Below are 42919 nucleotides of genomic sequence, written 5' to 3' on the forward strand. Positions count from 1 at the left end.
CCAGGGTAAAAGCAAATCCATACTCCGGCCCCATGCACAGATTGCCATTATAGCGCGGCATCGCAGGCCGGACTTGTTCCCAGGCCGTGGAAGCACCGGGAAACACTCCCTCCCGCTGCCCGAAATTCTCATGCCAGTACAGCGTAGTCTGCGGTTCATACTTCTCCAACAGCTCCGGAGAAGCGGGACTGCCCTTCACTGCTCCTAAAGAGTTGGACTGGCCCGTCAGCAAAAAAACCTTCAACTCTTTGGCTGAAGCCATGGAAACAGAACACGCCAACAGGAAAAACAGCAGAATTTTTTTCATGTCGAAAATTGAGTGGAAACCCACCATACGCGATTCCCTCAGCGGAACAAGATCACAGACAGGATTCCATATAAAGACCAGCCATTTGGTCAATTTTTTTTACTGATCAAGGATGGGAGGATATGTTATTTATATATATTTTCAAGAAAAGATCAAGCCCCTGGAGTTGTTTAAACTTCAGGGGCTTGAGGTAAAAAATCCCGGCGGCGACCTACTCTTGCGGGACCTATCGTCCGACTACCATTGGCGCGGCAGCGTTTCACTTCCGGGTTCGGAACGGGACCGGGTGGGACCACTGCGCTCTGGCCACCGGGCTTCAGGGGGAAGAGTTTTTATTGATCTTCATCCTGCCTGCCCGGGAGCCCTTGGGGGCTTTGAGGGGGATTTTTTAAGGGTTGTTGTGTGTGTGGCTAAGAAGATTTCCTCTCGTTACGAGGGGAAGGAATCAGCGTAAACTGACATCTGCGTGGCTGGTGGTGTTTAAATCATGCATATGGTGAATAGGACATTTGGTAAGTTGTATTCACGATTGGGAGTGTGATGTAATATGATGAAGTCTATCGGTGATTAGTATCGCTTGGCTCAATACATTGCTGCACTTACACCTGCGACCTATCGACGTGGTGGTCTTCCACGAACCTATAGGGAAAACTCATCTTGGGATGGGCTTGGCGCTTAGATGCTTTCAGCGCTTATCCCTTCCGCACTTAGCTACTCGGCCATGCACTTGACAGTACAACCGATGCACCAGTGGTGCGTCAGACCCGGTCCTCTCGTACTAAGGTCTGAACCCCTCAATTTTCCAACGCCCACAGAGGATAGAGGACCGAACTGTCTCGCGACGTTCTGAACCCAGCTCGCGTGCCGCTTTAACCGGCGAACAGCCGGACCCTTGGGACCTTCTCCAGCCCCAGGATGCGACGAGCCGACATCGAGGTGCCAAACCACGCCGTCGATATGAACTCTTGGGCGTGATCAGCCTGTTATCCCTAAGGTACCTTTTATCCGTTGAGCGACGGCAATTCCACTTTCTACCGCCGGATCACTTGGGCCTGCTTTCGCATCTGCTCGACTTGTTGGTCTCACAGTTAGGCGGGCTTATGCCCATGCACTCGACACCCGGTTGCCAACCGGGCTGAGCCCACCTTCGCGCTCCTCCGTTACTCTTTGGGAGGATACCGCCCCAGTAAAACTGACCGGCTGACACGGTCCTCTGGCCGGATTCACGGCTCAGGGTTAGATCCTCCAGTTTCAAAGGGTGGTGTCTCATTGATGACTCGGATGCCCCCTAAAGGGCATCTTCAGCGTCTCCCACTTACTCTGAGCATTAAAACCGAAGAAACAATGACAGCTTACAGTTAAGGTCTATAGGGTCTTTCCGTCCTTCTGCGGGTAGGCGGCATCTTCACCGCCACTACAATTTCACTGAGCGCCTGGTTGAGACAGTGCCCAACTCGTTTCACGATTCGTGCAGGTCGGAACTTACCCGACAAGGAATTTCGCTACCTTAGGACCGTTATAGTTACGGCCGACATTCACCGGGACTTGGGTTTAGAGCTTCGCCTTGCGGCTAACCCCTTGCCTTAATCTTTCGGCATTGGTCACGTGTCACACCCTATACTTCGACTTGCGTCTTTGCAGAGTGCTGTGTTTTTGATAAACAGTCGGTTGGGCCATTTCTCTGCGGCCTGCATCGCTGCAGGCACCCCTTCTTCCGAAGTTACGGGGCTAATTTGCCGAGTTCCTTAACCAGGTTTCACTCTTACGCCTTGGTATATTCTACCCACCCACCTGTGTCGGTTTGCGGTACGGGTCGCTTAGCATACGCTGGGGCTTTTCTTGGCACTCGATCCAATGATGCGCTGAGTCCGTGGACTCAACTCGGAATTCAATAACCTAGTCATCTTTTCTCATGCGTCCCCCCAGTTTAAGGGTCGCGAGCTCAGGATTATTAACCTGATGTCCATCGCCTACGCCTCTCGGCCTCGGCTTAGGTCCCGGCTAACCCAGGGACGAAACACGTTGCCCTGGAAACCTCGGGTTTACGGCGGCCGGGGATTTCACCCGGCTTTACGTTACTCATGTCTGCATACTCACTTGCATGCGCTCCAGGGTCAGTCGCCATCACCCTTCAATGCGCATGCAACGCTCTTCTACCACTCTGCCTTGCGGCAAAGTCCAGAGCTTCGGTATAACGCTTGATCGCCAATCATTTTCGGCGCAGGATCACTCGATGAGTAAGCTATTACGCATTTTTTAAATGGTGGCTGCTTCTAAGCCAACATCCTCACTGTCTGTGTAATCCCACATCCTTTCCACTGAGCGTTATTTAGGCACCTTCAGCTGCTGGTCTGGGTTGTTTCCCTCTCGACAATGAAGCTTATCCCCCACTGTCTCACTGCCACGTTCCATTGCACGGTATTCGGAGTTTGATAAGGTTTGGTAAGCGGGTGTGCCCCCTAGCCTTGTCAGTGCTCTACCCCCGCGCATCAGCACGTGACGCTGCACCTAAATGCATTTCGAAGAGAACCAGCTATCACGGGGTTTGATTAGCCTTTCACTCCTACCCTCAGCTCATCAGAGAACTTTTCAACGTTCACCTGTTCGGTCCTCCACATGGTTTTACCCATGCTTCAACCTGGCCAAGGGTAGGTCACCTCCGCTTCGGGTCCAGTACCTGCGACTTGATTCGCCCTATTCGGACTTGCTTTCGCTGCGACTCCGGGCCGGAAGCCCTTAGTCTTGCCACAAACACTGACTCGCAGACTCATTAAACAAAAGGCACGCCATCGCAGATCGCTCTGCTCTGACACTTTGTAGACATACGGTTTCAGGTTCTATTTCACTCCGCTCACAGCGGTTCTTTTCACCTTTCCCTCGCGGTACTTGTTCACTATCGGTCGCCAACTAGTATTTAGCCTTGCGCGGTGGTCCGCGCGGATTCATACATCGTTCCACGTGTGATGTATTACTCAGGATACCACTAATTCCCACTCTGGATTTCGTCTACAGGGCTTTCACCTTCTATGGCCAGCCTTTCCAGGCTGTTCTACTATCCAGTATGGTCGAATATGTCGTGGTCCTACAACCCCGAAGGAGTACCTTCGGTTTGGGCTCCATCCGCTTTCGCTCGCCACTACTTACGGAATCGATTTCTCTTTCTTTTCCTCCGCTTACTGAGATGTTTCACTTCAGCGGGTTTCGCGTTTCATACCCTATGTATTCAGGTATGAACGATCGAGTATTGCCTCGATCAGGTTACCCCATTCGGATACCCCCGGATCATCGCTTGCTTGCAGCTTCCCGAGGTTTTTCAGAGCTTGCCGCGTCCTTCTTCGCCTGTTGGCACCAAGGCATTCACCGTACGCCCTTACTTACTTCATCATATTGCAAAAGCTTGTTACCACTTCCACAATACCACAAAGCCCTTTCGTGACTTACTGTATTGTCTTTTTATCTTGGTATGCATGTTTTATGTTGTGTATTGTAGTTGTTTTTCAACTACCCACTTTGTTGGAAAGCGATTGCTTCTCAGCAATCGTTTTCTTTGCCACGCAGATGTCAATTTTCGTCTTCCTTCCAATAATCAATTTTTTGGTGGGCCTGACAGGACTTGAACCTGTGACCCCGCGCTTATCAAGCGCGTGCTCTAACCAACTGAGCTACAGGCCCGGCTTGGGTCTCTTGCGAGACAGTTACCAAAGACTAAAGATTAGTTACCAAAGTCTTTTGTTTCTGTCCCTCTTTACCGAAACTGGTGGAGGCACGGGGACTCGAACCCCGGACATCCAGCTTGCAAAGCTGGCGCTCTACCAACTGAGCTATACCCCCAGTTGCGGTTCTTTCAGAAAAAAAGGCCGTGACGCACGTCGTACCGGCTCCGCTCAAAGGCGAGCCTGCTTTACACATCTTGTTTAGTTCGTTGCGCTCCCTCGCGAGATACGCTTTCTCATCCCTCAAGACGAGAACCGACCTATGCAGTCAATGCTGCACTTACTCCATAGAAAGGAGGTGATCCAGCCGCAGGTTCCCCTACGGCTACCTTGTTACGACTTCATCCCAGTTACCAGTCTCACCTTAGGACCCTGCCTCCTTGCGGTTGGCTTCAGATACTTCGGGTGCGACCGGCTTCCATGATGTGACGGGCGGTGTGTACAAGACCCGGGAACGTATTCACGGCGCCGTAGCTGATGCGCCATTACTAGCGATTCCGGCTTCGTGTAGGCGGGTTGCAGCCTACAGTCCGAACTGGGCCCAGTTTTCAGGATTTCCTCCGCCTCGCGGCTTCGGCCCCCTCTGTACTGGGCATTGTAGTACGTGTGCAGCCCTGGGCATAAGGGCCATACTGACCTGACGTCGTCCCCACCTTCCTCCCAGTTGATCTGGGCAGTCTCGCCAGAGTCCCCACCTTGACGTGCTGGTAACTGGCAACAGGGGTTGCGCTCGTTGCTGGACTTAACCAAACATCTCACGACACGAGCTGACGACGGCCATGCAGCACCTGTGTAACGCCTCCGAAGAGTCGCATGCTTTCACATGTTGTTCATTACATGTCAAGCCCAGGTAAGGTTCTTCGCGTTGCATCGAATTAAGCCACATACTCCACCGCTTGTGCGGGTCCCCGTCAATTTCTTTGAGTTTTAATCTTGCGACCGTACTCCCCAGGCGGCACGCTTAACGCGTTAGCTCCGGCACGCAGGGGGTCGATTCCCCGCACACCAAGCGTGCACCGTTTACTGCCAGGACTACAGGGGTATCTAATCCCTTTCGCTCCCCTGGCCTTCGTGCCTCAGCGTCAGTTAATGTCCAGGAACCCGCCTTCGCCACGAGTGTTCCTCTCGATATCTACGCATTTCACTGCTACACCGAGAATTCCGGTTCCCCCTCCATTACTCTAGTCTCGCAGTATCATGTGCAATCCAGGGGTTGAGCCCCTGCCTTTCACACACGACTTACGAAACAGCCTACGCACGCTTTACGCCCAGTGATTCCGAACAACGCTTGAGACCTCTGTATTACCGCGGCTGCTGGCACAGAGTTAGCCGTCTCTTCCTCTTGTGGTACTATCTTTTTAATTTGCTCCCACATGACAGGGGTTTACAATCCGAAGACCTTCATTCCCCCACGCGGCGTCGCACCATCAGGGTTGCCCCCATTGTGAATGATTCTCGACTGCTGCCACCCGTAGGTGTCTGGACCGTGTCTCAGTTCCAGTGTGGCCGGACATCCTCTCAGACCGGCTACCCGTCATCGCCTTGGTGAGCCGTTACCTCACCAACTAACTAATAGGCCGCGAGCCCATCTCCTAGCGCATTGCTGCTTTGATCTTTCAATCGTATGCGGTATTAATCCCGGTTTCCCAGGGCTATCCCCCACTAAGAGGCAGGTTACTCACGTGTTACTCACCCGTGCGCCACTAGAGAATTATTAGCAAGCTAGCAATTCTCCCGTTCGACTTGCATGTCTTATCCACGCCGCCAGCGTTCGTTCTGAGCCAGAATCAAACTCTCCATCAAATATAATTTTTGAAATTGCTGGACCAAATGGAATCTCTCGATTTCATTTGCGCCATGCTTCGCAAGCTCTTCACTCGGGTTTGTCTCCCTCGTGCCTCTTCGCTTATTCCAGCACGGCGCGCGTCACGACCTTTTTTCCTTCCCTTGCTTCTACCAACCCTACCCTCTCAGAGCTAGGTCGCTCCTTCAGACCGCTTACCCATCGGCGATTCTCATCGCTCAAAGGACGGCCCTGCGTAGGCTTCGGTAGTCATTCCCTTGAAAATCTTCTTATCGGCGCTCTCTTTAAAAAAGCTTCCTGCAGACGGCCAGCCTTCCTTCCCAAAACCCATCTGCAGGGTTCCCAGGGCCGTGGGCCTTTCGTTCTGCCGCCGTGTTGGCGTGCCGAGAAGTCTACTAAAACCAACCCATTTGTCAATATATTTTGAATCAAAAATTATCCGGACTGATTTCCAATCTAGAAATGTCCATTCCTAATATTCTAATAATGAATAAAATACGTTTTTGTCATACTCCTTTTTCCACTCGTCATTTTTTTGAACATTCTCCTTTTTCTCCCTTTCCCATGCCTTTCTTCCCTCCTTGCCGCATGGTTGGAGAAACAAAGGGCATCCGGCGCCATATCTCCATGGACATGGATGGCTTCCGTGTTTGCCTGGACTGATTTATTCTCCCTGATTGCGTGATTGTTATTGAAAAAGCTGTTTATATAAAGTGACACTTCCCTGTAGAGAATCATGGCGTTTTCCCCTGTAGCGACCCTGTTGTTTCCAAAGGTCAGATTGCCCTGGTCAAATAGTAACAGTTCCACTGTTTATCCTGTGGAGAGGAAGGAATGAGGAGATATGAACCATGCACGTCCTTTTCTCTCCGCGCTACCCAATAAACAGGGGCGCAACCTAACGCCGCGCCCCTGTCCGCTTCCGGATCACGCCGGAAATACGGGCTTTTCAGTTATTTCTTTTCCTTGGTAAAATCAAGCTTGCCTCCCTTTTCCCGGACCACGATTTCCGTCCCTTCCGGGAAGTCTCCTTCCAGGAGTTTAAGGCTGAGGGGGTCCAGCAGGTCGTGCTGAATGGCACGCTTGAGGGGACGGGCTCCATAGACGGGATCAAAGCCGTGGTCCGCTACCAAGGCCGTAGCCTCCGGAGTCATGCGCAGGAACAGGCCCTTGGCTTCCAGACGCTTGCGGACACGCTGAAGCTGAATGTCCACAATGCCCTTGAGTTCTTCCGCCGTCAGCCGGTCAAAGATGATGATTTCATCAATGCGGTTCAGGAATTCCGGGCGGAAGTGGCCCCGCAGGGCTTCCATCGCCTTGGCTTCGCGCTGTTCCGCGTTGATTTCATTGAGGATGTACTGGCTGCCGATGTTGGACGTCATGATGATGACCGTGTTGCGGAAGTCCACCGTACGCCCCTGCCCGTCCGTAATGCGGCCGTCGTCCAGAACCTGGAGAAGCACGTTGAAAACGTCCGGATGGGCCTTTTCAATTTCATCAAACAGAATCACGCAGTAGGGACGGCGCCGCACGGCTTCGGAAAGCTGGCCGCCTTCTTCGTAGCCCACGTATCCGGGGGGAGCCCCGATGAGCCGGGCTACGGAGTGTTTTTCCATGTATTCGGACATGTCTATCCGGATCATGGCGTTTTCATCGTCAAAGAGGAATTCCGCCAGCGCCTTGCTGAGTTCCGTCTTGCCCACGCCCGTGGGCCCCAGGAACATGAAGGAGCCGATGGGCCTGTTTTCATCCTGAAGCCCCGCACGGGCACGGCGCACGGCATCAGACACGGCCTTGACCGCCTGCTTCTGTCCGATGACGCGGGCTCCGAGGCGTTCCTCCATGTGAACGAGCTTGGCGCGTTCCCCTTCCTGCAGACGTGCGGCGGGAATGCCGGTCCAGGTGGCGACCACCTTGGCGATGTCCGCCTCCGTGACTTCCTCCTTCAGCAGGCCTCCATCCGCCTTCTGCATCTTGTTGAGTTTTTCCTTTCCCTCCGCCAGGGCTCGTTCGGCCTCCGGCAGTTCTCCGTAAGTGATTTCAGAGGCACGCGTCAAGTCGCCCATCCGCTTGGCCCGTTCGCTTTCAATCTTGAGGGATTCTATTTTTTCCTGTTCCACGCGGACGGCGTCCAGCGCGGCTTTTTCACTCTTCCACTGGGCAATCATCGAACCGGATTTTTCCTTCAGATCAGCCAGTTCCTTGGTGATTTTTTCCAGACGGGCCTTGCTGTCTGCGTCTTCCTCCTTCGCGAGCGCCTGCCGCTCCATTTCAAGCTGCATGGTTTCACGTTCAATCTGGTCAATTTCCGAAGGCATAGAATCCAGTTCAATCTTGAGCCTGGCAGCCGCCTCGTCCACCAGGTCCACCGCCTTGTCAGGCAGGAATCGGTCGGAAATGTAGCGGTCGGAAAGAGTGGCGGCGGCCACAATGGCTGCATCCGTAATGCGCACGCCGTGGTGCACTTCATAACGTTCCTTCAGGCCGCGCAGGATGGCGATGGTGTCCTCCACGCTGGGCTCGGACACCATGACAGGCTGGAACCGGCGTTCCAGAGCCGCATCCTTTTCAATATATTTGCGGTATTCGTCCAACGTCGTGGCGCCGATAGTCCGCAGCTCGCCACGGGCCAGAGCCGGCTTGAGAAGGTTGGAGGCATCCACCGCCCCTTCACTGGCGCCCGCGCCTACGATGGTATGCAGTTCGTCAATAAAGAGGATGATTTCACCGTTGGAGTCCGTCACTTCCTTGAGGAAGGATTTCAGGCGTTCTTCAAATTCGCCGCGGTATTTGGCTCCGGCGAGCATGGACCCGATGTTGAGGGACACGATGCGCTTGTTGCGCATGCTTTCCGGCACGTCGCCGTTCACGATGCGGCGTGCCAGGCCTTCCGCGATGGCGGTCTTGCCCACGCCGGGTTCCCCGATAAGTACGGGGTTGTTCTTGGTCCTGCGGGAAAGTATCTGGAGAACGCGGCGGATTTCCGTGTCACGGCCGATGACGGGGTCAATTTTGCCGGCGCGGGCGCGGGCCGTCAGGTCCGTGCCGTATTTTTCCAGCGTCTGGTATTTGCCTTCCGGGTTGTCGTCCGTCACGCGCTGGTTGCCGCGCACATCCTTCATGGCGGCCAGATAATTGTCCCTGGTCAGTCCAAAGGTATCCGTCAACTGGTGTACCTTGTTCTGCGTATCCAGCGCCCCCAGCATGAAGTGTTCCACGCTGAGGTAATCGTCCTTCAGCTTTTTGCGTTCATCCTCGGCGGCGTGCATTACCGTAGCCAGGTCCCGGCCCATCTGGGGCTGCGTGGTGGCTCCGCTCTGTGTGGGTTCATGGGAGACTTCCCTTTGTGCGGCCTGCAGAAGCAGCCCCGGATCACAGGAAGCCTTGCGGAGAATGGGGGAAAGAATTCCGCCGTCCTGTTCCAGCAACGCCACCAGAACATCCAGAGAGGAAATTTCCGGTTTTCCAAGCCGCCCTGCAGTCTGCTGCGCCTGCATTAGCGCTTCCTGAAATTTTGTTGTTAGATTGTTAAGCATGGTATGTTGGTAATTTAGACATAAGAATAACTCCAACCGTTGAATGGGAAAGCAGGATTTTTGTCGTTATCCAAAATTTTTTTGACCCTTCGAATTCCTTGTAATATTGTGGTGTGACCGGCGTAATTTACAGAACAAGCATTTTACAGGCCTTTTCTTATTTTCTCATTACCAGCTTTTTGCCAAAATGATCCGCATTTCTTTTCTTCCGTTTCTCTGCTCCGCCCTGCTCCTGACCCAAACGGGAGCCTCCGGCAAGGAGATGCCATCCCCCTATCCCGCCCCGGAACCCGGCGTGCGCCTGACACCGCCGGAATCACCGGCTCCCGTCCTGAACGAACCGCGGCTTTTCGGCGCACGGCCCGGCTCCCCCATCCAGTTCGCCATCTGCGCCAGCGGGGAACGCCCCATGAGTTTTGCCGCCGCCAAACTGCCTCCCGGCGTGAAACTGGACAGGGAAACCGGCGTCATCACCGGAAAAATCAGCCGTCCGGGAACTTATTCCTTTCCCGTGCAGATAAGCAACGGCCATGGCAAAACGAACGGAACCATCACTATCCGCATCGGACAGGAGATGTGCCTGACTCCCCCCATGGGCTGGAGCAGCTGGTATTCCTACAGCGGCGGCGTGAGCCAGGAAAATATTCTGAAAACCGCCCGGCTGCTCGTCAGTTCCGGGCTGGCGCAATACGGCTACCGCTATGTTAACATTGATGATTGCTGGCAAGGCGCCAGAGGCGGCAAGTACCGCGCCATCCAGCCCAACAAGCGTTTTCCGGATATGAAGTCCATGTGCCGTGAAATCCACAGCCTGGGGCTGAAAGCGGGAATTTACTCAACCCCGTGGATGGGAACCTACGCCGGCTACATGGGAGGCACTTCCCCCAATCCGCAGGGAGATTATTCCTCCCTGGCCCTTCCTGAAAACAAACGCCCCCAGCCCGACCAACTGTTTGGGGGCTGCCCAGGTTCCCAGCGGCTGGGAGCCGCCAAAATAGGCCCCGTGTGGATGGTTACCCAGGATGCCAGACAGTGGGCGGAATGGGGATTCGACTATGTCAAGATGGACTGGTACCTGATCGACGTGCCAAGCACGGAAAGAATTGCGGCGGATTTGAAAAAAAGCGGCAGGGACATTGTGCTGAGCGTTTCCAATTCCACCCCGTTCGAGATTGCCGGGCCTATCAGCAAGACGGCCAATGTCTGGCGCACGACGGGGGATATCGAAGACCACTGGGGCAGTTTGAAGAAAATCGCTTCCTCCCAGGAGAAATGGCAGCCCTACGCCGGGCCGGGGCACTGGAATGATCCGGACATGCTGCAAATCGGCCGCCTGGGCAAGGTCGGAAAGGCGAATACCACGTTCAAGCCCACCCGTCTGACACCGGACGAACAGTATTTCCAGATGTCCTTCTGGGCCATGATATCCGCCCCCCTGATTATTTCATGCGATCTGGAACATCTGGACGATTTCACCCGGGGCATTCTGTGCAACCGGGAAGTGATCGCCGTCAACCAGACATTTCACGGCCCTTCGGAAAAAGTCCTGTCCCAAGATGACGGTGAAGTCTGGATCAAACCGCTGGGGGAAGGCCGTACCGCCGTCGGCTTTTTCAATAAAAGCAATAAAGGCCAAACCATTCATGTTCCCCTTTCCCGCCTCAAGGTGAAGTCTCCGCAAAACGTGCGCGACTTGTGGAAGCAGGAAAACGTCGGCACGGCAAGTCAGGAAATGAAAGTGCAGCTCAACCCCCACGGAGCGGCCCTGTTTCTTCTGGAGGGTAAAAAATAGCCTTATGGCCCGGAAGGCGCGTTCCTCCATTTCATACATAAAATCCGCCCCGGCGACCGGAGAAAGATGCGGAACCAAGGCACCGGCCGATTGCCGGACGATTTTTCCGCCAGGGTATTCCCCGGACCGGGACGGTCAACTATACACCCCTAACTGGAAGGCAATGTATCTAGGGCGGCGTTCAGCGTCATCACGTTGATTACGTTTTCCCCCAGAATGCCGCCCGGAACGAGGTGTTCCGCCACCAATTGCCGCACTTTTTCCAGAGGCAGTTTGCGGGCTGTGGCCACGCGGGCCGCCTGGAATTCCGCTGCTTCCGGGGAAATGCAGGATTCCAGGCCGCTTCCGGAAGCGAACAGGAGATCTGCCGGAACAGGCGTTTCCTGCGGCAGGTTGTGGGCTTTCAGCAGGGCCGCCTTGCGCTCCGCCACCGTCCTGACCAGTTCTCCGGAGGTCCAGGAGAGGTTGCTGGCTCCGGAAGGCATGGTGGCGTAATCCCCGGCGGAAGGCCTGGGCCAGAAGTACCTGGCGGAGGTGAAGGGCTGGGCGATGAGCTCCGAGGCGATGACTTCCCCCCGTTCATTCCGGATCAGGGAGCCGTGCGCCTGATGGGGGAACAGAATCAGACTGACAAGCGTGACAGCCAGGGGATAAATGCCGCCGGTGACGACGGCCAGCGCCAGAAACAGGCGCAGATTGGGAAATGTCCATTTCATAATGATTCAGCAGGTTGATTTTTAATTGTTCAGACGAGGTGCAGGGCAGTGACGGCCATGTCGATGAGCTTGATGCCGATGAACGGCGCAATCAGGCCGCCTACCCCGTAAATGAGGATGTTGCGCTTCAGCAGGGAGGCTGCTCCCGCCGGTCGGTAGGAAACCCCCTTCAAGGCCAGTGGAATAAGCGCCACGATAATGAGGGCGTTGAAGATCACCGCGCTGAGGATGGCGCTCTGCGGGGAGTGTAGTCCCATCACGTTCAGAGCGGAAAGCGGCCCCCGGGCCATGCCGTCAGCCACAAAGAGGCCCGCAAACATGGCGGGGATGATGGCGAAGTACTTGGCCACGTCATTGGCGAAGGAGAAGGTGGTCAGCGCGCCGCGGGTGATCAGCATTTGCTTGCCGATTTCCACGATTTCAATCAGCTTGGTCGGGTTGCTGTCCAGGTCTACCATGTTGCCCGCCTCCCGGGCGGCCTGCGTGCCGGTGTTCATCGCCACGCCCACATCGGCCTGGGCCAGGGCGGGAGCGTCGTTGGTGCCGTCCCCGGTCATGGCCACCAGATGGCCTTCCGCCTGTTCTTCACGGATGCGCGCCAGCTTCATTTCCGGCGTGGCTTCCGCAATGAAGTCATCCACTCCGGCCTCCGCCGCAATGGATGCGGCAGTCAGGGCATTGTCCCCTGTCACCATGACGGTGCGGATGCCCATGGCCCGGAGCCGGGCGAAGCGTTCCTTGATACCGCCCTTGACGATGTCTTTCAGGTAAATGACGCCCAGCACGTCCCTTCCCCGGGCCACCACCAGCGGCGTGCCTCCGGCACGCGCGACGTTCTGCACAGTCATTTCCACCTCCTGCGGGAAGGCTCCGCCCTGGTCCTTCACCCACTGCGCCACGCTTTCCGCAGCGCCCTTCCGGATGGAAACGGCCGGCTGGCCGCCGTGCGCCGCAATGTCCACGCCGCTCATGCGGGTGGAAGCGGAGAACGGAACAAAGGCGATGTGGTCCGCGTCCATGTGGCGGCCCCGGATTCCAAATTGCTTTTTGGCCAGCACCACGATGCTGCGCCCTTCCGGCGTTTCATCGGACAGGGAGGCAAGCTGGGCGGCTTCCGCCAGCTGCTGGTCCTCCACGCCGGGCGCAGGCAGGAATTCATTCGCCATGCGGTTGCCGAAGGTGATGGTTCCGGTCTTGTCCAGCATCAGCACATCAATGTCCCCGGCCGCTTCCACGGCACGGCCGGACGTAGCCAGCACGTTCCGGCGCACCAGCCGGTCAATGCCGCTGATGCCGATGGCGCTCAGCAGGCCGCCGATCGTCGTCGGAATCAGGCACACCAGCAGGGAGACCAGAACGGGCAGGGAGATATGGCCGTCCGCCCTGAAACCCAGCGCCCGGGCGGAATCCTCAATGTATCCGGCCATGGCTGGGAGGGAAAGCACTACGGCAATGAAGACGATGGTCAGCGCCACGAGCAGGATGCCCAGCGCGATTTCATTGGGCGTCTTCTGCCGGCTGGCGCCCTCCACCATGGCGATCATGCGGTCCAGGAAGGTATTGCCCGGTTCCGCCGTGATGCGGATGACGATGCCGTCGCTGATCACGCGGGTGCCCCCCGTTACGGCGCTGCGGTCTCCCCCGCTTTCACGGATGACCGGGGCGGATTCCCCGGTAATGGCGGATTCGTCCACGCTGGCGATGCCTTCAATCACCTCGCCGTCAAGAGGAATGATGTCCCCGGCCTCGCACAGCACTTTTTGCCCCTTGCGTAGCTCGGAAACGGAGACTATTTCCTCCGTGCCCTTGTCCGTCAGCAGACGGGCGTTCACATAGACGCGCATTTTTTTCAGGGCGTCCGCCTGGGCCTTTCCACGGCCTTCCGCCAATGCTTCCGCAAAGTTGGCGAACAGGACAGTGAACCAGAGCCAGAGCGTGACTTGCAGGGTAAAGCCGAAAGGCTGCCCGGCGGCGGCATCCCGGATAAGGACGACCGTGGCAACCAGGGCACCAATGGCCGTGACGAATATCACGAAGTTTTTGGATAAAGCACGCGGGTCAAATTTGCGCAGCGCGTCCCGAAAGGCCGTTTTCAGCATGGCCCCGTTGCACCAGGATTGATTCTTTTTTTCTTCTTTCATCATCGTAAAATCTGGTTTGTTGGTGAATGCTCCTTACAGCATGGTTCCCGAATACAGAAGCAGATGTTCCAGAATGGGCCCCAGGGCCAGAGCCGGGAAGAAGGTGAGGGCACCTACAATCAGCACCACGGCCACCAGCAGAACCATGAACATCAGGTTGTCCGTCGCCATGGTGCCCTGGGCTGGAGGCGCGGTTTTCTTGGATACCATGCTGCCCGCAATGATCATCACCGGAATGATGGCTCCGAATCGGGCCAGCAGCATCGCCAGGCCGCCCAGCACGGAATAGAAAGGCGTATCCCCAACAGCCAGGCCGGCAAAGGCGCTGCCGTTGTTCCCGGCCTGGGAACCGAAGCAGTACAGAATTTCCGTCAGACCGTGCGGTCCGGCATTGCAGATGGATTCACGCCCCACTTCCGTAGCGGCGGCCAGTCCGCTCATAAGCAGGACGGTTATGCCGGGCAGCAGAACGCCCACCATGGACCAGCGCACTTCCCGCGCTTCAATTTTTTTGCCCAGGAATTCGGGAGTACGCCCCACCATCAGCCCGCACAGGAAGACGGTGATCATGGCGAACATCAGCATGCCGTACAGACCGCAGCCCAGGCCGCCGAAGATCACTTCACCCAGCAGCATGTTGAACAGGGCAATGCCGCCGCCCAGCGGGGACATGCTGCAGTGCATGCAGTTCACGGAACCGTTGGAGGAGGCCGTCGTAGCCACGGACCAGAGGGAGCTGTTCGTCACGCCCAGGCGCACTTCCTTGCCTTCCAGCATTTCCATGCCGGGGAACAGCGGGTTCCCCGTGTGTTCCGCCCACTGGGAAAGCCCGATGGTCGTCACAAGCAGAAGCATCATGGCGCCGAAGATGATCCAGCCCTGCCTTTTTTTCCCGATCATCACGCCGTAGGCATACGGGCAGGCGCAGCCGATCAGGAGCAGGGAGAGCATTTCAACCATGTTGCTGAACGGCGTGGGGTTTTCAAAGGGGTGCGTGCTGTTGTTCCCGAAGAAGCCGCCGCCGTTCGTCCCAAGCTGCTTGATGGCCACCTGGGAGGCCGCCGGACCGTTGGGAATCACCTGCTCCACGCCGTCCATGCCCGGTACGGTGACGGGTCCGTCAAAGGACTGCACCACCCCCTGGGAGACCAGCAGAAGCGCAACGACCACGGAAATCGGAATCAGAAAGTACAAGGTACTGCGCGTCAGGTCCGCCCAGAAGTTGCCCAGAGTGGAGGCGCATTTCCTTTTCAGACCGCGGATCAGGGCGGCCATGACGGCAATCCCCGTGGCGGCGCTGACGAAGTTCTGCACGCCCAGCCCGGTCATCTGGACAAAGTAGCTGATGCCTTCCGGCCCTTCGCCGGAGTAGAACTGCCAGTTCGTATTGGTCATGAAGCTGATGGCCGTATTCAGGGCAATGTCCCACCGCATGTTTTCCGTGCCGGCGGGGTTCAGCGGCAGCCATTTCTGGCACAGCAGGGAAAGGAACAGGATAAGGAATCCGGCGGCGTTGAACAGAAGAACAGCCGTCAGATACTTTTTCCAGCCCATTTCGCGGGAGGGGTCCACGCCGGCCACACGGTAGGTGCAGCGCTCCACGGGACCAAGAACCGGGGAAAGCCAGCTCCGCTTTCCCTGTAAAACATTCGCCAGCCACTTCCCGAGCAACGGAGTGAAGGCGACCAGTATGCCTATGAATAGGACAATGATTAACAAGTCGTGTGAGGACATAACGCAACTTTATACATGTTCCGGAAATTCCGGGTAGTTAACAAGGGGCTGCCGGACATTAAGAAATTGTTAATTTCCCTCCGGAAGCCCGTTTTCCATGACGCCAGTACGCCGTTAGAATTCCACGCCCAGGCGGAAGCCCACCCAGAACTCGTCCCCGGCGTCCCTGCGGCGCAGCACCGTAGCCGCCTGGGAATAATTGACGGAGCCGGAAAGGGAATAATGTTCCGCAAACCGCCACGTCACGCCCAGGCTCCAGTCAATGCAGTTGGAGCCGTCGTCATAGTCCACGTTATAACCGCCGTTGTACCCGTACCTGGCCATGGGCGTTACCGTCACGTTCTCCACGGGGGACCATTCCAGTTGCACAAAGGCGCTGTAATAGGCTTCAAAATCCTGGTGTTCCACCTTCGCCTGGGTTTCCGCCCCCACGGTCAGCCAGTCCGTCACGGCATAGGAGACGGTCAGGGCCGGATTGGCTACGTTGTAGTCCTGCGTGAAATAGAACTGGTGCTCATACCAGGGATTGACGGTCCACTTCCCCAGCTTCCAGGCGTAACCCAGAACCAGGTCCAGCTCGTCATAATTGGAGGAATCCCCCCCGGCGTACCAGGCGCTGAGCGTAAGGTCTTTCCAAGAGATGCTCGGAGCCACTTCCCAGATGCCGCTGCCCGGCAGGCAGTCCAGCCCTTCCGTCACGTATTTGCTGGACCAGCCCGCGGAAAGGGAGAAAGCCCAGTCCGTGTCCGTAGAAGGGATGGCGGCCTCCTGAGCGTTGGCCAAGGAGGAAGAGGCCGTTTCCCCGCCCATGCAGACGGTTCCTGCCATCATGGCGCAGCCCAGAACTGCGGCCCCTATGTTTCTTGCGGTGTGTGTAATCTTCATAAAGACGTATCGAATACGTCCTGAATCCTACACAGCATATTGACCTGCGTGAAGTTAAGCCACACCCTGCAACCGTTATGAAAAAATATATTTTCCGGTTGCCATGGATGAAAAGCTGCAACCTTCCGCGGCCTGCGGAAATGGAAAAAAGATTTATTCAGCTCCGTCCGCCACAATTCTGTACCCCAGGCCGGATTCTGCACGGATAATGCGGTTTTCGGGATCGGAATCCCCCAGCTTCTGGCGCAGGTGGGCAATGTGCACCCGCAGGTAGTGTGTATCTTCCTCATGCTGGGGTCCCCAGATTTCACGGAGCAGTTGGCGGTGGGTCATCACCTTGCCCTGATGGAGCAGCAGAAGGCGCAGAATGCCGTATTCCTTGGAGGTCAGATGGATTTCCTCCTTCCCCTTCTCCACGCGCCGGGAGCTCAGGTCCACAATGATGGACCCCAGCCGGAATACGGAGGGCTCCCTGTCCGGCCGGTTGCGCCGCAGCATCACGCGCAGGCGCGCCAGCAGTTCCCGGCCGCTGAACGGCTTGGTCAGGTAATCGTCCGCCCCGGCGTCCAGGGCGTCCACCTTCTCATCCTCCCTGTCCCAGGCCGTCAGGATCAGAATGGGAACCTGCGTCCATTCCCGGAGCTGTTTGAGCACTTCCAGACCGTTGATGTCCGGAAGGCCCAGGTCCAGAATAATGGCGTCCGGCCGTTTCAGAGCGGTCTCGCTCAGGCCGAGCTGCCCGTTTTCACACTCGCGGACATGGTAGCCTGCGCCAGTCAGCGTCAGGTTCAGGAGACGGCGTATCTGCCGTTCGTCATCAATAATCAGGATATCTGCGGGAAGGTCGCTCATGACACAGGAAGGGGAGGTTTATTCTTCAGGAACATCATCATGCTCCACCAGGGGAAGGACAAGACGGAAACAGGTTCCGGCGGGAACGGGAACCAGGGTAACGGCTCCCCGCTGCGCCTCCATGAAACCGCGCACGATGGGAAGCCCCAGGCCCAGACCGCCGGGCCGCGTCGTCCGGAAGCGCTCAAAAATGGTTTCCGCCCGTTCGGGGGGAATGCCCGGCCCCAGGTCATGGACATCCAGCCAGACCAAGCCGCGTGCGGGATCGGTTCCGCCCTTCAGCGTAATGGGGGTTCCCGCAGGAGTATGCACGCACGCATTCAGCAGCAGATTGACCAGCACCTGCTCCATCAGGGAGAAATCCGCCTTCACCAGCGGATAATCCGGCGGCAGGGCGACGGACACGGGATGGTCCCGGCGCGCCTCCCTGGTGGCGGCCAGGGCCCCTTCAATCACGTCCCCCAGGTCGCACCAGTCCAGTTTGGGCTTCAGGGCGCCGGATTCCAGACGGCTCACGTCCAGCAAATTTTTCACCAGGCGGCGCAGGCGGCGTGCGGCCAGCAGGATTTCCCCATACTCCTCCCGTTCCTCCGGCGCGGACGCGGCGCGCCCGGCCAGCTTCTCACAGCCGCCCTCAATCACGGCCAGAGGCGTCTTGAACTCATGGGAAACGCTGTCCAGCAGGGATCGGTGCAGTTTTTCGGATTCCTCCATGAGCCGCGTACGCGCCCGTTCCGCCCGCAGTTCTTCACGTTCCAGCGCCATGGCCAGCTGCGCGCCCATGCTTTCCAGCAAATCCTTCTGCCCTGCCGTGAGGCGCTCCTCTTCCTCCGGCCTCACGCCCAGCACGCCCATGCAGCGCTCCCCGGACATCATGGGGAGGTAAAATCCTTCCGCCACCGGGAGCGTATCCGTAAACCTGCCTGCGGGCCGGCGGTGCTCCAGGCACCAGGCAGCCACGCTCCATTCCTTGTCATCCATGGAAAAAGCCCCCCCGGATTCCCACAGCTTCAGCCTGCGGCCGTTGCCTTCCGGCGTCATGACCGCCAGGCGCACCCCCATGATCTGGCTGATCTGCCCTGCGGCGACGGAAATCAGGGAAGGCACGTCCGAGGCGGACCCAATGGCGCGCGAATACAGGAACAGGGCATTCGTCTTTTTTTCCCGTTCCCGCTCCTCCTGCTCGCGAACCCTCAGGCGGGAAGTGAGCCGCCCCGTGGAGAGAGCCACCAGAAAGAAGAAAAGGCACATCAGGGCATCCTCCAGCCGTTCTATCTTGAACGTCATCACCGGGGGAATGAACAGCAGGTTCCACAGCAGGGCGCTCAGCGCAGCGGCCATCAGCATGGCCCAGCGGGAACGGATGAAAAAGCCCAGGCCCACTACTCCCGCCAGATACAGGAAGCCGGGAGCGAAATAACCGGTAAACGCGGAAATCAACAGGCCGATTCCCGTAACGGCCGCCGTCACGCCTGCGGCCAGCCAGTAGTCCCGGCCACATTTTCCCGTTTCCCGGTGCCAGCTCTTCCACCGGTTCCGGACTGGACCGGGAGCGGCGGGAACTACGTAAATATCAATCTGGTCGCTCCCCTTTACCAGCTTGTCCACCAGGGACATGGGCCGCACCAGCCCCCACAGGTAAGCCTCTTGCGGCTTGCCCACCACAATCTGGCTGACATTTCTCAAAAAGGCCATGCGGAGCAGCGTCTCCGCCAGGTCGGAACCGGGCATCACGATCACTTCCGCACCCAGCCGCCGCGCCAGCTCCAGGTTGGCGTCCAGCCGCTGCTGCTGTTCGGGGGACAGCGGCACGCCCGTATCCACGGAAAGGGCAATCCACGGAGCGTTCAGGGCGTAAGCCATGCGCCGCGTCCAGCGCACCAGCCGGGCGGAAAACGGGCTGGGCCCCACGGCTACCATCAGCCGTTCCCCGCTGCGCCAGATGGAGCGGTCCCCGGAAATGGTGCGCACCTCCGTCAGCTCATGGTCCACCTTCTCCGCCATGATGCGCAGGGCCAGCTCCCGGAGGGCCGTAAGGTTGGACTCCTTGAAAAAATGGTCCAGCGCGGCGGAAGCCTGGGGAGCGCTGTATACCTTCCCTTCCTGAAGACGCGTCCGCAACTGCTCCGGCGTGATGTCCACCAACTGGATGCAGTCCGCCTCCGCCAGCACGGAATCCGGCACGGTTTCCTGTACGGGAGCGGCAGTAATGTCATGAACGGTATCGGAACGGCTTTCCAGATGCTGCACGTTCAGCGTGGTGTAAACGTCTATCCCTGCGGCCAGCAAATCCTCCACATCCTGGTAGCGCTTCCTGTGACGCATTCCGGGAACGTTCGTATGCGCCAGCTCGTCCACCAGAATGAGCTGGGGCTTCACGCGCAGCACTTCCTCCAGATCGAACTCCTCCATCTGTACGCCCCGGTAAGCCACTTTCTTCATGGGAAGGCGCGGCAGCCTGCTGATAAGGCGCATCGTATCCTCCCGGCCATGGGATTCCGCCACGCCGATCATGACCTGCACGCCCTTGTCCGCCGCCTGGATGGCGGCCTCCAGCATGGCGTACGTCTTGCCTACTCCCGGCGCCATGCCGAAGAAGATTTTCAGCAGGCCGCGGCCGGGGCGGGATTCCTCCCTCCGGATGGAGGCCAGAATCCTGTCCGCCCGCTGGCTGTCCGAATGCATTTCCGAAAACATAAATAGTACAGGAAAACAACACTTCCCTGAGGCTGTAAAGCATTTTAGAGACTTCCTCCTTTCCATGCAAATAAAAGAACTCCGGAATAACGTTAATATTTTATTAAATTCCTGAAAGCACTCCCAATCATCCCCCCATCCATTGCCCTAATAGAAACAGGGAGCTCATTTGTCCGCCAGAAAATACAGGGAACAAAGAATTTTATTTACCCTTCCCAACGCTACTTTTTGCTCCGGCAGTTCCATACTTTTTCAGAAAGAGGAAATTGAAAGAAAGAATTCATTTTTTCCGAACGTGTTTTTTAAAGAAAAACACTCTGCACATAGCCTCTGCACTATTTGAAAAACTGCAGGGCGGCACCGGAGACATTCAACTGGCACCATAGGCAAATGAAAAAACTGGCATCCACCATCCTGGCGTTTCTTTGTCCGTTCCTCGCCTGCGGACAAACCACGCCATCCGCAGGTGGGGCCGTTCCCGCACCGCACCAGCTAAAATGGCATGAGGCGGAAATGGGGGTGGTTTTTCATTACGATCTGCATGTCTTTGACGGAAAAATCTACAATCAGGAAAACAACCGCGTCAAACCGGTGGAAGATTACAACATCTTCAATCCTGTTCGGCTGGACACCGACCAATGGCTGGCAGCAGCCAAGGCGGCCGGAGCCAAATTCGCCATCCTTACCGCTACGCATGAAACAGGTTTCGGACTATGGCAGAGCGATGCCAATCCCTATTGCCTGAAGGCCGTTAAATGGAGAGACGGCAAAGGCGATATCGTGCACGACTTTGTCACCTCCTGCCGCAAATACGGCATCCAGCCGGGCATTTATATCGGCATCCGCTGGAATTCCCTGTTGGGCATCCATAACTTCAAGGCGGAAGGCGAAGGCGAATTCGCACGCAACCGCCAGGCCTGGTATAAACGCCTGTGTGAAAAAATGGTGACGGAACTTTGCTCCCGCTACGGGGAATTATTCATGATCTGGTTTGACGGAGGAGCGGACGACCCCAACGGACTGGGGCCGGATGTGGAACCCATCGTCAGTAAATACCAGCCCGGCTGCCTGTTCTACCATAATGTGAACCGGGCGGACCTGCGGTGGGGAGGATCGGAAAGCGGAACGGTGGGTTACCCCTGCTGGTCAAGCTTCCCCTATCCCTACAGCCACAGCAATGCAAATGACAAAACTGCAAACCATAACAAACTCCTGAGGCACGGGAATCCGGACGGAAAACACTGGGTTCCCGCCATGGCGGACACTCCCCTGCGCGGCTACAACAACCGCCACGAATGGTTCTGGGAACCGGGAGATGATGACAAGGCCGTCTATCCGCTGGCCAATCTGATGGATATATATGAAAAATCCGTAGGCCGCAACGCAACGCTGATCATCGGCCTGACGCCGAACCCGGACGGGCTGATTGCCCCCGAAGACGTAGAGCGACTGAAAGAACTGGGACAGGAAATCCGGCGCCGTTTCGGCACGCCGCTGGCCTCCGTCTCGGGAAATGCGGAAACGCTTACCCTTCCATTAAAAGGAGAGCAAAGCGTCAACTACTGCATCATTCAGGAAAACATCCGGCACGGCGAACGGGTGCGCACCTACCGCGTGGAAGCAAAAGTCAACGGTAGCTGGATCACTGTATGCAAGGGAACTTCCATCGGCCATAAGCGCATCCAGTCCTTTGACCCCATCAAGGCGTCCGCACTCCGTCTGACGGTGGAAAAAGCCACCGGCATGCCCGAAATCAGCAACTTCAGTGCCTGCTACGTCATGGAAAAATAGCAAAAATCTCCATCATTCTCTCCCTCAGGGTAAAAACCATCCAACAGGCCAAATTGAAAATTCAGAACGTTTTCCCCTTTCTGAATTGACAAATGATGCCCTTCCCCCTTAATGGATTAATGTTTACGAATCCGGCACATTGCCTGCCCGCTTGTTTCTGTACCTGTGCCCTGTTTCCGGTCTTCTCGGCGACCCTGCATGCGGAGACGGCCTACAGCACGCCCTGCGGCTATATTCAAACGGACCTGTACGCCAAGCAAACCAATTACCTGGGGCTGGGAGTACATCCGGAAGCCCTGATGCAGCATACATTGAAAACGGACAATGTCACTTCAAGCGGAAGCAAGGTCACCATCACGGACCCGGACGTCAATTTCAATGAATTGATGGACGAAAATTCCGCCTATATCCTGGTCCTCCACTTCGGCAACGAGGTCGTGGCCCTTCCCCTTAACCGGGACGGCTGGAAAAAACCGTCTTCCTGCTGGAAGGAGCATGAGATTGAGGTAAGCGACTCCCTTCTGGCCGAATTCCTCAAAAAGGGGAATTCCCCGGATTTCTATGTTCTCCGCAAGGCGAGGACTTTGAATGACGTGCTTGGCGATGACAACAAATTCGGGCTGAAAAGCGGCTCTGCGGCTTCCGCCGACAATGCGAGTATTTTCAACTCGGAAACCACCAAACAGGCGGTATATTACTCCGGAACGCAATGGATGCGGAGAGGGTCCAAGGAGGATGTCGGCAGCATGCCCGTCTTCGGCCATGAGCCGTTGGACATCACCCGCAAGGCCGGGGAAGATATCAAGGCTTTCGTCATTGGGGAAGTATCTCCTAAACATCAGAAACTTCTGCTGGCCGGGCAAAATTCGCTGCTCCACACAAGGCTTCCCCTGGCCCACTCCCTCCGGGAAACCGGGCTGCAGAATACTCTGCAATCAGGAGATGCCGTTTACGTCCCCCTCGGTGACAAGAACGTCATGATAAAATGTACCTATCAGAGAGACCATTGGGAAGACGAGAAGGGACAGGATGTGTCCGATATCCCCTTCCATGGAGTTCTTTCCATTTCTTCCTCTTCCAAGACTCCAGCCTACATTAATATTAATTCTTCCATCGCCACTCAACAATAACCTTTGTAAACCATGTCCCACCATTCCTTATTTACTTGTGCGCTTGCTTCAATCTCCTTCCTTGCCGGCGGACTTGTCCAGGCAGGCGATTACTTCATTTCCAACGAGGAGGATTATAATACCTCCATCGCTGATACCCTGGGAATCCCTCTCAGCAGCGGTTGTGCCATGCTCGGCACCCTGACAAACTGGAATTACAACTTTAACGACGCCAAATGGGCCAATGGAGGAAATGAATATGATCAAGGCAATCTGAGCTATAGTCAAATAGTCGATATTCGGAACAATTTTGTCAGCACGCTCAACATCAGTCCTTCCGACAACGGATCTATTACCAATGGCGGACTCTTTTCCCTGTCGGGGTCATACCAGCAGCCTACGGGATTGACCTTGGAAAATACCCCTCTTTATCTGATGGTCGGCAACGGCTCAACCATTGATGTATCTACCGAAATCGCCGTATTCGTCTTCCGCAAAACTGAGGATGGCAATCTCGCCACCTATCCCTCCGATCCGGATTTTCCCGGTTCCAATTATCTTGATTTTCTTTCCCGGGATAAAGCTGTTGCACTGGAAAGTGAATGGTATGTTGAATGCATCCTTGGCCACAACACTCCCAATGGATTCCAGCTCATTCCCGAACCGGCCACGGCCACATTGGGCCTGCTTGGCCTGGCGGCCCTGATGATGCGCAGAAGAAGATAAAAAACAGGCTTTCCTTACCAATCAGCCTCCGTGCGGATTACTCTGTACGGAGGCTTTTTCATGCACGAAAACATGGATGGCAAGAGCCTCATGAAACCGCATGCCATCCGCAAACCGCTATTAATTCAGAAATGGCTGTCAGGAACGCCGCAAGCCTTGATGGCAATGGCGGCCGAACGAATACCTGCGAATGTGCTTTAAATACAAGTGCAGCCGGAGGCCGCATGCTATTCGACTGGCGCCAGAACTTGCTGCACTTTGCCAACCTTGCAGGAAGGAAAAAGGACCGCCCCGCGCGCTTAAAAAAACGGCGGGGCGATCGTGCAAGCGGGTTGAGCCGCAGAAGCTACTTCTTCACCGGAATAATTTCCAGTTCAGCCACGGCGGCGTAATCCCTGCCCCCCGCCTCGCTGAGGGCGGAAAAGCGGAAATAGCGGGCTTTTACGGGTGCGGCGAATTTCACCTGCTGCAGGTCCGCATTGTTCGGGAAGGAACCCTTGGCGGCAGGCTGCCACTTCTCGCCGTCCATGCTCACTTCCACGGAATAATCCTTCACGCGGCCGTTGGTGCTGCCGTCCTGGCGCGGCAAATAGGTAATTCCGGAAAACTCCCGTTCCTTGCCCAGGTCCACGGCCAGCACGTGCGGATGCTTGGTCACGGTCTTGTTATATTCGGAGTGCCAGAAGGTGCCGGGGTCCCCGTCAATGGCAAACTCGGCGTCCGCCTCGCCCTGTTCCTGGCTGGTCACGCTCTTGACCGTGTACTTGTCTGTGCGGGTCAGCATGGTCATGTCCAGCTGGGCCGCGGGCACGCGGATTTCACCCTTGTAGGACTTGGCCGTAACAGGACGCATGAAGAAGGACAGCGGGTAGGGCTTGTTGGCCTTGATGATATCCCTGCTCATGGGGCCGGGGCCGCAGGAGGCGCCCCCCAGGCCGCGCGTGGCGGAGGAGAGGACCAGCACGGTCTTGTCCGTCGTCTTCGGCAGTTCCACGGGATGGTTGGCCAGAATCAGGTCCGTGGTGGTGTACGGAAGGGCGGAGAAGGCAAACGGGGCGCCCACGGAGCCGAAGAGCAGGCCCTGCCCCTTGTCGTCCGTGACTGCCACCCAGCGGGTGTCTTCATGATTGCCGCAGTCCTGCGGCCTGCCGTACGGGAAGAAGGAATCCCGGGCCGTCGTCTTGTACACGCCCAGAGGCATGCCGCTCTTGCGGTCCGCATAATTTTCCTCCGGCCCGCGGCCGTAATAGGTCACGTTGCCCATGTTCGCCGGCAACTGGAGTTCATACCCCAGGCGCAGCAGCTCCAGGGGATTGCCGCGCGGCAGCAGCACGGACTGGCAGACGACGGTTCCATCCGGGTAGATGGTCCATTCCAGATTGTTGATGAAATGGGTGTTCGTGTCATTCAGGGGCTGCTTTTTAGGCGTGATGGAGGTCTTGGTGTCTCCATAGCCGCTGATGTTTTCAGCCTGCTTGCCGCTTACCTTGACGGACTGCTTGACGGTGACGCTGCTGCCGTTGTCCACGGCTTCATAGCTGAGCAGTTCATGCTTCAGTTCACGGAGGCCGTTGGCCATGCTCTTGGCCATGACGCCCGGCTCGTTGCTGGAGGCGGCACGCAGGGCGTTCACCGCCATGGGCGTCTTGAACAGGGGCTTGCCGTTCACGGTGAACTGGGTCAGTTCCCCGGTGGCCGCGTCAAACTGCACGGAGAAATCCTTGCCGGACACGGTGTGCTTGTCCGCGCTGAGGGTTACCTTGCCGGAAGGAGCCTTGAACATGGGCAGTTCTCCCTGCACGGGAAGCTGTAGCTGGTCAAAGGCCAGTTCATAGCCCTTCTTTGCCCAGTCCGTGTCCTTCTTCAGCTTGTAGCTGACGCGCAGGGCGTATTCCGCGCCGGGTTTCCGGTTCTTCCACTGGGGAATGTCCGGTACGGGCACTACGATCTTTTCCTGGGGACCGGCGGCAGGCGTATTCAATTTGCCTTCCGCCACCACATTCCCGTTCTCCGTCAGGGTCCAGGTGATGTCGTACGGGGTGAGGTCCGTGAAGAAATTCTTGTTAAAGATGGAAATCTTGCCGTCGTCCGTCAGGGACGTGGAGATGTTTTGATAAACGTGCTTCACCTCAAAGTAGCCCGGTTCCGGCGTGCGGTCCGCCAGGATGGTCCCGTTGAACACGAACTGGCCGCTGTTGGGATGGTCGTTGAAGTCGCCGCCGTAGGCAAGCATCTTCTCACCGTTCGGCAGGGTCTTGTATAGCCCCTGGTCCACCCAGTCCCAGATGGCGCCGCCCATGATGCGGTCGGAGGACTCGATGGCCTCCCAGTAATCCGCCAGGTTGCCCATGGCGTTCATCATGTTGTGCGCGTACTCGGAAATGTAGTAGGGCTTCGGGAAATTCTTGTTGGCCGCCATGGAGCGCGTCCAGTCCACGGAGGGGTACTGGTTGGAACCCAGGTCCACGATGTCGTTGTTGCGCTCATAGTGGGTGGGGCGGGACATGTCCCTGGCCTTCACGATCTTTTCCGCGCTGCGGAAATTCTGGCCGGGTCCTGCCTCATTCCCCAGAGACCACATAATCACGCTGGGGTGGTTCTTGTTGCGCTCCACCATCGCCATGATGCGGTCCACATGAGCCGGCATCCATTCGATGGGGTGGGAAAGGGACTCCTTGCCGTAGTAGTAGCCGTGGGACTCGATGTTGGCCTCGTCCTGCACGTAAATGCCGTACTTGTCGCAGAGATAGTAGAAATAGGGATCCGCCGGATAATGGGAACAGCGCACATGGTTGATGTTGGCTCTCTTCATCATCTGCACTTCCTGCTCCATCTGTTCCGGAGTCACGTAGTGCCCGGTTTCCGGATGGCTTTCATGGCGGTTCACGCCTTTCACCTTCACCGGCTGGCCGTTCACCAGGAACACGCTGTCCTTGATCACTACATTGCGGAAACCCACGCGGGAGGAAACCATTTCCTCCGTCTTGCCGTCACGCTTCAGCGTCAGCACCAGGGTGTACAGGTTGGGGTCTTCCGCGGACCAGAGCTTCGGCTTGGAATAAATGCCCAGCAGGGAAGTTTTGAAATCCTTCATGCCGGTAATGCGCAGAGGCTTTTCCATCACGCCGTCGTAGGGAGCGTCCTTGGGCTTCACGGGTTCCACCAGTTTCCCGGCGGAATCGTAGAGGGCCATGGAAATGGTGCAGTCATCCAGCTTCTGCGTGGCCGGGAACAGGTTGCGCACATCCACGTCCACCTGGAGGCGCCAGTCGCCGTCCACGGTGCCGGGCTTGGCATGGTCAATGTTCAGGGCCCAGTCCTTCTGGTCCGCCGGATTGGTATGCACGAAAAAATCGCGCACATGCACCTTCGGCAGAGCGAAAATGGAAACATTCCGGAAAATGCCGGAAAGGCGGAACATATCCTGGCATTCCAGATAGGCGCCATCGGAATGGCGGTACACTTCTGCGGCCACTACATTCTCACCCTTCTTAAGGTAGGGGCTGATGTCAAAACGGGCGGGATTGCGTGAATCCTTGGAAAAGCCCACGTACTTGCCGTTGATCCAGAGATAGAAGAAGGAATCCACACCGTCAAACTGCATGTACACTTCCCGGCCGTCCCAGTCCGCGGGCACCTCAAACGTGCGGCGGTAAGAACCCACGGGATTCCGTTCCTTGTAGGACGTGTAATTCTTGTTGGAGGGCTCCTTCATCACATATGGCCAGGAGCGTTCAAAGGGATACGGCTGGTTGGAATAAATGGGTGTGCCATAGCCCTGAGTCTGCCAGGAGGCCGGAACCTTGATTTCCTTCCAGTCCTGAACATCGTAATCCGGCTTGTAAAAGTCGGCCGGGCGGCTCTGCGGATCCTTGGCCCAGTGGAATTTCCATTGTCCATTCAGGGACTTCCACCATTGGCTGTTTTCCGGCAGCACTTTCAGGGCTGATTTCAAATCACTGAAAGACATGAAGGAAGCCGTGGGGGCCTCCTTGTTCAAATGCAGGTTCTGCTCTTGCTCCCACTCCAGCCCGGTGGGGGCAGGTTCGGACGGCGGCGCATCCCCGCCATGGGCGGACAGGCCGCACATCACGGTGCCTGCCGCCAGTGCGGTGCAGGACAAACGCCAGGATCTGGTTGTTTTCATGAATATATCGGGTGTGTCAAAGGTTGTATGTACGAACGGATCGTCCTGTTACATACGAATCCGCAATTCTAATTCTAACAGCAAACCTGCATTTTGCAAGCTGCCGCTCCGCTATGCAAGCTGCCCGCACGGAATGCGGGCATTAAAAAGTATGCCTCAGTTGAAGCACGCCTACGCACTGGATGGACTCCTGCCGCGTGTATTCCTTGGTAATATAATGCAGCCCGAAAAGGAATTCCGTACGCTTGTAGGTGACGCCGAACCCGTAGCCCCATTCCGCCACCACGGGATATTTGTTCACGTAATCCGGGGAGGAATGGAAAACGGTGCCGTCCAGATACAGATCATGCGCCACGGCGCGCGCCGACGCGTGAAGATATCCGTAATAACCCCAGTTGGAAACGGAAGTCCTGTTGTAAACGAAGGGGGGAGCGGCGCTGGTGGCCCCGCGGATGCTGTTTTCCGGCGAGGTATTGCCCAGATTATAGCCGAAGCGGAAAGTCATGCCTCCGCCTGCCTGCACCTTCACGGTGCCGGCATCCGCGTGCCAGTAGGCCAGGGCGTCTGTCTCTAACCCGGAACCATAATGCCTTTCCAGCCCGCGGAGGCGGTAATAGCGTTTGAAAAACAAATTGGCGGTCATTTCGCTGGGAAGCTGGTTGCTCCAGCCGGGCCATTGTTCCATCCCCCACATCTTATGAACCAAATGCTGGGAGCCCTTGGCCAGGGAAGGAGAACCCGTGGTACCCAGCTGGAGCTCCAAGACATTTGCCCGGTCCTCATTTTTAACCAGGGATATCAGGCCCAGCGTCAGATTGCCCACGTAGGGATGCTCTCCGTAAATCGGCTCGCGGAGTTTCCGCTCCGGCGTAAACATCAACTGGGTCAGGTCCAGGCCCCACTGCTGCCGCAGATTGGAGGAACCATTCATCCCCATGAAACGCCGCCAGGAATCAGAAGCATTCGTCCCTCCCAGCACTGTTCCCAGCATGCCTGAAAACGTGCGGCTTTCCGCAGTGGTGCCGGACATCCAGCCAATGCGGACGCCACTGGTATAATTGTCGTCGTCCCCTACAAACATGTCGTTCTCCACATGGAGGCTGATAACAGGCCCTTCCTGAGGGGCTGCGGCAGGGACGGTTCCTGCATAAAGAGAAGACGCTCCCGCCGTTAACAGGCTGGCGCACACGCGCAAAGCTGCACATTTCATGCGGGGCAGTTTGTCCATTTCCTATCCGCCTTGCAAGGAAAAATCAGGCATGCTTCCGGTTTGGACTTTTCAATAAGGGAAAATATCCACAGACTTCCGCTTTACCCCACAAGGGTTTCACACCATGATCATTGACACGCACTGCCACCTGGCTTCTCGGCAATTCGACCAGTCTCGCCGGGAAATTTACATACGGCATGCCGTTGAAGCAGGAATAGACCGCATGATCACTCTGGGAGCATGCATGGACGACTGGGAAGAAAACCTGTCCTGGGCGCGTCAATTTCCCGGCACGGTCTTCTGCGCGCTGGGCATTCATCCCGACGATGCGCACGGTGCCCCGGAAAAGTGGGCGGAAAAGCTGACCGCGGCCGCGGAAACCGTTCCCCTCGCCGCCATCGGGGAAACCGGTCTGGACTACTTTCACCCTGCCCCGAAAGGCTGGGAAACGGCGGACTTCCACCGACGCCAGCAGGAACTCCTGGAAGAACACTTTGAACTGGCCGCCCGCCTGGGATTGAACATCGTTCTACATACCCGGGACAGAAAAGGTTCCCGGAGTTTTGAAGACGCCCTGGCAATTGCCGGAAACCATGCGGGCCGCGTCCGGCCCGTATTCCACTGCTTTATCGGAGACACTGCACAGGCAGCGCGTATCTTTGACGGGCTGGACGGCATGGTCTCCTTCACCGGGGTAGCTACATTCAAAAACGCTCCCATCGTGGCGGAAACGGCGCGCTGGTGTCCGGAAGACCGCATCATGCTGGAAACGGACTCCCCCTACCTCAGCCCGGAACCGCTCAGGGGCCGCATGAACGAACCTGCCCATCTCATCCATACGGCCCGTTTCATCGCTGTGGCCAGGGGAATGGAACTGGAAGAACTCGCCCGTTTGACCACCCGGAATGCCGGAACGTTTTACAATTTGTGCCAGCAGTGAAAAAAAATCCGCAAAATCCGCGTTAGCTCCTTGAAACCGAAATAATAAATTAGTAAGAACAGGCACACATGAAAGCGCACCTTATTTTAACCTGCACCTGCGCTGCCGCGCTGGTCCTTCCATTTTCCTCCTGCTCCAGCCAGAAATCTTCCACAGCGGGCTACGATACTGCAGAACCCATAGCCAACGGGGAAATTCCGCCGTGGATCGCGGAAAGTTCCGATCCCTCGTATGAATCCGGCCACTACAGCCCGGTAGCCAACCATTCCGACTACTCCTACAACCCGCCCGCCAAACCTTCCGTCAGCAAGAAATCCACCACGCGGAAATCGGCTGCCAAGTCCTCCCGCAACGCCGTTGCCAAAAAAACTACGCGGAAGTCCGCTCCCAAGGCCCGGACCTATACCGTGAAGAAGGGCGATACCCTGGGCGCCATTGCCCGCAGAAACGGCACTTCCGTAGCCGCACTCAAGAAAGCCAACAGGCTCAAGTCCGACCTGATTCACATCAACCAGAAACTGACGATCCCACGTTCCAAATAATCCGGAGCCTCCGCCCCGGATCCGCCACTTATGAAGCGCCTCCTCCCCTGGGCCATCCTCCCCGTGCTCTGCATGGGGTGGATGTCCTGTTCCCACTCCGGCAAGGAACACTCCTCCCTGCCGGACCCCCGCACCCTGGACAAATCCGTTCCGGAATACAAAAACCCCTTCCATCCTTCCACGTACGCGCACTTCGTAGCCCGCAAGGACTACAAGAAAACCTACGATATTTACAAGGATGACACCCTGCTGAAGCGTACGCCGAAGAAATCGCGCAAGATTTTCGTCTGCCTGAACGAGCAACGGGGACAATACTTGGTGGACGGACTCGTCGCCATGGACTTTCCGCTCTCCTCCGGTGTCAAGGCCTATCCCACCAAAACGGGCGACTACACCGTCATCTCCAAAAAAGAGGACCATGTTTCCAACCTGTATGGCAAGATGTATGATGCGGAAGGCAAATGCATCAACTACAATGCGGAATCCACCGACCCCGTTCCGGAGGGAGGCCGCTTTGACGGCTCCCCCATGCCCTACTGGCAGCGACTCACCAACGCGGGCCTGGGCCTGCACGTGGGAAAGGTGCGGCGCCATCCCATTTCTCATGGCTGCGTTCGCCTGCCGCGGAACGTGGCGGAAATTCTCTACAAGCAAACCAGCATAGGAACGCCCGTCACCATCCGGAACACGCCCCTCCCCGTGCCGGAAGCGCAGAAAGCCCCCTCTGGGCAGTAAAAAGCAGGCGGAATCTTACCACAGAAATAAGCTTTTGCCGACAACCGGATGCGAAAAAGGACTGCCTTTCGGACAGTCCTTTTTTAACGATTTTTTATTAGAATAGCGGCGTAAATTTTAGAAAAGGGAAAGTCTCAAGCGCTTGAGAAGCCCTGTTACGGCAATGTTCTCTTATTCTTTTGATCTCCATGAAATTTCAATTCTCCCTGGATGATATGCAACCATGAAAACCAGCTAAGAGGCAATTACCGGATCAATTCAAATCAGCTTGTCCGACATACGGAATAAATATTGATCACCCGGATCATCATTAACTGCCCCTTCTTTTGAAAAGAACAAAACCCCCTGCCTGTCTTTAACTAAATCTTCCAGTATTCTATCTACAAATAATAAAGCTGTTCTCAAGGAAAGGAGCTGCGTTGTATTATATATTGAAGCTTTTCCGCCCAAAGATGAATGACAATGTGTAATTTCAACCTGGGATTTCCACTTCATCTGCTCTGCCTTCACCGGACATAATATATTTATTGTTACATCAGATACATTTCCTGCAGAGTCCCTTAAAAAAACAATTTCCTTTATCATCTTATTATCTCGTGGAGTGATTACATTGTTGCATGCAAGAAACACAATTCTCAGTGGCTTGTGCATAACATAAAGCTCGTTCACGTGCTGACCAACGAAATTTACAAGTAGCAGCCTGTATACCATAAGCCAAATGACATCCTTCTGTACAAGCTTGACGTAATGCTTCTTTTGTAAGTTTCACAATCAATTCACGACAAGCTGTTGTAGCTAAACATACACAGACACTCAGTCCCATCATTTTTGCTGCAGTATATGTATAAGTCCCTACAACAATTCCGCCGCAGGCGACCGCTGGTGCAACCATGCCTTTTTCATTATAGAATGTTATCGTATTATTCTCAAGCATACTATACAGATCCCTGTTAATCCACCTACCGTCTGCAGGATTATAATAACGGTAGTTTTAGTAGAATAGGGCCAATTCTTCATCGTTCATCTCGCTGGACCACTGTACGGGCTGGACAAGACTTCCTGTGCTGCCAACTGTCCCATAGGGAGAGTAGTCGTAAGTTGCCGCAACAGTTCCCTGCCCATTGAACACTTCCGTGACATTCTTGTCGAAGTCTATTCCATAGCAGTAAAGAACATCGTCCTGCACCAGGGCCAGGGGACGCGTTGCTGCCGATTCCAGCGGATCCCACCAAAGTGTCTGAAGCACGTTCCGGTTATGGAGCATATTCCCCACCGCTTGTTTAGTTAGAATTTATACAATTCATATTACGCAGTTTAATATTTCAAAAAATCAGACCAAAATATGCACAAAGAAAACTAATTTCTACGACTAAACTCTATCACCACTAGTCGAGTAACTATGACCAATTATCATAGTCATAAGGACAGTAGATCATTTATATAGCAATAATGCCGAGCACAAGAGCTTTTTGCATATCATCATCAGCGTCAAAGAGGGGAGGAATAATGGACGTTTTTGGTTGTTTTAAAAGGCCAAATGACAACAATCCTATAATCATTCTTAAAAAATACGATATAGTTTGATTCCTGGAAATTGAAACTTCAAATTGACGGTCTATATTATCGTAAACTAATGATTTACGTATTAGTCTATTATTTAAATCTTCTTGAAGAAAAAAATCGATATATCGACTTCTCTTGTAAGAAATTCGGATTCTTATATCATCTAATCGTGATATACAATATTCTTGTTCCGTGGTATTAATGCAATAGGAATCTGAGTTAATTTGAGATATTTCAATTTTATTTCCCCCTATTTCTCCTATGCCTTTGCCTGTTTTTATAAAGTAATGGAGTCTACCTACCGTATCAAATATAGAATTATCGATTAAGTATAGAACCCTTGCATTTTCTTTTGTATTTAATAAAGTCGCCCCGAATTGAAGTTTTCGCCAATCAATATCCTTTTTCATTCCTTCAATTATTTCTTATGGGCTTATGTTATTGGTCATTGTAACAATGGAATCCATGGTGTGCAATATTGATCTTGCCACTCATGATTACAATCTATTTTTTCAGCGTCCAAATTTTTGCACTAGCCCAAACACGAGCACGCAAGGATGCACACTCCCGACCTTTAACTTCAAACTTATCCAATTTAATAGTCACACAAGCTGAAGCCCTAAAGTTAATACCTCCCCTGGCACCCACTTCTAAGGAACCTATTCGGCTTGCAGCTTTGGCAATTAACCCAAGTTCCGAATATCCATGAACACATCCACCGCCAGAAACACTATTGCTATAGGAACTATAATTCATTAATATCCATAATATTAATTCTATTTTGAATAATTTGAAACGGAATTATATAGAATAGTCTTGTGACGCCGTTTTTTTCCAATCACAGGATTCAAATGATAAATGCAAAAGTTTGATACGCTTGTTCAATGAACCGCCACGAAGAATCCAGATAAATCATGCAACACAAGACTAAATTAAATAATTCCGTTTAGTATTAAATAAATAGTCGAATATATGAGTCCTGAACAAGACATTCCTAAAAGAAAGAACTGTACTTGTTTCAATCGTCTAAGAGACATGTTTGCTCGAATAGCAATTACAAGGTAAATTTCATCTGGATTCCAATGTCTATTTATTTTGCAAAGAATGTATACAAAGATAGACGTAGAGACCATCAATAATAAAGTGTATAAAGAACTTAAGAATATGGCAACCACAGGACACTTGCCAGATTGGTATAAAGCTAATAGAATGAATACACATAAAACAATAAGAAATAATGAACCTATGATCTCAGCACTAATTTTATATTTTTTAACTATATTCTGAATTTCCTTACTTCTATAAAATTTATTTTCTTTTTTTGTTTTTGAATTTAGCAGACATATAAAAAAGGATGAAACAATAGCCCATAATATATCAGACATGTCTCTTAATTTTCAATTTAATGCAGGCCATGGCCTAGATGGTGAGGGAGGAGGAAACGTTGGAATAGACAAACGCTGTGCAGTTCCCTCAGCAGAAGCTCTTTGCCCAACAATAACTTGAACTGTACAATCTTCCATATTATCCAGATCCACTTGAGTATTCTAGGATTGAATTATTCCCGACCAACCCGTACAAATTCCATCCCTTCTTCAACAATCAATAGTTAATTCAATGGAGGTAAAATAGATTTCCAATCGAAAGTTTCTAAATCTTTATCTTTTAAAAAATCCTTTAAAGTAATAATTTTTTGTGTATTAATTGATGAGCTACTATCCAAATTACATTTTATAAATATTGGTAAAGATTTTACTATTTTATTTTTTTGTGAATTTTCTCCATGATTTATATATTGCTCCATTTTATTAGAAATTGCATTGTCTTTAATAGAATCCATGCGCAGTAAATTTAAAATTAATAAAATTATTATCATTGTATTCTTTTTTTATTCTTCTTTTTTTCTTTACAGCAATATGTTGCCCATTGCCCTAACATTTTTCCATCTTGAAAGTGTATTTTATCCAATCCTGGTTTAATAATATACTTAACCATATGGTTTTGGATGTTAGTTATACCTGTGACACGGTTTCCATCTACTCCTAATTTAAATTCAAAAGGAGGTAATTGTTTTGGAGTTCCTAATGGAATTGTACGCCCTACACAATGAACTTCAATATCAATTCGCTCTGCTTCGTGATAAAGTATGCTAAGCAAATGATTTCTCTTTCACATTCTTGGCATTGGGTTTCATTTTGTGTACTGTTTTTCTCCATTCGAGTACAATCTCCAATAAGAATTTCTCGAATGATATCAAGAAATGTGTTTAAATCTACATTTTTAGGTATCTTTTCTGGATCGGGAGACAATGGTTTTGTCGTTTCACATGCAATTCCAATACAATTACCTTCTGTTTCTGTGTTCGGAATGACTGTGCCGCTACCATCGTTAGATAATAACCCGAGGTTATCAATATTTAAATTATTTCTCACAAACCCATACAAATTCCAATCACCCTGTTCAGCGATGGGATCCCTGTTAATCCACCTGCCATCAGCCGGGTTGTAATAGCGGTAATAATAGACCAGCTCCAAATCTTCGTCGTTCATCTCGCTGCTCCACTGCACGGGCTGGATAAGGTCGCCTGCTTTTGTGACTGTCCCATAGGGAGAGTAGTCGTAAGCCGTCGCGATTGTTCCCTGCGCGTCGAACACCTCCGTCACATTCTTGTTGAAGTCCCATCCATAGCAGTACAGAGAGGCATCCTGCACCAGAGCCAGAGGCCGTGTGGCCACCGGTTCCAAGGGTTCCCACAATAGTGTCCGGAGCACGTTCCGGCTGTTGAGCATGTCCAGGGCCGCTAGTTGCAGGTAACCGCGGTACAGGTAGCGTTCATGGCTGGTGACCGTTCCGTTGACGGTTACTTTCTTCATGTAGCGGCGGCCCTGGTAGTCGTACCCGCATTCCACCACCGTGCTGCCGTCCCTGCTTGTGAAGCCTACCGGGCGGTTTTCCGCATTGTAAGCGGCCGTCCAGATACCCGTTGAAGTCTTGATGAGAGTCTGGTTGCCCGAGGCGTCGTATTGCGGCACGAAGGGGTGTTCCAGAGTGGGGGGGGTGGAGAGTTGAGAGTGGAGTTGGCGATGCTGGTGTACTGGTTCAAGTTGTTGGCCGCGTAGGTGAGTTCTTCGGCTATTTCCTGCACCGTCTTATCGTAGCTGTAACCGTAGCCGTCTGTTCCCCAATGTGGCTGCGGTAAGTTCATTTTTGCCGTTACAGTTAAAGTTGTCGCTACAGGCTACTTTCGTTTATTGCTACTACGTGGAGGTGGTTAGGTGTCCTACCCATCGTAACTCTGGAAATAGAAGACAAGAAATGATGTTCATCATTAGATTACAGCTGCTATTTCTTAAATTCAAACAATCTGTTATCTATTTTATCCATTAATTCGTAGAGCTTATGTCTTGTCTCTTTGTCTGCTGTTATTCCTGGTACATAAATACTTCTAAAATAATCATCAAACAAAATTCTGAAAGAACCGTATGAAGTGATATTTACCTCTCCTACCCCATCCCTTGTTATTTGTGGGGCTGGTGCTTCCACATATTTATTTCTAAATTTTTTAATAAGTTTTAAAAAATCATGACGTTCCTGTTCGGTTAATTCTACTAGTTTTGCTTTAGCTTTTTTATCCTTGTGCTTGTAGCGTTTTATGATTGAAGTATATTCAGCCTTTTCTTTTTCATCATGATTGCTCATATAAGAATAGCATCCTGCAAAAAGAAAACAGCAACAGAAGAACAATATACCATTATAGGAAATATTAGATATTTTCATATTAAATATCATTATTACATTTTGAATACATGAATGAAACCTTTTCATATATTTGATTTATTTACAACGCTTCTGATACTTTAAACTATTCTATGAATTTAATATAGCATCAATAACGCTTTCTCCGTTGCCTTGGGCTAGTGATATTCCGCATCCATAAGTATTATTTCCACATCCTCTTTAAGAAATCCCGACTGGAATTGGCGATAATATCGGCCTCTTTAATCTTTTTGGCCCAAGGTTCACCTTGGGCAATACTCTTTTCTAACAAATCGGAAATCACTTCTTTCTGTTTATCTATGCAACCCCAAGTATTTTCCCATGATAAATCATGATACTGGCTTAATATAAAACGCAATCTATTTTGCCGTTCTAGAATAAGAGCCAGGGCAAGGGAGCATATTCCCTCGTTACTGTTTTTCAGTAATATGGACATGGCATTCTGATTACCTTCATAAGCTCCCTGAATGAGAAAAAAAAGACCGCGTATCAACCATTCATTTTCATGGCCCTGTTTTATCAAATGGCTCCTGAAGTTGTCATAATTGAACATATCACAATCCAATTCTGACAAAGACTTGAATATTTCCTGATCTACATCCCTTTCTGCTTGTTTTATCTCATTGCTCCTTTTAAGAAAGGCGGAAACAAGTTCTTGCTGATATTCAAATATCTTATTTTTTACATCATATTTTGTAGCGATAAAATTATTTCCGGGGAGGTAAAGTGATTCATGCAATCTCAATACCTTGCCACACGATATTAGGCCTTTTTTACTTATGCAATTTCCGTCACCATACTGAATTCTTAAATAAGCATAGATAGATTCCCGTGCTTCATCAAGTATGCTTTGGGCATCATCTTCTGTACTATCCAGCCTGCTGGATATTTTATTCAGTTTCTCTAATAAATGAATAAGATGCAAACCGTCTTCATGTAAATCAATCGCAGAATTAATACACATGGGAGATGATTCTTGATAGTGAACCGGCTGGCTTGAACAAACATTTGTTATGATGCAAAATGTTAAAAAATAAAAATAGTTCATTTATTATTAGAAATTTTGAGAATAATAAAACCATTCCTTTTTTGTAGCCTCTGCTTCTACAGTTTATAACGCTTTTTATCATCTACTGCCCTTTGAGAAAGGGCATTAATAGCATCATAAAATTTATTGATTTCCTCTTCTGAAGCATAGGTCATTTGTCCATACCCTGTATCTTCATCAACATAAGGAAATATGAAAAGGGGATCTTGTCCATTTGGAACCAAAGCTAATTCATCCCATACGATACCTCCATTATTTCTAGCAAACCCATACAAATTCCATCCCCCTTCTTCAGCGATGGGGTCATGATTGATCCACCTGCCATCGGCAGGATTGTAAGAACAGTAGTTGCAATAGACCAGCTCCAAATCTTCATCGTTCATCTCGCTACTCCACTGCACTGGCTGGACAAAGTTGCCCGTTTTGGTAACCGTCCCATAGGGTGAATAATCATAGGCAACAGCAATAGCGCCTTCCTTATTGAACACCTCCGTCACATTCTTGTTAAAGTCAACGCCATAGCAGTACAGGGCATTATCCTGCACCAGAGCCAGAGGCCGCGTGGCCATCGGTTCCAGGGGATCCCACAACAGTGTCCGGAGCACGTTCCGGCTGTTGAGCATGTCCAGGGCCGCTAGTTGCAGGTAGCCGCGGTACAGGTAGCGTTCATGGCTGGTGACCGTTCCGTTGACGGTTACTTTCTTCACTTAGCGTCGACTTTCTGGAACAAAGACAAAATTTTTTCTTTCACAGAGCTGAAATTCAATTTTCCTTTTGGTTGATACCATAGATCCATATCTATTGATTCGATTCGATTTTTATTTTCATCTAAAAAATCAAGTATGTAAAAGAATGCTGGCGTAAAGAAAAAACCATTCTTGGTACGTGTAGACCAATATTTTGCATTTTTCCATTCTCCCAATAAATCTTTTTTTAATTCCTGACTTAAATTATATATATAAATCTCATTATCTTTACCCTTCTGATAATATCGTTTTTCTATTCGAACATACATGGCTCGTTTTTCGATATTAACCAACTTTTTCTGAATTTCCATCAATGATGTTTTTCTATACCGCCAGTCTGTAATCGTATTTTTTTCACTATTTTTTAAAATTTTATCTTTGCCGAAACAAGGTATTAATAATAGAAAAATAAATATAATAAAAAATTGAGGCATAAGATTTAGCATCTATAAATTTTCCGAAAGATATGCAGCATAATTTTCTGCATTCGTTACAGCTGTCCAAGCATCATGTTCAGCTATCCATTCCGCATAATCATCCCCGTAAGGGGCACCGGAAGGTTCCGTATTAGGATTCCATGGGGCTTGTTTATCCAAAACAAGATTAGGTTGTGGCATTTCTACTTCATGTGATAATTCGTGCAATATGGTATTAGCTTGGTTCTTAAAATCATTGCCTCCTGGAGAACTGAAGAATTCAGGGCATAGAAATATTTGAAATTTCCCATCATTGTTATAAACATAAGCAATCCAATTTTCGTCGCATTCTATTCCACAACAATCAACAGAAATAGTTGCATGATCCAAAATACGTTTTATTTCTGAAATTACGCGATTAACCACTTGGTGTCGTGCGCGGGAATACTTACCAAAAAACCGAACATAACGATCCGACTTGGGATTGATGTCCTTTATTGCCTTAGAAATTGCATTCTGAGCTATCTTAAATTGCTTGCTTATATTAGGTCTTTTATCTCTACAATTCTCGTCATATTCAATCTTTGGCTCTAATCCCAAACGGTCACTGTTAAGAAATATATGGTTTTTAACAATTGCATATAAATTCCATCCCCCTTCTTCGGCGACGGGATCGCGATTAATCCACCTGCCGTCTGCGGGATGGTAATAACGGTAATTGTAATAGACCAAGGAAAGTTCCGCATCGTTCATCTCGCTGCTCCACTGTACCGGTTGGACGAGATCGCCCGTGGAAGCAACCTGTCCATAGGGAGAGTAGTCATAAGCTGCCGCAATACTTCCATCTCCATTAAACACCTCCGTGACGTTCTTGTTGAAGTCAACGCCATAACAGTACAGGACATTATCCTGCACCAGGGCCAGAGGACGCGTTGCCACCGGTTCCAGAGGATCCCACAACAGCGTGCGAACCACGTTTCGGCTGTTGAGCATGTCCAAGGCCGCTATTTGTAAATAGCCACGGTACAGATATCGTTCATGGCTGGTGACCGTTCCGTTTTGGGTCACCCTCTTCATGTAGCGGCGCCCCTGGTAGTCGTAGCCGCATTCCACCACCGTGCTGCCGTCCTGGCTGGTGAAGCTCACTGCCCGGTTGGCCGCATTGTACACGACAGTCCAGATGCCCGTTGACGTCCTGATCAAGGTCTGGTTGCCCGAGGCGTCGTATTGCGGCACGAAGGGGGCTTCCAGGGTTGAGAGTGGAGTTGGCGATGCTGGTTGTACTGGTTGAGTTCGTTGGCCGTGTAGGTGAGTTCCTCGGTCAGTTCCTGAGCCGTCTTGCGGTTGCCGATGTTGTCGTAGCTGTAACCGTAGCCGTCTGTTCCCAATGTGCTCCGGTGAGTTCGTTTCTGCCGTTGTAGCTGAAGCTGTCATTGCGGGCAGGTTCCGTTTTCCGCTGCTGCGTGCATGTGGCCGGGCGTCCCAGAGCATCGTAGCTCTGGGTGCGGGAAAGAAGCACGGTTTCTCCCAGCCGACAACCAAATCAATACTCTGTAAACTTAATAATAAATATTTTTCACATTACTCAAGAAAATAATTAATTTTTCTCTAATCAATTAATTTTTTAATAAGTTCCGCAGTACTATTAAGTACAATTTCCAAAGATTTTCCGAAGATTTTAATTGTATAAATACTAGACTGAGGTATATGAACGTGAGTTATCGATACTTCATATTTACAGCCTATATCATTTAAAATATGATTATATTCACACTGTATTGATTTATTATATAAAATTGGATCTGATATACTCACTAACCAGCCAGGATTATCACATGTTTCAATTGTAATTCCATACAAATGTTCCCATTCATCATTACAATGGTTCCGATAAAATCTATCAATTAATTTTATACACATATTTTAATCTAATATAATAGTTTTATTACAAACATTCTACAGGAGATTCAACTTTTTTTTCATAACATTTGCAAGTTTTCGGATCTTGATGCATTTCAAATTTCCACCGATGCCGATGATTTCCTGGACAAGGATGATGGGAACGTGAAGGGGGAACATAATCAATACGTGTTCCTGATTTACCTTTAGGAGGAGGACAAGGAGGGCAAGGTTGTTTTAAAACTGCACATACTATAGCTAGGGATATCCCAAGGAGGTCTGATATTGCTTTGGGACTCATTCCTTGAGCCCCATAGGCAATAATTGTGTCTGTAACACTATCAGATATTAATCCAACAATATCTTTTTTCTTAATGGAATTATTGCCAATAAAAGCATATAAATTCCACCCCCCTTCTTCAGCGATGGGATCACGATTGATCCATCTGCCATCAGCCGGGTTGTAATAGCGGTAATTATAATAGACCAGCTCCAACTCTTCATCGTTCATCTCGCTGCTCCACTGCAACGGCTGGACAAGGTTGCCCGTTTTCGTGACCGTCCCATAAGGTGAATAATCATAGGCAACAGCAATAGCGCCTTCCCTATTGAACACCTCTGTGACGTTCTTGTTGAAGTCCCACCCATAGCAGTAAAGAGCATTATTCCACACCAAGGCCAGGGGACGCGTAGCTACCTCTTCCAGAGGATCCCACAGCAACGTGCAAAGCACATTCCTGCCGTTGAGCATATCCAATGCCGCTAGTTGCAGGTAGCTGCGGTACAGGTAGCGTTCATGGCTGACGACCGTGCTGTTTACAGTTACCTTCTTCATATAGCGGCGGCCTTGGTAGTCATAGCCGCATTCTACCACCGTACTTCCGTCCGTTGCGGTCTTGATCGATGTCTGGTTGTCTGAGGTGTCATATTGCGGCACGAAAGGTTATTCCAAAGTTGAAAGTGAAGAATTGAGAGTGAATGGACGATGCTTATGTATTTGATGAAGTTCGTTGGACGCATAAATGTTTGTTCTTTCACATTTTATAGCAATTTTTTTTCCAAGTATTATACCATTTTTTTATTATATTATCATATTCAATAAGTTGTATTAGACACGGAATGCAGACGGCAAAGCATAAAAACGATAAAAAATATAATATCATTATTTTTGTCGTAGCCCAATCAACAGAAAAAAAGTTACAACAAATAAATATATAACTTATGCTTGCTAACAGAAGAAATACGTTTAAGAATATTTGTATTGTTCGCGAATGATAAATGGGAGGAACGGAGCTATAAACGAATGGATTGTATAACGCGTGTATTTTTTTTAGAGATAAATAATAATATCCTCGGAAAAATATAAAAGGCATAATTCCCCATACTCCGTAAAATACAGCCTCTTTATTTTCAGTAATCTTCTTGACATGCTGCTGATCAAAAATCAATAAAAATATGGAAAATATACAAAATGTTATGCAAAATAACAATGATACTATATACAAATAATATCTAATTTTATACTCATTGAAAATGATCGAATTTATATGATTTTTAGTTTTCTTTTTCAATTTTTTTATCTAATTTAGGATAACAACCAGCACCATCCCAGACGCATCCATCTGATTTAACTTCAATCAAATATGAACCTTCTATATTCCACGTCATGTCGCATATATGAGGAATAGCGATTAAAATTATTCCACCTGCACACAAAATGGCACCTAATGCCGGAAATTTGAACACACACGGTATACTTGCTGCACACATACTTGAACCCGCATGTGTCATGTGATGAGCTGAACTTGTGAATCCATTGGCTTGTACGTATACTCGTGCTTTAAAATGAGTATCTAAGTTCATTAAAACATCTGTTTTAATGATTTTTTTATCTACATAATTTTCATATTCGATTGTAATATTTGTTTCCATTTCTTCTAATTTTGAAGTACGTCCAAAATTATCACATGAAGCTTTTCCTTTTACCCCAACTAAAAATTTTATATATTTTTCTTTTTCCAACTGTTCACTTTCATTTATTAAAACAGTTTTAAAACCTAATAAATCCATTTCTATATTAATCCTATTCCACA

29 protein-coding genes, 2 tRNA genes and 3 rRNA genes (1 of these 34 cut by a window edge) are annotated in these 42919 nt (G+C 51.8%); 7 read left to right on the plus strand and 27 right to left on the minus strand.

Translation table 11 applies throughout. The features are described 5' to 3' along the window. From V3C19_RS12635 to clpB, 7 genes are all read right to left on the minus strand, one after another. Positions 1-307, minus strand: the 5' portion of a protein-coding gene (locus tag V3C19_RS12635; RefSeq protein WP_161981363.1) for a sialate O-acetylesterase. Its footprint begins 1256 nt before the window's first position; 307 of the gene's 1563 nt are visible here — the first part of the coding sequence; it begins with the start codon at positions 305-307; its stop codon lies beyond the left edge, outside the window. Positions 308-505: 198 nt separating this feature from the next. Next, positions 506-621 (minus strand): 5S ribosomal RNA (gene rrf, locus V3C19_RS12640). 233 nt (positions 622-854) lie between these two features. After that, positions 855-3691, minus strand: a 23S ribosomal RNA gene (locus V3C19_RS12645). A gap of 211 nt (positions 3692-3902) precedes the next feature. Next, positions 3903-3979, minus strand: a tRNA-Ile gene (locus V3C19_RS12650). An 83-nt stretch (positions 3980-4062) separates the two neighbouring features. Then, a tRNA-Ala gene (locus V3C19_RS12655) sits at positions 4063-4138 on the minus strand. Positions 4139-4311: 173 nt separating this feature from the next. Then, positions 4312-5823 (minus strand): 16S ribosomal RNA (locus tag V3C19_RS12660). Together the 16S, 23S and 5S rRNA genes with 2 tRNA genes alongside form the textbook arrangement of a ribosomal RNA operon. Positions 5824-6777: 954 nt before the next feature. Further along, a complete protein-coding gene (gene clpB, locus V3C19_RS12665) occupies positions 6778-9360 on the minus strand; it encodes an ATP-dependent chaperone ClpB (protein WP_130084845.1) in 2583 nt (860 codons plus the stop codon). A gap of 187 nt (positions 9361-9547) precedes the next feature. Between clpB and V3C19_RS12670 the strand changes: the two genes are divergently transcribed. Further along, positions 9548-11152 (plus strand): putative Ig domain-containing protein, encoded by a 1605-nt coding sequence (locus V3C19_RS12670; protein ID WP_295933868.1) that lies wholly within the window; start codon positions 9548-9550, stop codon positions 11150-11152. Positions 11153-11301: 149 nt separating this feature from the next. Here the strand turns inward: V3C19_RS12670 and kdpC are convergent, their stop codons facing one another. From kdpC to V3C19_RS12700, 6 genes are all read right to left on the minus strand, one after another. Beyond that, the gene (gene kdpC / locus V3C19_RS12675) at positions 11302-11868 is read right to left on the minus strand and encodes a potassium-transporting ATPase subunit KdpC (RefSeq protein ID WP_130084843.1); all 567 of its coding nucleotides are present in this window, start codon (positions 11866-11868) and stop codon (positions 11302-11304) included. A gap of 29 nt (positions 11869-11897) precedes the next feature. Beyond that, complete coding sequence (gene kdpB / locus V3C19_RS12680; RefSeq protein WP_343203844.1) at positions 11898-14009, minus strand: potassium-transporting ATPase subunit KdpB; 2112 nt, start codon at positions 14007-14009, stop codon at positions 11898-11900. 33 nt (positions 14010-14042) lie between these two features. Further along, positions 14043-15743 carry a potassium-transporting ATPase subunit KdpA gene (kdpA, locus tag V3C19_RS12685; RefSeq protein WP_295933874.1) on the minus strand — a complete coding sequence of 567 codons (1701 nt, stop codon included), beginning with the start codon at positions 15741-15743 and terminating at the stop codon, positions 14043-14045. A gap of 114 nt (positions 15744-15857) precedes the next feature. Beyond that, entirely contained in the window at positions 15858-16628 is a 771-nt protein-coding gene (locus tag V3C19_RS12690) for a TonB-dependent receptor (protein WP_130084841.1), read from the minus strand. A gap of 153 nt (positions 16629-16781) precedes the next feature. Continuing rightward, positions 16782-17480: a response regulator transcription factor gene (locus V3C19_RS12695; RefSeq protein WP_130064167.1), complete on the minus strand. Its 699-nt coding sequence runs from the start codon at positions 17478-17480 to the stop codon at positions 16782-16784. Positions 17481-17498: 18 nt separating this feature from the next. After that, complete coding sequence (locus V3C19_RS12700) at positions 17499-20177, minus strand: sensor histidine kinase KdpD (protein ID WP_161981343.1); 2679 nt, start codon at positions 20175-20177, stop codon at positions 17499-17501. A 390-nt stretch (positions 20178-20567) separates the two neighbouring features. On the opposite strand from V3C19_RS12700, the gene V3C19_RS12705 reads away from it, so the two are divergent. The 3 genes from V3C19_RS12705 to V3C19_RS12715 all read left to right on the plus strand — a co-directional run bounded on the left by V3C19_RS12705 (position 20568) and on the right by V3C19_RS12715 (position 23803). Continuing rightward, on the plus strand, positions 20568-21968 hold the full coding sequence (locus V3C19_RS12705) for an alpha-L-fucosidase (protein ID WP_295933877.1): 1401 nt from the start codon (positions 20568-20570) through the stop codon (positions 21966-21968). 119 nt (positions 21969-22087) lie between these two features. Continuing rightward, positions 22088-23098 carry a hypothetical protein gene (locus V3C19_RS12710; protein ID WP_295933880.1) on the plus strand — a complete coding sequence of 337 codons (1011 nt, stop codon included), beginning with the start codon at positions 22088-22090 and terminating at the stop codon, positions 23096-23098. A gap of 12 nt (positions 23099-23110) precedes the next feature. Beyond that, entirely contained in the window at positions 23111-23803 is a 693-nt protein-coding gene (locus V3C19_RS12715; RefSeq protein WP_295933882.1) for a PEP-CTERM sorting domain-containing protein, read from the plus strand. A gap of 346 nt (positions 23804-24149) precedes the next feature. Here the strand turns inward: V3C19_RS12715 and V3C19_RS12720 are convergent, their stop codons facing one another. After that, positions 24150-27950, minus strand: a complete 3801-nt coding sequence (locus tag V3C19_RS12720; RefSeq protein WP_295933889.1) for a glycoside hydrolase family 2 TIM barrel-domain containing protein — start codon at positions 27948-27950, stop codon at positions 24150-24152. A 142-nt stretch (positions 27951-28092) separates the two neighbouring features. Beyond that, positions 28093-29160, minus strand: a complete 1068-nt coding sequence (locus tag V3C19_RS12725) for a lipid A deacylase LpxR family protein (protein WP_295933892.1) — start codon at positions 29158-29160, stop codon at positions 28093-28095. A 124-nt stretch (positions 29161-29284) separates the two neighbouring features. On the opposite strand from V3C19_RS12725, the gene V3C19_RS12730 reads away from it, so the two are divergent. The 3 genes from V3C19_RS12730 to V3C19_RS12740 all read left to right on the plus strand — a co-directional run bounded on the left by V3C19_RS12730 (position 29285) and on the right by V3C19_RS12740 (position 31377). Then, complete coding sequence (locus tag V3C19_RS12730) at positions 29285-30100, plus strand: TatD family hydrolase (protein WP_130084835.1); 816 nt, start codon at positions 29285-29287, stop codon at positions 30098-30100. A 68-nt stretch (positions 30101-30168) separates the two neighbouring features. Further along, positions 30169-30642: a LysM peptidoglycan-binding domain-containing protein gene (locus V3C19_RS12735; RefSeq protein WP_130084834.1), complete on the plus strand. Its 474-nt coding sequence runs from the start codon at positions 30169-30171 to the stop codon at positions 30640-30642. Between the two features lie 30 nt (positions 30643-30672). Continuing rightward, a complete protein-coding gene (locus V3C19_RS12740; RefSeq protein WP_295933894.1) occupies positions 30673-31377 on the plus strand; it encodes a L,D-transpeptidase family protein in 705 nt (234 codons plus the stop codon). A 258-nt stretch (positions 31378-31635) separates the two neighbouring features. Here V3C19_RS12740 and V3C19_RS12745 read toward each other — a convergent pair whose 3' ends face one another. The 12 genes from V3C19_RS12745 to V3C19_RS12800 form a co-directional block, all read right to left on the minus strand. Continuing rightward, positions 31636-32028: a hypothetical protein gene (locus tag V3C19_RS12745; RefSeq protein ID WP_330937114.1), complete on the minus strand. Its 393-nt coding sequence runs from the start codon at positions 32026-32028 to the stop codon at positions 31636-31638. A 340-nt stretch (positions 32029-32368) separates the two neighbouring features. After that, entirely contained in the window at positions 32369-32623 is a 255-nt protein-coding gene (locus V3C19_RS12750) for a hypothetical protein (RefSeq protein WP_295933901.1), read from the minus strand. Positions 32624-32813: 190 nt separating this feature from the next. Continuing rightward, entirely contained in the window at positions 32814-33350 is a 537-nt protein-coding gene (locus tag V3C19_RS12755) for a hypothetical protein (protein WP_295933903.1), read from the minus strand. Positions 33351-34549: 1199 nt separating this feature from the next. After that, a complete protein-coding gene (locus V3C19_RS12760) occupies positions 34550-34780 on the minus strand; it encodes a hypothetical protein (protein WP_130084830.1) in 231 nt (76 codons plus the stop codon). 259 nt (positions 34781-35039) lie between these two features. Continuing rightward, positions 35040-35972, minus strand: coding sequence for an RHS repeat-associated core domain-containing protein (locus V3C19_RS12765; RefSeq protein ID WP_302389499.1), 933 nt, complete (start codon positions 35970-35972; stop codon positions 35040-35042). 310 nt (positions 35973-36282) lie between these two features. Continuing rightward, the gene (locus V3C19_RS12770; protein WP_295933912.1) at positions 36283-36639 is read right to left on the minus strand and encodes a hypothetical protein; all 357 of its coding nucleotides are present in this window, start codon (positions 36637-36639) and stop codon (positions 36283-36285) included. Between the two features lie 241 nt (positions 36640-36880). Beyond that, the gene (locus V3C19_RS12775; RefSeq protein WP_330937115.1) at positions 36881-37765 is read right to left on the minus strand and encodes a hypothetical protein; all 885 of its coding nucleotides are present in this window, start codon (positions 37763-37765) and stop codon (positions 36881-36883) included. Between the two features lie 56 nt (positions 37766-37821). After that, positions 37822-38472 (minus strand): RHS repeat-associated core domain-containing protein, encoded by a 651-nt coding sequence (locus V3C19_RS12780; protein WP_302389501.1) that lies wholly within the window; start codon positions 38470-38472, stop codon positions 37822-37824. Next, the gene (locus tag V3C19_RS12785) at positions 38469-38945 is read right to left on the minus strand and encodes a hypothetical protein (protein WP_162532033.1); all 477 of its coding nucleotides are present in this window, start codon (positions 38943-38945) and stop codon (positions 38469-38471) included. The genes V3C19_RS12780 and V3C19_RS12785 overlap by 4 nt, the downstream gene beginning before the upstream one ends. A gap of 12 nt (positions 38946-38957) precedes the next feature. Further along, positions 38958-40163: a M35 family metallo-endopeptidase gene (locus V3C19_RS12790; RefSeq protein WP_302389503.1), complete on the minus strand. Its 1206-nt coding sequence runs from the start codon at positions 40161-40163 to the stop codon at positions 38958-38960. Positions 40164-40248: 85 nt separating this feature from the next. Beyond that, positions 40249-40446, minus strand: coding sequence for a hypothetical protein (locus tag V3C19_RS12795; protein WP_302389505.1), 198 nt, complete (start codon positions 40444-40446; stop codon positions 40249-40251). A 426-nt stretch (positions 40447-40872) separates the two neighbouring features. Continuing rightward, positions 40873-41763, minus strand: a complete 891-nt coding sequence (locus V3C19_RS12800; RefSeq protein ID WP_302389507.1) for an RHS repeat-associated core domain-containing protein — start codon at positions 41761-41763, stop codon at positions 40873-40875. Between the last annotated feature and the right edge of the window lie 1156 nt (positions 41764-42919).

The sequence above is a fragment of the Akkermansia sp. AE01SA01 genome (assembly GCF_036417395.1).
Lineage (GTDB): Bacteria > Verrucomicrobiota > Verrucomicrobiia > Verrucomicrobiales > Akkermansiaceae > Akkermansia.

What these genes read in the sequence shown, in the direction of transcription:
- clpB (WP_130084845.1), bottom strand. Translation starts at nt 9,360, where the DNA reads ATGCTTAACAATCTAACAACAAAATTTCAGGAAGCGCTAATGCAGGCG.
- V3C19_RS12670 (WP_295933868.1), top strand. Translation starts at nt 9,548, where the DNA reads ATGATCCGCATTTCTTTTCTTCCGTTTCTCTGCTCCGCCCTGCTCCTG.
- kdpC (WP_130084843.1), bottom strand. Translation starts at nt 11,868, where the DNA reads ATGAAATGGACATTTCCCAATCTGCGCCTGTTTCTGGCGCTGGCCGTC.
- kdpB (WP_343203844.1), bottom strand. Translation starts at nt 14,009, where the DNA reads ATGAAAGAAGAAAAAAAGAATCAATCCTGGTGCAACGGGGCCATGCTG.
- kdpA (WP_295933874.1), bottom strand. Translation starts at nt 15,743, where the DNA reads ATGTCCTCACACGACTTGTTAATCATTGTCCTATTCATAGGCATACTG.
- V3C19_RS12690 (WP_130084841.1), bottom strand. Translation starts at nt 16,628, where the DNA reads ATGAAGATTACACACACCGCAAGAAACATAGGGGCCGCAGTTCTGGGC.
- V3C19_RS12695 (WP_130064167.1), bottom strand. Translation starts at nt 17,480, where the DNA reads ATGAGCGACCTTCCCGCAGATATCCTGATTATTGATGACGAACGGCAG.
- V3C19_RS12700 (WP_161981343.1), bottom strand. Translation starts at nt 20,177, where the DNA reads ATGTTTTCGGAAATGCATTCGGACAGCCAGCGGGCGGACAGGATTCTG.
- V3C19_RS12705 (WP_295933877.1), top strand. Translation starts at nt 20,568, where the DNA reads ATGAAAAAACTGGCATCCACCATCCTGGCGTTTCTTTGTCCGTTCCTC.
- V3C19_RS12710 (WP_295933880.1), top strand. Translation starts at nt 22,088, where the DNA reads ATGTTTACGAATCCGGCACATTGCCTGCCCGCTTGTTTCTGTACCTGT.
- V3C19_RS12715 (WP_295933882.1), top strand. Translation starts at nt 23,111, where the DNA reads ATGTCCCACCATTCCTTATTTACTTGTGCGCTTGCTTCAATCTCCTTC.
- V3C19_RS12720 (WP_295933889.1), bottom strand. Translation starts at nt 27,950, where the DNA reads ATGAAAACAACCAGATCCTGGCGTTTGTCCTGCACCGCACTGGCGGCA.
- V3C19_RS12725 (WP_295933892.1), bottom strand. Translation starts at nt 29,160, where the DNA reads ATGAAATGTGCAGCTTTGCGCGTGTGCGCCAGCCTGTTAACGGCGGGA.
- V3C19_RS12730 (WP_130084835.1), top strand. Translation starts at nt 29,285, where the DNA reads ATGATCATTGACACGCACTGCCACCTGGCTTCTCGGCAATTCGACCAG.
- V3C19_RS12735 (WP_130084834.1), top strand. Translation starts at nt 30,169, where the DNA reads ATGAAAGCGCACCTTATTTTAACCTGCACCTGCGCTGCCGCGCTGGTC.
- V3C19_RS12740 (WP_295933894.1), top strand. Translation starts at nt 30,673, where the DNA reads ATGAAGCGCCTCCTCCCCTGGGCCATCCTCCCCGTGCTCTGCATGGGG.
- V3C19_RS12745 (WP_330937114.1), bottom strand. Translation starts at nt 32,028, where the DNA reads ATGCACAAGCCACTGAGAATTGTGTTTCTTGCATGCAACAATGTAATC.
- V3C19_RS12755 (WP_295933903.1), bottom strand. Translation starts at nt 33,350, where the DNA reads ATGAAAAAGGATATTGATTGGCGAAAACTTCAATTCGGGGCGACTTTA.
- V3C19_RS12760 (WP_130084830.1), bottom strand. Translation starts at nt 34,780, where the DNA reads ATGGATTCTATTAAAGACAATGCAATTTCTAATAAAATGGAGCAATAT.
- V3C19_RS12770 (WP_295933912.1), bottom strand. Translation starts at nt 36,639, where the DNA reads ATGAGCAATCATGATGAAAAAGAAAAGGCTGAATATACTTCAATCATA.
- V3C19_RS12775 (WP_330937115.1), bottom strand. Translation starts at nt 37,765, where the DNA reads ATGAACTATTTTTATTTTTTAACATTTTGCATCATAACAAATGTTTGT.
- V3C19_RS12785 (WP_162532033.1), bottom strand. Translation starts at nt 38,945, where the DNA reads ATGCCTCAATTTTTTATTATATTTATTTTTCTATTATTAATACCTTGT.